47 protein-coding genes and 1 tRNA gene (2 of these 48 cut by a window edge) are annotated in these 57,671 nt (G+C 45.2%); 28 read left to right on the forward strand and 20 right to left on the reverse strand.

What is annotated here, in order from left to right; all coding sequences use genetic code 11:
• The 24 genes from ACKWCA_RS07825 to ACKWCA_RS07940 form a co-directional block, all read left to right on the forward strand.
• Nucleotides 1-1,066: the 3' portion of a Gfo/Idh/MocA family protein gene (locus ACKWCA_RS07825; RefSeq protein WP_413977617.1), read on the forward strand. 92 nt of this gene lie to the left of the window's left edge; 1,066 of the gene's 1,158 nt are visible here — the last part of the coding sequence; the start codon falls outside the window, past its left edge; the stop codon is at nt 1,064-1,066.
• 100 nt (nt 1,067-1,166) lie between these two features.
• The gene (locus ACKWCA_RS07830; protein WP_413977618.1) at nt 1,167-2,276 is read left to right on the forward strand and encodes a zinc-dependent alcohol dehydrogenase; all 1,110 of its coding nucleotides are present in this window, start codon (nt 1,167-1,169) and stop codon (nt 2,274-2,276) included.
• A 144-nt stretch (nt 2,277-2,420) separates the two neighbouring features.
• Nucleotides 2,421-3,440: an NAD-dependent epimerase/dehydratase family protein gene (locus tag ACKWCA_RS07835; RefSeq protein ID WP_413977619.1), complete on the forward strand. Its 1,020-nt coding sequence runs from the start codon at nt 2,421-2,423 to the stop codon at nt 3,438-3,440.
• Nucleotides 3,437-4,414, forward strand: a complete 978-nt coding sequence (locus ACKWCA_RS07840) for a Gfo/Idh/MocA family protein (protein WP_413977620.1) — start codon at nt 3,437-3,439, stop codon at nt 4,412-4,414. The genes ACKWCA_RS07835 and ACKWCA_RS07840 overlap by 4 nt, the downstream gene beginning before the upstream one ends.
• 8 nt (nt 4,415-4,422) lie before the next feature.
• On the forward strand, nt 4,423-7,599 hold the full coding sequence (locus ACKWCA_RS07845) for a PVC-type heme-binding CxxCH protein (protein ID WP_413977621.1): 3,177 nt from the start codon (nt 4,423-4,425) through the stop codon (nt 7,597-7,599).
• 100 nt (nt 7,600-7,699) lie between these two features.
• The gene (locus tag ACKWCA_RS07850) at nt 7,700-8,443 is read left to right on the forward strand and encodes a carbohydrate-binding family 9-like protein (protein WP_413977622.1); all 744 of its coding nucleotides are present in this window, start codon (nt 7,700-7,702) and stop codon (nt 8,441-8,443) included.
• 206 nt (nt 8,444-8,649) lie between these two features.
• Nucleotides 8,650-10,404 (forward strand): PQQ-dependent sugar dehydrogenase, encoded by a 1,755-nt coding sequence (locus tag ACKWCA_RS07855; protein ID WP_413977623.1) that lies wholly within the window; start codon nt 8,650-8,652, stop codon nt 10,402-10,404.
• 17 nt (nt 10,405-10,421) lie between these two features.
• Nucleotides 10,422-11,672, forward strand: coding sequence for an amidohydrolase/deacetylase family metallohydrolase (locus ACKWCA_RS07860; protein ID WP_413977624.1), 1,251 nt, complete (start codon nt 10,422-10,424; stop codon nt 11,670-11,672).
• Between the two features lie 31 nt (nt 11,673-11,703).
• Nucleotides 11,704-12,621: an RraA family protein gene (locus ACKWCA_RS07865; RefSeq protein ID WP_413977625.1), complete on the forward strand. Its 918-nt coding sequence runs from the start codon at nt 11,704-11,706 to the stop codon at nt 12,619-12,621.
• Nucleotides 12,622-12,643: 22 nt separating this feature from the next.
• Nucleotides 12,644-13,117, forward strand: a complete 474-nt coding sequence (locus ACKWCA_RS07870) for a RidA family protein (RefSeq protein ID WP_413977626.1) — start codon at nt 12,644-12,646, stop codon at nt 13,115-13,117.
• Between the two features lie 17 nt (nt 13,118-13,134).
• A complete protein-coding gene (locus ACKWCA_RS07875; RefSeq protein ID WP_413977627.1) occupies nt 13,135-14,349 on the forward strand; it encodes an aminotransferase class V-fold PLP-dependent enzyme in 1,215 nt (404 codons plus the stop codon).
• A 26-nt stretch (nt 14,350-14,375) separates the two neighbouring features.
• Entirely contained in the window at nt 14,376-14,954 is a 579-nt protein-coding gene (locus ACKWCA_RS07880; RefSeq protein ID WP_413977628.1) for a RidA family protein, read from the forward strand.
• Between the two features lie 36 nt (nt 14,955-14,990).
• Nucleotides 14,991-15,512 (forward strand): YybH family protein, encoded by a 522-nt coding sequence (locus tag ACKWCA_RS07885; RefSeq protein WP_413977629.1) that lies wholly within the window; start codon nt 14,991-14,993, stop codon nt 15,510-15,512.
• A gap of 42 nt (nt 15,513-15,554) precedes the next feature.
• Nucleotides 15,555-16,547, forward strand: a complete 993-nt coding sequence (locus tag ACKWCA_RS07890) for a TRAP transporter substrate-binding protein (RefSeq protein ID WP_413977630.1) — start codon at nt 15,555-15,557, stop codon at nt 16,545-16,547.
• Nucleotides 16,528-16,989, forward strand: coding sequence for a TRAP transporter small permease (locus ACKWCA_RS07895; protein WP_413977631.1), 462 nt, complete (start codon nt 16,528-16,530; stop codon nt 16,987-16,989). The genes ACKWCA_RS07890 and ACKWCA_RS07895 overlap by 20 nt, the downstream gene beginning before the upstream one ends.
• Nucleotides 16,986-18,260 carry a TRAP transporter large permease gene (locus ACKWCA_RS07900; protein ID WP_413977632.1) on the forward strand — a complete coding sequence of 425 codons (1,275 nt, stop codon included), beginning with the start codon at nt 16,986-16,988 and terminating at the stop codon, nt 18,258-18,260. Before ACKWCA_RS07895 ends, ACKWCA_RS07900 begins: the two co-directional genes overlap by 4 nt.
• A gap of 12 nt (nt 18,261-18,272) precedes the next feature.
• Nucleotides 18,273-18,635 (forward strand): DUF1801 domain-containing protein, encoded by a 363-nt coding sequence (locus ACKWCA_RS07905; protein ID WP_413977633.1) that lies wholly within the window; start codon nt 18,273-18,275, stop codon nt 18,633-18,635.
• 10 nt (nt 18,636-18,645) lie between these two features.
• A complete protein-coding gene (locus ACKWCA_RS07910; RefSeq protein WP_413977634.1) occupies nt 18,646-19,473 on the forward strand; it encodes an alpha/beta hydrolase in 828 nt (275 codons plus the stop codon).
• 86 nt (nt 19,474-19,559) lie between these two features.
• On the forward strand, nt 19,560-22,319 hold the full coding sequence (locus ACKWCA_RS07915) for a helix-turn-helix and ligand-binding sensor domain-containing protein (RefSeq protein WP_413977635.1): 2,760 nt from the start codon (nt 19,560-19,562) through the stop codon (nt 22,317-22,319).
• Between the two features lie 214 nt (nt 22,320-22,533).
• Complete coding sequence (locus tag ACKWCA_RS07920; protein WP_413977636.1) at nt 22,534-25,557, forward strand: SusC/RagA family TonB-linked outer membrane protein; 3,024 nt, start codon at nt 22,534-22,536, stop codon at nt 25,555-25,557.
• An 11-nt stretch (nt 25,558-25,568) separates the two neighbouring features.
• Nucleotides 25,569-27,107: a RagB/SusD family nutrient uptake outer membrane protein gene (locus ACKWCA_RS07925; protein ID WP_413977637.1), complete on the forward strand. Its 1,539-nt coding sequence runs from the start codon at nt 25,569-25,571 to the stop codon at nt 27,105-27,107.
• 22 nt (nt 27,108-27,129) lie between these two features.
• Nucleotides 27,130-29,511: a LamG-like jellyroll fold domain-containing protein gene (locus ACKWCA_RS07930; protein WP_413977638.1), complete on the forward strand. Its 2,382-nt coding sequence runs from the start codon at nt 27,130-27,132 to the stop codon at nt 29,509-29,511.
• Between the two features lie 25 nt (nt 29,512-29,536).
• The gene (locus ACKWCA_RS07935; protein WP_413977639.1) at nt 29,537-30,895 is read left to right on the forward strand and encodes a glucoamylase family protein; all 1,359 of its coding nucleotides are present in this window, start codon (nt 29,537-29,539) and stop codon (nt 30,893-30,895) included.
• Entirely contained in the window at nt 30,885-32,531 is a 1,647-nt protein-coding gene (locus ACKWCA_RS07940) for a sulfatase family protein (RefSeq protein ID WP_413977640.1), read from the forward strand. Before ACKWCA_RS07935 ends, ACKWCA_RS07940 begins: the two co-directional genes overlap by 11 nt.
• Nucleotides 32,532-32,558: 27 nt before the next feature.
• Here ACKWCA_RS07940 and ACKWCA_RS07945 read toward each other — a convergent pair whose 3' ends face one another.
• The gene (locus tag ACKWCA_RS07945) at nt 32,559-32,996 is read right to left on the reverse strand and encodes a Rieske 2Fe-2S domain-containing protein (RefSeq protein ID WP_413977641.1); all 438 of its coding nucleotides are present in this window, start codon (nt 32,994-32,996) and stop codon (nt 32,559-32,561) included.
• A 5-nt stretch (nt 32,997-33,001) separates the two neighbouring features.
• Complete coding sequence (gene araD1 / locus ACKWCA_RS07950) at nt 33,002-33,985, reverse strand: AraD1 family protein (protein WP_413977642.1); 984 nt, start codon at nt 33,983-33,985, stop codon at nt 33,002-33,004.
• Nucleotides 33,986-34,097: 112 nt separating this feature from the next.
• Between araD1 and ACKWCA_RS07955 the strand changes: the two genes are divergently transcribed.
• Nucleotides 34,098-35,069 carry a sugar phosphate isomerase/epimerase family protein gene (locus ACKWCA_RS07955; RefSeq protein WP_413977643.1) on the forward strand — a complete coding sequence of 324 codons (972 nt, stop codon included), beginning with the start codon at nt 34,098-34,100 and terminating at the stop codon, nt 35,067-35,069.
• 3 nt (nt 35,070-35,072) lie between these two features.
• Here ACKWCA_RS07955 and ACKWCA_RS07960 read toward each other — a convergent pair whose 3' ends face one another.
• From ACKWCA_RS07960 to ACKWCA_RS08010, 11 genes are all read right to left on the reverse strand, one after another.
• A complete protein-coding gene (locus ACKWCA_RS07960) occupies nt 35,073-36,920 on the reverse strand; it encodes an FAD-dependent oxidoreductase (protein ID WP_413977644.1) in 1,848 nt (615 codons plus the stop codon).
• Nucleotides 36,917-38,014 carry a glycoside hydrolase family 10 protein gene (locus ACKWCA_RS07965; protein WP_413977645.1) on the reverse strand — a complete coding sequence of 366 codons (1,098 nt, stop codon included), beginning with the start codon at nt 38,012-38,014 and terminating at the stop codon, nt 36,917-36,919. The genes ACKWCA_RS07960 and ACKWCA_RS07965 overlap by 4 nt, the downstream gene beginning before the upstream one ends.
• The gene (locus ACKWCA_RS07970; protein WP_413977646.1) at nt 38,011-39,171 is read right to left on the reverse strand and encodes a n-acyl-d-glucosamine 2-epimerase; all 1,161 of its coding nucleotides are present in this window, start codon (nt 39,169-39,171) and stop codon (nt 38,011-38,013) included. Before ACKWCA_RS07970 ends, ACKWCA_RS07965 begins: the two co-directional genes overlap by 4 nt.
• A gap of 85 nt (nt 39,172-39,256) precedes the next feature.
• A complete protein-coding gene (locus ACKWCA_RS07975; protein ID WP_413977647.1) occupies nt 39,257-40,186 on the reverse strand; it encodes a DUF4434 domain-containing protein in 930 nt (309 codons plus the stop codon).
• A 48-nt stretch (nt 40,187-40,234) separates the two neighbouring features.
• Nucleotides 40,235-42,061, reverse strand: a complete 1,827-nt coding sequence (locus ACKWCA_RS07980; RefSeq protein WP_413977648.1) for a sodium:solute symporter family protein — start codon at nt 42,059-42,061, stop codon at nt 40,235-40,237.
• Between the two features lie 415 nt (nt 42,062-42,476).
• Nucleotides 42,477-42,548 (reverse strand) — tRNA-Arg (locus ACKWCA_RS07985).
• A 96-nt stretch (nt 42,549-42,644) separates the two neighbouring features.
• Complete coding sequence (locus tag ACKWCA_RS07990; RefSeq protein WP_413977649.1) at nt 42,645-44,048, reverse strand: c-type cytochrome domain-containing protein; 1,404 nt, start codon at nt 44,046-44,048, stop codon at nt 42,645-42,647.
• Between the two features lie 6 nt (nt 44,049-44,054).
• Entirely contained in the window at nt 44,055-44,975 is a 921-nt protein-coding gene (locus ACKWCA_RS07995; RefSeq protein WP_413977650.1) for a beta-propeller domain-containing protein, read from the reverse strand.
• Between the two features lie 89 nt (nt 44,976-45,064).
• Nucleotides 45,065-46,510 carry a DUF1501 domain-containing protein gene (locus ACKWCA_RS08000; protein ID WP_413977651.1) on the reverse strand — a complete coding sequence of 482 codons (1,446 nt, stop codon included), beginning with the start codon at nt 46,508-46,510 and terminating at the stop codon, nt 45,065-45,067.
• Nucleotides 46,510-49,440 (reverse strand): PSD1 and planctomycete cytochrome C domain-containing protein, encoded by a 2,931-nt coding sequence (locus ACKWCA_RS08005; RefSeq protein ID WP_413977652.1) that lies wholly within the window; start codon nt 49,438-49,440, stop codon nt 46,510-46,512. The genes ACKWCA_RS08000 and ACKWCA_RS08005 overlap by 1 nt, the downstream gene beginning before the upstream one ends.
• Before the next feature lie 113 nt (nt 49,441-49,553).
• Entirely contained in the window at nt 49,554-50,264 is a 711-nt protein-coding gene (locus tag ACKWCA_RS08010) for a hypothetical protein (RefSeq protein WP_413977653.1), read from the reverse strand.
• A 137-nt stretch (nt 50,265-50,401) separates the two neighbouring features.
• Here ACKWCA_RS08010 and ACKWCA_RS08015 point away from each other — a divergent pair, with 137 nt between their 5' ends.
• A complete protein-coding gene (locus ACKWCA_RS08015; RefSeq protein WP_413977654.1) occupies nt 50,402-50,695 on the forward strand; it encodes a hypothetical protein in 294 nt (97 codons plus the stop codon).
• Nucleotides 50,696-50,707: 12 nt separating this feature from the next.
• On the opposite strand, the gene ACKWCA_RS08020 is transcribed toward ACKWCA_RS08015, so the two are convergent.
• Nucleotides 50,708-51,649 carry an NAD-dependent epimerase/dehydratase family protein gene (locus ACKWCA_RS08020; protein WP_413977655.1) on the reverse strand — a complete coding sequence of 314 codons (942 nt, stop codon included), beginning with the start codon at nt 51,647-51,649 and terminating at the stop codon, nt 50,708-50,710.
• A gap of 63 nt (nt 51,650-51,712) precedes the next feature.
• On the opposite strand from ACKWCA_RS08020, the gene ACKWCA_RS08025 reads away from it, so the two are divergent.
• Complete coding sequence (locus ACKWCA_RS08025) at nt 51,713-52,204, forward strand: hypothetical protein (RefSeq protein WP_413977656.1); 492 nt, start codon at nt 51,713-51,715, stop codon at nt 52,202-52,204.
• A gap of 77 nt (nt 52,205-52,281) precedes the next feature.
• The gene (locus tag ACKWCA_RS08030; protein ID WP_413977657.1) at nt 52,282-53,361 is read left to right on the forward strand and encodes a DUF2652 domain-containing protein; all 1,080 of its coding nucleotides are present in this window, start codon (nt 52,282-52,284) and stop codon (nt 53,359-53,361) included.
• Here ACKWCA_RS08030 and ACKWCA_RS08035 read toward each other — a convergent pair.
• The 6 genes from ACKWCA_RS08035 to ACKWCA_RS08060 all read right to left on the reverse strand — a co-directional run.
• Nucleotides 53,358-53,681: an ArsR/SmtB family transcription factor gene (locus tag ACKWCA_RS08035; RefSeq protein ID WP_413977658.1), complete on the reverse strand. Its 324-nt coding sequence runs from the start codon at nt 53,679-53,681 to the stop codon at nt 53,358-53,360. The genes ACKWCA_RS08030 and ACKWCA_RS08035 overlap by 4 nt on opposite strands.
• Nucleotides 53,671-54,099 carry an SRPBCC family protein gene (locus tag ACKWCA_RS08040; RefSeq protein WP_413977659.1) on the reverse strand — a complete coding sequence of 143 codons (429 nt, stop codon included), beginning with the start codon at nt 54,097-54,099 and terminating at the stop codon, nt 53,671-53,673. The genes ACKWCA_RS08035 and ACKWCA_RS08040 overlap by 11 nt, the downstream gene beginning before the upstream one ends.
• A 154-nt stretch (nt 54,100-54,253) precedes the next feature.
• Nucleotides 54,254-54,958 (reverse strand): hypothetical protein, encoded by a 705-nt coding sequence (locus ACKWCA_RS08045; protein ID WP_413977660.1) that lies wholly within the window; start codon nt 54,956-54,958, stop codon nt 54,254-54,256.
• Nucleotides 54,959-55,113: 155 nt separating this feature from the next.
• Nucleotides 55,114-55,488 carry a hypothetical protein gene (locus ACKWCA_RS08050; protein WP_413977661.1) on the reverse strand — a complete coding sequence of 125 codons (375 nt, stop codon included), beginning with the start codon at nt 55,486-55,488 and terminating at the stop codon, nt 55,114-55,116.
• A 116-nt stretch (nt 55,489-55,604) separates the two neighbouring features.
• Nucleotides 55,605-56,408 carry an NAD-dependent epimerase/dehydratase family protein gene (locus ACKWCA_RS08055; RefSeq protein WP_413977662.1) on the reverse strand — a complete coding sequence of 268 codons (804 nt, stop codon included), beginning with the start codon at nt 56,406-56,408 and terminating at the stop codon, nt 55,605-55,607.
• Nucleotides 56,401-57,671, reverse strand: partial view of a M28 family peptidase gene (locus ACKWCA_RS08060; RefSeq protein WP_413977663.1) — the 3' portion only. The gene runs 1,015 nt beyond the window's last position; 1,271 of the gene's 2,286 nt are visible here — the last part of the coding sequence; its start codon lies beyond the right edge, outside the window; its stop codon occupies nt 56,401-56,403. The genes ACKWCA_RS08055 and ACKWCA_RS08060 overlap by 8 nt, the downstream gene beginning before the upstream one ends.

A 57,671-nucleotide genomic window follows, 5' to 3' on the forward strand; every position in this document is an offset into this window, starting at 1 on the left:
TTTCCCAGAATTAACACATACGCCTGTGTTGAAAGCCGTTTGTGCGCGAAACGAAGATCGGCTAAAAGCATTTGCCGAACAATGGGGCTATGAATCGTATGAGACAGATTGGCGAAAACTGATCGCACGAGATGATATTGACGCTATTGATATCTGCACTCCGAATAACATGCATGCCGAAATTGCCATTGCCGCCGCCGAAGCCGGTAAGATGGTACTTTGCGAAAAACCGTTGGCCCGTACGGTGGCCGAGGCCCAACCGATGGTCGATGCTATTGAAAAGGCAGGGGTGCCAAATACGGTATATTTCAATTACCGACGCATTCCCGCAGTCACTCTTGCCAAGCAGTTGATCGATTCAGGTAAACTAGGCAAGATCTTCCACTTCCGTTCCAACTTTTTGCAAGACTGGACCATAAGTCCTGAACTTCCACAAGGCGGGGAAGGACTTTGGCGACTCGACAATGCCGCGGCAGGCTCGGGAGTTACCGGTGATTTGCTAGCGCATTGTATCGATACTGCGATGTGGCTGAATGGAGGAATAGCCGATGTGTCCGCCATGACAGAGACCTTTATTAAGGAGCGGGTACATACCGGAACCGGCGAAAAACAAAAAGTCGATATCGATGATGCCTGTATTTTCCATTGCCATTTTGATAACGGGTCTCTCGGACTGTTCGAATCCACGCGCTACGCAAGAGGGCATAAGGCTTTGTTTACCTTCGAAATCAATGGGGAACATGCTTCGATTAAGTGGAACTTGCACGACCTAACCCGTCTAGAGTATTTCGACCATCGCGATGAGTCCATCGAAAGAGGCTGGCGTTCCATTCATGTAACTGATGGCGACCAGCCGTATATGGACAAATGGTGGGTGCCTGGATTATCCATTGGATATGAGCATAGCTTTGTGCATCAAGTAGCCGATTTCTTGAAATGTTTGGAGGATGGGAAACCCTGTTCACCAACCTTCAAGGAAGCCCAAGAAACCCAGAAAGTCTGTGAGGCGGTCTTAGAATCCGCAAAGGCAAAAACTTGGAAAGATACTGGTGTCGAATGGTCGTGAGCAACGTCCTTTCGAAGGAGGGCGTATCGGCAAAAGATACTCTCCGTAAATTTTGAAACCATAAAACCAATAACATCCATAAAAAAACGACAACGAATACATGAGTGAATCAATACAAGGCTTTTGCCTTCAAGGAAAGGAAAAAATTTATCCGAATGCAGACGATGTAACCAAGAATACGGCAGTGGTACCGATGGAGCTGCCACCCTTAAAGGAGGGCGAATTATTAGCAAAGACACTCTATACCGGCATCTGTGGCTCTGACAACAGCGCTTCCATTGGCAAGGCAAATTTTGATTGGGTAGAAAGACCGCGTATTATCGGTCACGAATTTAGCGCCCAGGTGCTCGAATTAGGGCCAGGCGACCATGGCGATGTCAAGGTGGGCGATATCTTTACCCCCTTGGCCATGTTAGGATGTCAAGAAGAAGATTGCCCTGCCTGTAGTGTGGCCAAATGGAATCTTTGTGCCAGAAAGCAGATTATCGGTTTTCATAGAAACGGCGGTTTTGGCCAACGCGTAGTGCTAGAATCGGATCGGGTCGTACCCTTAATGGAAGGATTGACACCGGCGCAAGGCGCTTTGGTCGAACCCCTGTCGATCATTACAAACGCCCTATACCGCAAATGTGATATCAAGCCTGGTCAAGATGTGGTGGTGACCGGTTGTGGAATCATCGGTTTAATGTCTGCCGAGGTTGCTAGAGCGGCAGGTGCTCGGGTAGCAGTGACAGGTATTGCCCATGACCGAGACATTCGTTTGAGAAAAGCAAAGGAACGTGGGTTTATCACTTTGGAAGTATCCCCAGAAGATACACTGACCTCCCAATTGCAAAAAGGAATCGCCGATACTAACGGTATTCCGTTCGGTATTAATGGAAAGGTAGATTTGCTCATCGAATGTTCCGGAGTGCCAGCAGTACTTACCGAAGCCATAGATGTGGTTCGCCCTGAAGGGGATATCTGTGTCATCGCGACCTATGGACAAGAGGTGCCAATCAATGCCACCCACCTGACACGAACCTCCTTGAACTTGAGAGGGTCGATGGGGTCATGCCGCGAAGATTATATGTCCGCAATGAAATTGATGGTCACGGGTGTTTTTCCGGCCGAGCATTACACCGATCTCTATGAATTTGAACATGTTACGCAGGCTTTTGAAGATTCTATAAAAGCCCGTAATATGAAGGCAGTTGTAAAAATGAATTAGATTTTTGCCGGTCGGGGCGCAATTTTTAAATCCTTCCGTCAGGCCTACCTACTAACAAAATAAAGAATACGACAGGTTCGCCACAGATTTAAATCACAATGTAACCCGTACAGCATAAAAGAAATAGCACAGAAGAACTAGTACATGACAAAAATTTTTATCACAGGAGGAACAGGTTGTATCGGTTCCGTTACCATCTATAAATTACTGCAATCGGATCAGGTCGATAAAATCATTATTGCAACACGCTCCAATAATGCGGAGCCCTTAAAATTATGGTTAGGGGAAGCACTTGACCCGCGTCTTGAGTTCGTGACCTTGGATGTATCCAATTACCTCGAAATTGAACGGGTATTGCTTGAAGTGAGCCCGACCCATATCATTCATTTGGGGGCGTATCAAAGTCCTGATTGTTCACGCGACCATATTGGTGGAATGGAAATCAATACGGGGGGAACCATGGCCTTATTCGATGCTGCGGAAAAACTTCCTGCATTGGAGCGATTCGTATTTGCCAGTTCTGCCGCCGTCTACGGAATGCGATCGATGTATCCGCAAGAAACCATTTCGGAAGAGGTTCCCTTGGCCCCGCCCAATCACTACGGAATATGGAAATTAGCCGGGGAACACTTGGCGCGCTTGTTTTATGACAATACCAAGGTACCTACGGTATGCCTACGGATCAATACGACCTATGGAAAAGGCCGTGACAAAGGCAAAACCTCCGCCCCGACCAATGCGTTGAAAGCCATCGTATTGGCCGCGATAAAAAATGAAAAAGCCTCGTTTGAAATGCCTTATCAGGGTCGTGAAAATTACCATTATGTCGAGGATGTCGGCGCACAGTTCGCTGCAGTATGTATCCAACCGTACAAGGGTTTCGGAGCTTTCAATATTCAGGGGGAAACCATTCCTATTGCATCTTTTTTAGCGCTTGCGGCCAATCAGGCTAAAGAATTGGGTATGGGTGATCTTACGTCCTTGTCCATTGTTGAAAATGCCCCGCCCAACTTGTTTATCTGTGACTTGGACCATAGTAAAATCAATAGTACGTTTTCAAATCTACCCCTTACCGATATTTCCTTAGGCATTCGAAAATCACTTTTGGAATTCAAGGAAATGGCTGAAAAAGGAATACTCACCTATTCAACACCGGCTTCATGAAAACAATAGGAATCGGTTTTATTGGAGCAGGCGACATTGCCAATTTGCATGCAGAGGCGATCAATGAATTGCAAGGTGCCGAGTTGATCGGATTATGGAACCGTACCCATGGCAAAGGGGCTTCGAAGGCCCTTGTCTATGGTTGTAAGGTATATAATTCCGTGGAGGAGTTACTGAATGACCCCAAGATAGATGCGGTGTTTGTGTTGACTAACATGGAGACCCATTGCGAGTATACGATCCAGGCCGCCAAGGCTGGGAAACATGTGCTGGTAGAAAAACCTGCTGCATCAAGCATCGATGAATTGGAACGAATGAATGCTGCTATTCAAAAAGCCGGTGTCCAATGTATGCCCGTGCACAATTACATCTATGAACCCGCAATTGAACGTGCGAGGGCGATGATAGAAAACGGCAAATTGGGGGCGATAACCCAGTTCTACATGATGTACAACATACACCATGCCGATGAGATTCGCGCTCGGTATCCCGGAGTGATTCGGCAGATATTGACGCACCATAGCTACACCATGCTGTATCTCGCAGGGGTGCCAAAAACGGTGTCCTGTTTAATGAATACAGTAGATGATACCCTTGCGCCTCAAGAGAACGTGGCTATGGCGAATATTCAAATGGAAAATGGAACCTTAAGTCACCTCTGTGCCAGTTTTGCCAATGATGACCACTCCGGAGACCCATGGACATGCATGATCAAGGTCATCGGCACTAAGGGTAGCACCCGATACAGTTATCGCGATTTTGTCATCAATGATCGTAACGGGGCACATTCGCAGACCTATCAGAACTATCCTGAATCCATAAAAAATACGGCGACCCACTTTATCGATCGTGTAGTACGATTAGGTGAAGAACCCCTATCGAGCATAAAGGATGCGATTACGTGTCAACAGATTATAGAGGCGTGTGAGTTATCCGTAGAAAAGGGCATACATGTCACCCTAACCAAAAACTAAACCCACAGATGATGAATCGACTTTTACACAACAATCCAGTAACGATCGCCATACTTTTTTTGATGTTCGTATCGCTGATGGGATGTACTTCCAAGGAGGAGAGCGGAATTCCAGTTCGGAATCAGCAACATATCGTGCTTATCGGAAATAATCTGGCTTCTCGAATGCTGAATTTTGGACATTTCGAAACCGAGATGCATCTGAGGTATCCCGATAGCTCATTATTCATACGAAACATGGCCGATCCAGGCAACACCGCCGGGTTTCGTCCCCATTCGTCCCGGAAATTGCCTTGGGCATTCCCTGGTGCGGAAGCGTTTTACCCAAATGAGTTGGGCAATACCTCGGGCAGCATCGGATTCTTTCCCTCGGAAGACGAATGGTTGACCAATTTGAAGGCAGATGTCGTTTTGGCTTTTTTCGGGTATAATGAATCTTTTGCCGGAGAAGCGGGATTGGAAAATTTCAAGAGGGAGCTACATGCCTTTGTGGCGCATACCAAAAATCAAAAATACAATGGTACAAGTGCACCGAAATTGGCCCTAGTGTCCCCGATCGCTTTTGAGGATCTTTCGGCCAAAATGGACTTGCCTAAAGGGCAAACCGAAAATAAGAATCTGAAGCGGTATACTGAAGCGATGCGTGAAGTGGCCATTCAGGATAGCGTACTATTTGTGGACGCATTTACGCCAAGTTCGGAATGGTACGCTAGTGAAGAAAAACAGATTACCGCCGACGGATTTCAATTGAACGATTTCGGCTACCGGAAGTTTGCCACCCTATTGGCTGATGAAGTTTTCGGGAAGGGGAGCGTCCAAACAACGGTGAACCGTGATGTGGTCCACAATGCCGTTGTGGAAAAAAATTGGTTTTGGCATAATGAAATCAAGCTGCCCAATGGAGTGCACGCTTGGGGCAGGCGCTATGATCCTTTTGGCCCCGACAATTACCCCTACGAGAAAGAAAAGATCAATCAGATGACCGTCATTCGTGATAGTGCCATTTGGGCCGTTGTTGAAGGGGCTGATTTTGACGTCGCAGCTGCGGATGAAAAGACTAGAACACTTCCTCCTGTAAAATCGAATTACGATCCTGGGATGGGCAAGGTAGAAGACGGCTATAAATACGGTCAGGAAGCCCTTGATCGCATAAAGGCCGCTCCAGGGTATAAAGTAGAGCTATTCGCCTCGGAAAAAGAGTTTCCGGATCTGGCCAACCCCGTTCAGATGTCTTTTGATAATGAAGGTAGGCTTTGGGTAGGGGTGATGCCCTCCTATCCACACTATAAACCGGGCGACAAAAAGCCTAAAGACAAGCTTATCATTCTTGAAGACCTTGACAAAGACGGCAAGGCCGATAAGCAAACTACCTTTGTCGATGATTTGAATTTGACGATTGGTTTTGAATTTGCCCCAGAAGGGGTATATGTTTCCCAAGGAACCAATCTGGTCTTGTTAAAGGACACCGATGGTGATGACAAGGCCGATGAGAAGGAGATTATCTTAAGCGGATTTGACGATCACGATACACACCATACTGCAGGTGCTTTCGCGGCAGATCCCTCTGGTGCCATATATATGGGGGAAGGCGTGTTTCTACATACCAACGTAGAAACGGCTTATGGTCCGGTTCGAGCTACTAATGGTGGGTTTTACAGGTACAGTCCACAACGGCATTATTTGGAGCGAACGGCCCAATTGCCCATACCAAATCCTTGGGGAATTGCCTTTGATGACTGGGGACAACCCTTTTTCGCGCATACTTCCGGTCCTGATATGACCTGGATGACTCCAGGAACCATCAAATCACGATATGGACAGGCCAATCCGCTGCCCAAGAATTTGATTGAGGAAGTACACCGGGTACGGCCGACCTCGGGACTTGAATTCATTTCAAGCCGCCATTTTCCGGATGAGGTGCAAGGCGATTTGATCATCAATAATACCATCGGCTTTTTGGGCACCAAACAACATACTATGGTTGACGACCCGGACAGTGCCGGATACCTCAGTAAACATAGATTGGATTTGATTACGTCAACGGATACCAATTTTCGTCCTGTGGATATGGAATTCGCTCCCGACGGTTCGCTCTATATCGTAGATTGGCACAACGTTCTCGTCGGACACATGCAACACAATGCTCGCGACCCGTTACGAGATCATGTACATGGACGAATTTATAGAATTACCTACCCCGAGAGACCATTGGTCGAGCCGGCCAAGATCGTCGATGCGAGTATTGAAGAACTTTTAGAGAACCTCAAATTGCCCGAATTCCGAACCCGATATCGCACGAAACGCGAGCTAAGGGCGCGGGACTCGAAGGAAGTTTTAGCAACCTTGAAAAATTGGGTAGGCACCTTGGATAAAACCGATGCAGCCTATGAGCACTATCTTTTAGAAGCACTATGGGTCACCTGGGGTCTGAACCAAGTGGACGCCGATCTCTTGAATCAAGTGTTGAGCGCCAGGGATTTTCGGGCCAGGGCCGCCGCGGTCAAGGTATTACGCTACGCCGGACATCAGATTGAAAATCAACCCGAATTATTGATGACAGCTGCCAAAGATGAACACCCGCGCGTACGATTGGAAGCCTTTGTAGCGGCATCGTGGTTGACAAAGGAAGAAGGGCTACCCATTATCGAAGCAGCAGGTAAATTACCTATGGATACTTGGATGGAGAAACCCTATGAGGCAGCATTGGCCCATATTCAAGGGGTCAACGTGGGGCAAGAGGTCGATGGGGGAACCAAGACCAATCTAGAAGGTGCCGACAAGAAGCTCTTTGTAATGGGCGAGGAAATCTACAATCGAGAAGGTTTTTGTGTGACCTGTCACCAACCAGACGGTTTGGGATTGAGTGCATCGCAATTCCCCCCTCTGGCAAAATCCCCCTGGGTGACCGGCAACGAAGAACGCTTGATCAAACTGACCTTGCATGGCCTTATGGGGCCATTGGAATTGATGGGGAAAACCTATCCGGGTCAAGTGCCTATGACCCCGTACGGAGGAATGCTAAACGATGAGGAAATCGCGGCGGTATTGACCTTTGTACGAAACGCTTTTGACAATAAAGCCTCGGTCATATCACCCGATTTAGTGAAGAAGGTTCGGGAACAGACCAAGGACAAGGAAGGGTTTTATTCCCCAGCGGAACTATTAAAAGAACACCCCATGGAGTAGAAGGGCATCCGGGGCCAATAATACAAACGGTTTACGCATAACCCTATGCCTCAAGGACTCATGGTCTTTTTAGGGAAAAGGAACCGAAATGGTATAGTATATGCTTAAAAAAGCCGTCGGCATGAGATATTATGGAGTCATCTTATTTTTTATTCACCTTATTGGGTTTGGACAAACAACGATGGTAGATAACAAAGAATTGCATGTAGTTGAAATAGCGTTTTCTGGAGAAGCAAGCTTATCGAAAGTTTCCGAACTCTTAGAGGCCAATGCCGAACTTCACTCAATCGATTTCATCAATTGGGAAGTTTTTCCGTACCGTCCTGAAGTTAAATTCAGAATAGCCCACCACGCAAATCAAATTTGGTTGAAGCTTTATGTGCAGGAGGAGAATGTCTTAGCCCAAAGAACAGAGACCAATAGTGCAACGCATCGGGATAGTTGTGTAGAGTTTTTTCTTGACCCTATAGGCGATGGCAACTACTACAACTTCGAATTTAATTGCATAGGAGTGACCCATTTGGCCTATGGACCCGATAGAAACGAACGAAAGTTTGTCGATCCTACAATTATTGAGGAAACGGTTCGGGTCGAATCTTCGTTGGGGAGCAAAGCTTTCGAAGAGCGAAAAGGAGGCCACGAATGGGAAATGACGGTGGTCATTCCTGCAGAAGTACTAACCCATAACCAGGGCATCACCTTAAAAGACCTTAGGGCCAAGGCCAATTTTTACAAATGTGCCGATGATACCTCAAAGCCACATTACCTGAGTTGGAATCCGGTCGGGACCGATAGCCCCGATTTTCATCAACCCTCTTTTTTCGGAAGCTTGATTTTTGATTAGTAAAACACTTATATCCATAGTTGGTCAAAAAAATGTGCTCGTACACATTTTTTGAATATCCCTTGCTTCTTATTGAAAAGAACGGTATCTTAAAGCTGTGGTTTTGTGACAGATACCGACCCGATATCACATCACTTTTTTTGTTCTTTCGACGTCCCCCTTCGAAGACGACCGCAACAACCCTTACGAACCAAAAAACTACCATCTTGTCCAACCTAAAGAGATCGATATTCTTCTTCCTGATAACAGGATTTTTCGTTAGGTGTACTAGTGAGCCCCCCGATGGGGGACTGCTGCTTCCTGATGATTTCAAGTCCGTTGTTGTGGTCGATAGTGTTGCCGAAACCGTGCGGCATATGGCGGTTACCCAAGACAATATCCTCTATGCCAAACTGAGAAATGCCAATGAAAATGCGTCGGTGGTTGCACTGCAGGATGACAATGACGATGGCGTGGCCGATGTGGTCAAAAAATTCGGTGGAAACTCGCCGAAAAACAAATGGAGTTATGCTACGGCAATGCGTGTATATAACGACTATATTTATTTTAGCTCTGATTTGGTGGTGTATCGCTATAAGTTGAAACCTGGCACCCTGATTCCCGAAGGTGAGGCCGAGGTGGTTTTGACCGATGATCACGAGCATGGTAAACATGAACATATTGGTAAACCCATAGCCTTTGATAATAAGGGGCATATGTTTGTGCCGTTTGGAGCTCCTTCGAATGCCTGTCAGGATCCGAAACGCACGCCCGGAGCACCCGGGCAAGATCCATGCCCACAACTGGAAGACCATGCAGGTATTTGGCGTTTTGATGCCAACCAATTGGGACAGACCCAAAAGGATGGCTACAAATATGCCACAGGAATACGAAGTTTAGTCGCGATGAACTGGAACCCGGTAGATGAGGAATTATATGCCGTCATGCACGGGCGCGATGACTTGTTGCGCTTATGGCCCAACAAGTATTCTCCTCATGAAAGCGCCTTGCTCCCTTCAGAAGAGTTTATGCGCGTCACGGAGGGCTCCGATTTTGGTTGGCCTTATTGCTATTATGATCAGATAAAAGAAAAAAAGGTATTGGCGCCTGAATATGGTGGCGATGGCGATAGTATAGGAAGATGCGATCAATTTGAAGATCCCATCATGGGCTTCCCTGGTCATTGGGCACCCAACGACCTAGTGTTCTATGAAGGCGACCAATTTCCCGACCGCTACAAGAATGGAGCCTTTATCGCATTTCATGGATCTACGAATCGTGCCCCCTATCCGCAATCGGGCTATATCGTGGCCTTTGTTCCTTTTAAGGATGGAAAACCCAGTGGCGCTTGGGAAGTATTTGCAGATGGCTTTGCCGGAGTTGACCCTATTGTCAGTGTGACCGACGCGAAACACCGCCCAATGGGAATTGCTTTTGCCCCTGATGGGTCAATGTATATTTCCGATTCGGTCGAGGGCAAAATCTGGAAAGTGACCTATGAAGGCGAAAAGACCACTTTTGGCGAGAGGCAGTTGGCGGGTATGGAACAACGGAAAGCCATGTCACATGTTCGTACGCCCCATGTCATTGACGACAATCTGATGAAAGATGAAGTCGTCGGAGGTGAAAACACCTACTATCGCTACTGTAGTGCTTGTCATCAACTCAATGGTAAAGGCGCAGGGGGTCGGTTTCCTCCACTTACCGGAACCGATTGGGTTACGGGCGATAAGGAACGGTTGATCAAGGTACTGCTCAACGGTATGGAAGGGAGTCTTGAAATTGAAGGAAAGGTGTACAACGGTGTAATGCCACAGCATGCCTTCTTGAACGATAAGGAAATCGCGGAGGTCTTAACGTATATCCGATCCAATTTTGGAAACGAAGCAAGTGACATTCAACCGGAAGAAGTACAAACGGTTCGCAAGGAACAAGATCAAAATGATGAACCGATGACGCCGGTAGACGCCGCCGCAAAATAAGATTCAAATCGAAAAAGATGAAAAAGACGGTATGTTTTAATTTTCTGTTCGCAGCCTTTTATCTGTTTACCACGGTTGCGTTTGCCCAAGACTATGATATTCTTATTAAAAAGGGACACCTTATCGATGTCAAAAACGGTTTGGATAAGGTGATGGATATGGCCATCAAGGATGGTAAAATAGCAGCGGTCGGTGACAACATTTCGGCGCGCAAAGCGAAAACCGTAATCAATGCGGAAGGCTTATTTGTATCTCCCGGACTCATTGACATACATGGCCATCATTTTTTCGGTACGGAGCCCAATGCCTATCTGAGCAACAGTTTTACGGCGCTACCGCCGGATGGTTTTACCTTGAGAAGCGGAGTGACGACTGTAGTTGATGCTGGGGGATCCGGGTGGCGTAATTTTCAGACCTTTAAAGAGCAAGCCATCGAGCGGTCTAAAACAAGGGTACTCTGTTTTTTGAATATCGTAGGGTCCGGAATGAAAGGCGGTGCCATGGAGCAGAACCTCGGTGATATGAACGCCAAGCTCACGGCTATGGTGGCACGACAGCATCCAGGAATCATCGTTGGAGTCAAATTGGCCCATTACAGCGGATTTGATTGGACCCCCACGGAGCGTGCGGTAGAAGCGGGTAATCTAGCCGATATTCCGGTCATGATCGATTTCGGGGGGAGCGAGCCGGAACTCTCATTGGAAACCCTTTTTATGGAAAAATTACGTCCTGGGGATATTTTCACACATGCGTATGCCCATGTGCAGCGAAGGACCCCCGTGGTCAATGCGAATGGAAAGGTGGAGGAGTTTGCACTTGCCGCGCAAAAAAGGGGAATTGTTTTCGACGTAGGTCATGGGGGCGGAAGTTTTTTGTTCGAGCAAGCCATACCTTCCATGCAGCAAGGGTTCAAACCAAATACCATTAGTACCGATCTTCATACGGGAAGTATGAACGGAGGGATGAAGGATATCGTCAATGTCATGTCTAAATTTTTGAACATGGAGATGCCCATGAACGAGCTTATTGCCACGGTAACTTGGAATGCCGCCCAGGCAATAAAACGTACTGATTTAGGGCATTTATCGGAAGGAGCTGTGGCCGATGTAACCCTTTTGAACCTGAAGGAGGGCGATTTCGGATTTATCGATACCCGAGGCAAACGAATGAAGGGAACTAAAAAACTCGAATGCGAATTGACCATCCGCGACGGAAAGGTGGTCTACGATCTGAACGGGATATCAAAACCCGAATGGAACGAGAACTAATGGATACAAAGTAACTAATACCGATACGCTCATGAAATTATTGCATGCCATACTCTTTATCATAGCGGCGGGGCATTTGACCCTGGCACAGACCGCCTCAAAAGAACAGCTTATTTTTCTTACCCCCGAATGGACGGGAGAACGATTTGAGGACGGAAGGCCTAAAGTCGCCGATGATATCCTGAGGCGGATGAAATCTGTGGCCATTGAAGAGGCTTGGGGCGTATTGCGAAATGAGGGGTACCACAATCAGTTCGAAGGAGGTTGGCAACCCTTGCATGATGATGTTCCTGTGGTAGGAAGGGCGTTGACGGTACAATATATGCCTAACCGACCCGACGTTTCCGAACAAATCAAAAAGAAAGGAACCGAAGAGGGACAAATAGGCAATACCAATTCTTGGCCGATCGACATGCTGCAACTGGGTGATGTATATGTTGCGGACGGATTTGGGAAAATAGTAGATGGTACCTTAATCGGGGATAATTTGGGCAATGCCATCTATGCCAAGTCGAAAACAGGAGTTGTTTTCAATGCCTCCAGTCGCGATCAAGAAGGACTTTCCAAAATCGAGGGTTTTAATGCTTTTGTTCGCGAATGGCACCCGTCGTTCCTAACGGAAGTGATGCTCTTGAGTATCAACTCACCCATTCGCATAGGGGCGGCTACTGTACTACCAGGTGATATTGTCCTGGGCAAGAAGGAAGGGGTGATGTTCATTCCCGCCCATCTGGCCGAGAAAGTGGTGGTCACCTCTGAAGTGGTGCGCCTCCGTGATTTATTCGGAATCACTCGATTAAAGGAGGGAAAGTACACCCCGGGACAAATTGATAATAAATGGACCGCGGAAATAGAACAGGATTTTTCAAAATGGTTGAATGATCATATCGATGAACTTCCCGTCCCAAAAGCACAAATACAGGAATTACTTAAAAAGCGAATGTGGTAGAATAGGATTAAAAATAAAACATATGGAAAATAGAACGACACGAAGGGGCTCCTTCAAAAAATTGGGAATGGGTATTGCCGCCTTATTCGGGGTAGGTACGGTGAGTGCAATGGAAACCAAATCAAAAATCAAAAAAGAGGTAGTAGGGGAAATCGTTACAGATCAAGACATACCGCTGTTTTCAGGAGCGGTAAAACACGGCAATACCCTTTATATCGCGGGTAAAGGCGCCCATACGGAACCTTTTGAGATCAAGGCCCATACCGAAATAGTACTTCAAGAACTGCAAAAAGAATTGGAAAGAAACGGCTCGTCTATGGAGCAGGTATTGAAAGTGAATGTGTACTTGGCCGATCTCAATGATTATAAGGGTATGAACGAAGTTTTTCGCGGACGCTTCGGAAAAAATCCTCCAGTTCGAACCACCGTCGCTACCTATGGCGGAGTACCTGGAAAATCCCTTGTTGAGATGGATTGTATTGCAGCTGTCGACTAACATCAAAAAACAGAATTATGAATACAAGAAGAAAAGCATTGAAAACCATCTCGGCCATTCCGTTTATCGGAGCCTTGATCGGTCCGAGTATAGTGACTGCCAAGGTCGCTGAGGAAGCTGTGATGAAACCCCTGGCACGGGATTTCTTTAAGGAGTTGGGCCTCCGAACGTTCATCAATGCGGCAGGCACCTACACCTCAATGACCGGATCTTTGATGCACAAAGAAGTTACGGAGGCCATAAGCTACGGCGCTACGGAATATGTGAATTTAGATGAATTACACGATAAGGTGGGCGAGCGCATTGCACAACTGCTAGAATGTGAATATGCAACAGTATCCTCGGGGGCATTCGGCGCAATGACTATTGGTTTGGCCGGTGTCATGTGTGGCATGGACGAAAAAAAAGTGGCGCAACTGCCGAATACAGAAGGTCTCAAAGATGAGGTCATCGTGCAAAAAGGACATTCCATAGGGTATACCCACGCCCTGATCAATACGGGGGCAAAAATAGTGGAGGTAACCACCGCAAAAGAACTGGAAAAGGCCATCAACAAAAAGACCGCTATGTTATGGTTCTTAAATGCCAATACCGAAAAGGGAGAAATCAAGTGGGAAGAGTTCGTGGCACTCGGCAAGAAACACGACGTTCCTACTTTTGTTGATTGCGCAGCCGACGTACCCCCAGTAGAAAACTTGTTCAAGTTCACGAAAATGGGATTTGATCTGGTCTGTTTTTCCGGAGGGAAAGGCATTCGCGGCCCTCAAAGTGCGGGCTTGTTATTGGGGAGAAGGAAATATATCGAAGCGGCCCGATTGCATACACCGCCTCGCGGTACTACGATAGCAAGAGGGATGAAGGTCAATAAAGAAGAGGTACTGGGTATGTTGGTCGCCTTGGAGCTCTATCTCGCGCGAGACCACAAAAAGGAATGGGCACTTTGGGAAAGTCAAATTCAACTCATAAGCGATAGTGCCTCGTCGGTCAATGGCGTGGAAACGGAAATTCATGTACCTCCCCATGCCAATCACGTACCCAGTCTCAAGATTAGATGGGATGAAAGCATTGTCAAGATCAGTAAGTCCGATTTTCGAAAACAATTGGTAAATGGCCATCCATCCATAGAGACCGTAGGGAACGAGAAGGAGGTCGGCATAACTACCTGGATGATGGAACCGGGGCAAGAACGAATTGTTGCACAAAGGGTTCGTGAGCTATTGGCAAATGCCTAACTTTAAGGAATAAAATCCAACCGAATATGAAAAGTATTTTTTTAGCAGTAGCGTTCTTGACATTATGTGCGTGCCAGACAACGGTCGAAAATAAGGCGGAATCGAATCAAACCATGCCGGAAGTGGAGGCACCCCCTGCAGATTATGACCCAGAGGCCAAATTAAAGGAACTCGAAATCACCTTGAATACCCCTTCCGCTCCCGTGGCGAATTATGTCAATGCCGTACGCACAGGAAATCTGATTTTCTTGGCAGGTAAAGGACCCCGTAAGGCCGACGGGGAGAATATCACCGGAAAACTTGGAGATGATTTGACTATTGAACAAGGGTATGAGGCCGCACGCATTACCGGAATCAATCAACTTTCTGTGTTAAAGGCCGAACTTGGTAACTTGAACAAAGTCAAACGAATTGTCAAGGTCAAGGGAATGGTCAACTGCACGCCTGACTTTAAAGACCAGCCTAAGGTGGTCAATGGCTATTCCGACCTTATGGTCGGGGTTTTTGGTGATAGGGGCAAACATGCCCGTGCCGCCGTCGGAATGGGTTCCCTTCCAAGCAATATTGCCATTGAAGTAGAGATGATCGTTGAGGTCTACGAATAAGATCGATAAGGAAATTTCCAACTAAAAACGTATCAAGTGAAACTAGTTTGGTTAAGACATGCCTTGCGGCTCTGCTTATTTTTATGGGTTGTACAAGGGTATTCCCAAACTCCGGATCATGACCCGAACCGAGTATATGAAGCTTTCGCCTTGGCGTATCTTGATATGAATGCAAGTAATATTGATCAACTTTATGTCGAAGATGCCGTACTTTTAAATCTGTATGATTCGTCCAATCCAAGTTCCATCAGTGGGAATAAGGAGATTGCGAACTACTTTTCCGAGATGTTCGCGCGATTTGGAAAAACCGGACAAAAACTGGAACTTACTTTTAAAATCATCGACAGAAAGAAAATAGAGGATACCATTCTTGATAACGGTTTTTATGCCTTGACCATTCATGGTGATGACCAGGAAAAAAGAGTGTCCTACGGCAAACTGTCGACCATTTTAAAATTGGAGCAGGAGGGTTGGAAATTCATGATCGATGCCAACAGCAATACGGATGAAAGCGAGTATCAAAATGCCGAGGGCAATGAAATACCCCGACCGCATTGAACACGAAGAGATGCCTAAAAACCCCTAGAGCGTAGTTTTTCTATGAAATATGTGATACTTCTTATGGCCTTCTTGTTGCTTGTGAACTGCAAGTCAACCGAACGCGAACCGGAATTCCTGTTTCGGACGGCGATTATCGTGAAGGAGGACCATACCTGGTACAAGGCGTTCGATTACTTCAAGCAACTCTTGGAGGAACGCTCCGAAGGCCGAATCAAAGTACTCTTGTACCCCTCGGAACAACTGGCCAAAGAAATCGAGGCCATTCGTTTGATACAGGCCGAAGTAATCGATATCACCACAACGGGATCGACCTTGACCAACTGGTTTGAGGTCGCGACTTTTTGTGAGTTGCCTTATTTGATGAAAGACTCTACCGATATGAATCTTTATATCAACGGGAGGGTCGGAAAATTGATGGAGACCGAGATGATCGAAAAGGCCGGAGTACGGGCCCTTTGCCATTTTGAACGCGGCCCCAGACATTTGACTTCAAATCGTCCGATTCGGCATCCTGATGATTTAAACGGTCTCATACTGCGGGTGCCCAATGTTCCTTCGTTCGTAACCACATGGAGCGCCCTAGGGGCAAAACCGACACCAATGGCATTTTCCGAAGTTTTTACATCGCTGCAGCAGGGCACGATACAGGGACAGGAAAATCCGTTTGCCATGATCAACAATGGGGGGTTTGCCGAGGTTCAGAAGTATGTGAATCTCACCGGACACGTCATAAGTTGGGTCTACGCCGTAATTGGCGAAAAACAGTTCCAGAAGTTACCACCAGATCTTCAGGAAATGGTGGTGCAGGCCGGGAAAGAAATGCAAAAATATGAGCATGACCTTTTTTTGGAAAACGAAAAAAATATCCAGAAGGTACTGAAAGATAAGGGGATGGAATTAATCGAAGTAGATACTGAAGCATTTGCAAAAAAGTGTGAAAAGGCCATATATGATAGTCTATCCCCTGAAATGCAGGAAATCTATCACGAATTGAAACGCGAACAAGAAGCTCATGCGAAAAGGAATAGGTAAACTACTTAAGATCGGCACTTTGATAAGTACATGGGGCTTGATTGCCATGGTCTTACTCCAGATCATTTGTCGTTTTTCATGGTTCGATACTCCCTCTTGGACCGAAGAGGCATCGCGAATTCTATTTATCTATGCGATTGCATTCGCCTCGGGTCTTGCTTTGAAATCCAACTACTATGTGCATTTAGATGCTTTTTACAATAGGTTCGACCCGAAACTGAAAGTATTTTTAGATAAGTCCATACCCATTGTCATATTTATATTGTTCGCTGTTTTTGCCTTTTACTCCATTCAATTCATACGATTGGGAATGATTGAAAAATCGCCGAGTATGGGATTTAATATGGGTATTTCGTTCTGCAGCATGTTCATTATCGGGGCTGCCCTATGTTACTATGCTTGGCATAAAATAGTGCGCGTATTTAAAAGAAAAGACCCATGATTTGGATACTGGTCATTGTATTTGTAGTTGCACTTGTGCTTCGCTACCCCATCGCTTTTGCCTTGGGTCTGGCCTGTTTGGTCTATTTGATCGGTGCGGATATCCCCTTGATTTTAATGCCCATGAAAATGTACTCGGGCATTGATGTTTTCGTGTTGCTTAGTATTCCCGGCTTTATCATCGCTGGAAATTTGATGAACCAAGGTGGACTTACCGAAAAGATCATTAGCTTTTGCAATCATCTGTTAGGTCATATTCGAGGCGGACTCGCATTAGTGAACGTAGGGGCCTCAATGCTTTTTGCGGGAATTTCAGGTACGGCGATTTCCGATACGGCCAGTATGGGTTCGGTCATGATACCGGCTATGAAAAAGGAAGGATATGATGCTGATTTCTCATGTGCCATAACGGCCGCTTCCTCTACCGTAGGACCTATTATTCCCCCTAGTGTGCCCATGATTATTGCAGCGACCCTAAGTGGCCTGTCGGTCGGCAAACTGTTTTTGGCAGGCGCCATTCCGGGCTTGCTTCTGGGTGTTGGTTTGATGTTGGTCGCATATGTTATCGCGAGAAAGAAAAACTATCCGAAACATCCGAAAAGCACTTTTGGTCAAGTTGCGAGAGGTTTTGTGGACACCTTTTGGTCGCTGTTGATGACCTTTATCATTCTTTTCGGAATTATTGGTGGAATTTTCACTCCGACCGAAGCTTCTATCGTTGCCGTATTGTATGCACTGGTCGTAGGCCGCTTCGTTTACGGGAAATTGAATTTTAAAAACGTACAGGTGGTCATTCTCGATTCCATGAAGACCTCCGCCTCATTGATGATTTTGGTAGGATTTGCAAATTTGTTCGGCTATATCTTAATTACGGAACACATCCCGCAGACGATTTCCAGTGAAATATTGGGTTTTAGTTCGAACAAATATGTGGTTTTGCTTCTAATCAATCTTTTGCTCATCGCCGTCGGAACTTTTATGGAAACCATAGCCGCGCTGCTAATTTTGTTCCCTATTCTCTTGAAAGTGGCCTTGGCGGTCGATGTAGACCCTATTCATTTCGCCGTAATCGCGGTGTTGAATTTAATCATCGGTTTGACCACGCCACCCGTAGGCGTTTGTCTGTTCGTGGCTTCCAGCATTGGAAAGGTCTCCATCGGAAAGGTCAGCAAAGCGGGCTTTCCTTTTTTATTGGTCAGTTTGATCGTATTGATTTTGGTAACCCTGATTCCTGAAATTTCTTTATGGCTACCTGGCCTATTCAATGATTAAGTGTAAAAGAGCATGCCTGCTGACAGTACCTTCTATTTCGACAAGCCGGAACCTCAAAAAGGGTGCTTGCTGGCGATGCGCGATATAGTTCTCGGAATGGATGTGAATATTTCTGAAACCACAAAATATGGGATGCCCTGTTTTTGTTACAAGGAAAAAATGTTTTGCTATCTATGGATGGATAAAAAGACTTTGGAGCCCTATTTTTTGATGGTAGAAGGAAAACACTTGAGCCACCCGAACCTTGAAGCCGGAAATCGCGCACGGATGAAAATATTTAAGGTGGACCCGAATGCGGATTTACCGATAACGGATATCGATACACTCATGAACAAAGCTTTGGATCTGTACAGAAACGGAACGATCAACTTATAAGGAAGAACAGATGGTAAGAAAGAACACTTTTGTTTTAATATTCCTTTGGGCGGCTCATATGGTGGTTTCACAAGAAATCGCATATGAACTCAAAGAAGCTATTTCATATTACGACAGTACTTCCCAAAGTATGGATGCGTACCTCAAGGAACGCTGCAAACTGGACGTCTATTTTCCGAAAGACACGATAAATGTGGCTACCATCGTATGGTTTCATGGCGGGGGATTGGAATTTGGCGAAAAACACATTCCTGAGGGCCTGTTGGAAAAGGGAGTGGCTGTAGTAACCGTAAATTACCGTTTGCATCCAAAAGTGAAACATCCTGTTTATATCGAAGACGCTGCCGCTGCCGTAGCATGGACCTTCAAGAACATTGAAAAGTACAACGGAGACCCAAAAAAGATTTTCGTCACAGGCCATTCTGCCGGAGGGTATCTGGCCAGTATGGTGGGGCTTGATAAAAGTTACCTGCAAAAACACGACCTCAGTGCGGATTCTCTAGCGGGCCTGATTCCCTTTAGCGGCCATACCATAACCCATTTTACGATTCGCAAGGAAATGGGCATTGCCGGCACACAGCCTATCATTGACAACTATGCACCACTATTTCATGTGCGTAATGATGCACCGCCTATGCTTCTGATTACCGGCAATCGTGAAAAGGAGCTTTTGGGGAGGTATGAAGAGGTGGCCTATTTTTATCGAATGATGAAGGTGATTGGACACCCAGATGTCGAATTAATGGAATTGGATGGGTATGGGCATAATATGGTGTATCCGGCGATACCTCTTTTATTGAATTTCGTTCATCAAAAAACAGGTGTACGTCCCAAATAATTCTACATCTTAGCTACGTCAATGAGGTACGAGATAGACACTATTTCCTAATAAAATCATATATTCATTTTAGATATAGTCTGTGAATGGGCATACAAAACGCTCCGAGATATATATGGGTTTTCTTCCTCTTACCGATTTTGGTTATGGGTCAGAATCTGATGCCGCCAATCCAAAATTATCGCCTGTTCGAATACAAAGCGGATAGTAAGAATTGGGGACTGTCGGTAAGTGAAGACGGAGAGCTATTTGTAGCGAATAATCAAGGTTTATTACACTTTAACGGTGAAGAATGGACGCTGCACAAACTGCCCCATGAAACTACCATACGTTCCGTATCATATACGGGCGGAAAAATATTCACAGGCTCCTATGAGGAGTTCGGGTATTGGCAAAAAAGCAACTATGGAGAGCTGGAGTATACGTCTTTGACACACCTGATCAAAAACCACGAGTTCACCAATGAGGAATTTTGGCAGATACTGCCATACAAAAATGGACTACTCTTTCGATCTTTTTCTACGATTTATCACTACCAAGATGGAAAAATCGATGTCATCGATGTGGAAATCGTCGTCTCTAAGATCGCCCTATTTCAGAAGGAAATCGTAGTGGCCGGAGGGGAAGGTGAACTCTATCGTTTAGATAATGGAAAGTTGACGCCTTTTGTAGATGACACGATACTCGAGGGGAAAACCATCATCGATATGGTGGAGACCGATAAAGGCTTATTGGTCGGCACTAAGCTTGATGGCTGTTATATGCTTCAAGATGGATCACTTTCGTCTTGGAATGATGCTATAAATGCTGAGCTAAAGATGCAACAGCTCAATAGGATTTTACTGATTGACTCCGGTACTTTGGCCTTTGGTACCATCAAGAACGGTATTTATCTATACGATGTGTCTCGAGGGCTTTGGGATATATTGAATAGGGAAAATGGACTGCAGAACAATACGGTGCTCTCGATGCTACAATTCAATGATCAACTTTGGGCTGGACTTGACAATGGCATCGATAGAATTCAATTGAATAATCCTATTACCTACTATACCGAAAAATCGGGAACATTGGGCACGGTATATGACATTGCCCGTCATGATGATTTACTTTACTTGGGTAGTAATACCGGCATTTATTATTTTCAGAAGAATCAACTCCAATTCGTAAACGGAACCCAAGGGCATGTATGGGATCTTGAAGTCATTGAGGGTGACCTTTTCGGAGGACATAATACGGGTACTTTTAGACTTGTCGATGGTAAAATAGCAGACTTTTTTGATTTTTCAGGAGGCTATCAAATAACCAAAGTGCCGAACCAACAGCAGACCTATTTGCAAGGAACGTATAACGGTTTTGTGAAATTTGTCAAGCAAGAATCCGGTGTATGGACTACCCAAAAAATGGCCGGGATGGATCACCCTGTCGAACAGTTTTGTTTTGAGAATGAAACTACCGTTTGGGCCGCCCATCCGTATAAGGGTTTTTATCGAATTAAGATCGATCAGAAGTATGAGCAAATAGTGGAATTTCGAGAGTATACTACCGATTCTATTCCCGACAATTATAATATCGAGCTTTTTAATATCAAAAATCAAATCGTATTTAGAAATGAGGGGCACTGGTACAAGTATGATCCTATTTTAGACAGAATCATTGGTTTTGAAGAGTTCGAGGCGTATACCAACAAAAAACTCCTCTATCATGATGAAAGACATTTCTGGTTTTTGGACAGGGAATCTAAGGAGATGGCGTTTACCGATTTCAAGGGAAAAGATTTGATTATTGAAGAACCCCAATTGACCCGAAGACAGGTTCCAGAGGCCGAGAACATTATTAAACACAGTGATTCGGCCTACTATTATACATTGGGTGATGGACTCGCCAAAATTGATCTTGCAGCATTGCAATTTCATGTGGAACGTTTGAATTTGTCAACACCGAAGCTTGGTTCCTTCATTGCCGGTGGTGAAAAGAAAAATATTGACAATACCCCAATAAATCTGACATTCCAAGAGGCTAAAAAAATCGAGATAAAGGTTGCCACGCCAGAGGAGGTCGACCCGAAATACCATTATGAACTAAAATCCAACGAAACGCAATCGGGTTTCAGCGATCATGGAACCTTGAACTTTCAGAATCTGGCCTATGGGGAGTACTTGCTCGCCATTGCTACGGTCGGTATCGATAACCAAAAATCCGAACCTCTCGAGGTTGCTTTTACAATTGCGCCTCCTTGGTACCTTTCGAAAATGAGCATACTTGCGTATCTCTTGGCAATTGTTGCACTGGGTTACCTCATACGGGTGTATCATAGACAAAAGTTAGATAGAAAGCAGAGAGAGTTAAAAGATGAACTGGTACGTGAGCAAGAAGATAAATTGGCCATACTCGAAAAGGAAAAATTGGCGAAGGAAATCAAACTCAAACAAAATGAATTGACCATCAGTACCATGAACGTTGCCGAGAAAAATGAGTTGCTTTTAGAATTGAAGAATATGCTCGTAATGGGCAAAGATCAGTTTAGCGATAAGCGACGTTACCGTGCGTTCATGAAAAAATTGGATAATTCAATTCACGGAGAGGGTGATTGGAAGCGATTTGAATACAACTTCAACGAACTTCACGAGGATTTCTTCGAAAAACTCCTGAAACGATACCCAAAACTAACACCCAAGGACCTCAAGCTATGCGCCTATCTTAAAATGAATCTATCCACAAAGGAAATTGCGCCGTTAATGGCTATCTCGGTAAGAGGGGTAGAGATCCATAGATATCGATTGAGAAAAAAGCTGCAAATCGAGAGTTCTGAGAATATCTCCAACTTCTTGATAACCTACAAATAGGGGTTTTCAACATTTCAAGACTACGTCATTACTACATCAGAATGTTAAAAGTCAGCGGCTCTTCAGCTTTTGTACTACTGCAAATCCTGTGAATTCAGGCAATTGCAATGCCTTTCCCCTTGATGTATCCGTAATGTATTGCTTCATCAATAGGTCAGCAGGGCTTAATGCTAATTTAGCAACAGAACAATCAAACTATTGAAGAATTATGAAAATGAAAAACATCTTTTTATTAATATCGTTTTTCTCGGTTCAGATTTTTGCCATTGCGCAAAGTACGATTACCGTCGCGGGTACCGTATCCGATGCTGGTGGGCAACCCCTTCCCGGGGCGTCCGTCGTAATCAAAGGGACTACTACAGGAATCCAGACCGACTTTGATGGAAACTATTCCTTGAGCGATGCACCTTCTGATGGCATACTCGTCGTCAGCTATCTTGGTTTTACCGCTGTCGAGATTCCGATAAACGGTCAAACGACCCTAGATGTGACTTTACAGGAAGATGCGGAAGCGCTTGATGAGGTTGTCGTCATCGGTTATGGTGAAATGAAGTCGAAAGATCTGACCTCCGCCATTACGACCTTAAAGTCGGAAGAACTGTCCGCCACTCCAACGGGTCAAGCCGTCGCCGCGTTGCAGGGGAAGGTCGCCGGACTTCAGATCGTGAACGCTGGTGCGCCCGGTCAATCTCCAACGATAAGGGTGAGGGGTATTGGCTCGTATGACGACGAGGATGGAGATTCTGCTCCCCTCTTTGTTGTTGACGGTATGTTTTTTGACAATATCGATTTCTTGAATACGGCCGACATTGCTTCGGTGTCCGTATTGAAAGATGCCTCGGCAGCAGCCATCTATGGAGTTCGCGCAGCAAATGGGGTAGTGCTGATCGAGACCAAATCCGGAGCGTTGAACCAGAAAGCGCAGATAACATATGACGGATATTCTGGTTATCAGGTTGCCCAAAATGTACTCAAATTGGCGAACGCCGAACAGTTTGTGACCCTTGCTCTTGAATCAGGATCCGAACCCGATGCGCAGTTCATTGAGAACGCCATGCAGCGCTACGGTCGCAGTAGGATCAACCCAAATGTGCCGAATGTCAATACGGACTGGTACGACGAAATACTGCGTGTGGCGCCGATTCAAAACCATAGCTTGAATGTGACAGGAGGTAGCGAAAGCGCCACCTATGCCATCGGTGCCAACTATTTTGAGCAGCAAGGACTACTCAAAATGAAAAATGAGTACCAACGCTTTAATTTGAGGGTGAGGGTCGACTTCAGAGTCAATGACTGGCTCAAAATCGGGGGTAATGCCGTATTGAGCAACGCCCAGCGTTTCGACGCTGAAAATTCCGCTTGGCGAAGAGCTTATTTCGCGGTGCCGATCCTTCCTGTTCGCGATGAAAGTTTGACCGATGACCCGGCAGTTTTTCCAACCAACTATGCAAATGCTCAAGATTTGGGATATCGCGGAGGGCAGAACCCCTTTCCGATTATGGACAATAGCGAGTTGCGGTCGAAAATCCGGAATATTTTGGCCAATTTTTATGCGGAGATCGACCTCATTCCCCAGAAGTTGAAATTTAAGACCGCGTATAACCACAATTTTGAGACGACCAATCGCCGTGAGGTGCGCCTTCCCTATTTTATTGGGAATAATTTTCAACGTGAAAATGCGGAGCTCTTAAAACGAACCGATGTTGTTTCCAATCAGATATGGGACAACACCCTGACTTATACCGAAACCTTCGGGAACCATAATCTGACCCTATTAGGAGGTACTTCCTTTCGTGACGAGGCCTTTGATAGATTGGAAGCCAAAGGGCTCAATTTTCCCTTATCAGGAGAAGAGGCCTATTTTCTAGATCAGGCCCAAACCATTGTAGAGGAAGATGTTCTCGACGATGGGCGGCGTGAATTTGGCTTCTCTTATTTTGGAAGACTCTCTTACAACTATGCCAACCGCTATTTACTCTACGGCACCTTTCGGGCTGACGGCACCAATAAGTATCAAGAGAAATGGGGTTATTTCCCGACCGTTGGTCTTGGTTGGGTGGTGTCGGAAGAAAACTTTATGCAGAACAATGGCATTTTCGATTTCCTGAAACTTCGAGCCAGTTGGGGAGAATTAGGGAACGATAAAATCGATTCCAGCTCAGGTTCCATTACATCTGAAGTAGTAACCACGGCTTTGGGCGATACCATGTTCAGCGGTGTAAATACTGATAGTGACTTTACTGCCTTGCGCTGGGAAGTTACCGAAGAAGTAAATGGAGGGCTTTCGGCACGATTGCTCAACAATAACCTGTCACTGGAGGCTGACTATTATATTAGGGAAACCAATAATGCCGTGATTCCGGTATTGCGGGCCTTGATTCCCGGATCCACACGCCAGAACATCGGGAAGATTCGAAATTCCGGATTTGAACTGGCGCTCAGTTGGAATAAAAGGGTGTCCGGTGATTTTAGCTATTCGCTGGGGGCCAACTTTTCAACCTTGGAAAACGAGGTACTCGATTTAGGAGGCCAGCCCCATTTAGATGCCGGTAGCGCCGAATTTCGCCAACGTTCGATTGTAGGGGAGCCCATTTTCGCCTTCTACGGAAGGGAAATTACCGGGGTATATCAAAATGATGCCGAGATCCAGGCCGACCCCGTGGCCGTGGCTAATGATTTGGCGCCGGGCGACCTTAAGTTTAGGGATATCAATGGCGATGGCGATATTACCGATGATGATAGAACCGTACTAGGGTCTTTTTTACCCTCCTATAATTATGGTTTTAATCTTGGTTTCAATTACAAGGGATGGGATTTTAACGCTACAGGACTAGGCCAAGGGGGCAATAAGATCTTGAATAGAAAAAGGGGAGAGGTCATCTTTACCAATGATACGAACTGGGACCGTGATTTTGCCATGAATCGATGGCATGGTGAAGGCACCTCCAATGCATACCCCTCCTCTGCCGGTATCCGTAAAGGATGGAACCAACGTCTCAGTGATTTCTTTGTCGAAGATGGTGACTTTTTTAGAATACAGAACATCACCTTGGGCTATACGATCAATAAGAAAGGAGATATGAAGGGCATTCCACAGACGCGCATCTATATCACTGCCGAAAAGCCCTTGACACTGTTCAAGTACAACGGATTCAACCCTGAAGTAGCCAATGGTGTTGATAACGAAACCTATCCGATACCTGCGGTATATATGATGGGTGTGAATATTAAAATTTAAAAAAAAGAAAAATGCAACTGCTAAAGAACACGATTATTCCAAAGGTGATGGCCTTGTCCGTAGTGATGACAATAGCATGCACCGACAAACTTGATGAACCACAATTGAACAACAACTTTGCAGGGGGTACTGATTTTACCGATACATCTGGCATGCAATTATCCGTTGTAGGGGTTTATGAGGCCTTTCATTCCCGTGGATGGGAACAACCGCTACTGATTTCGGTGCGTGGGGATGATGTAAATTCAGGAGGTCTTGGGGATCAGCCAGACTTCATGGAAACGGATCTTTTCAACTACAACAAAGACTATTGGATGTACAATTCCCTTTGGGAAAACATCTATGTCGATATCATCTCGGCCCATACCGCTATGGAACAGATCGCAAGGTTTCAAGAATTTGCCGATGATGCGGGTATAGGGCAGGGAGCGCAATATATCGCAGAGATAAAGGTACTTCGCGCGGCCATGCTGTTCCAAATTGCACAGGTTTGGGGCGATGTGTTCATACCTGAAAGTTCGGACACCAATGAACTGTTGGAGGTAGACGTGCTACCGACCAGGAGCGAAGTGATGCAACACATTTCCGACCAGATGGATACGGTCATAGGGCTATTGCCCGATATGCGGCCTAACGAACGAACAGACCTGCCCGGGGGTGTTACAAAATATACGGCACTGGCCATCAAGGCCCTGGCCAATCAAGAGTTGAAGAATTATCAGGTGGTAGCCGACGCGGCGGGCCAAATCGTAAATTCGGGTAAGTTCAGTCTGTTTCCCGACTTTTATGAATTGTTCAAAACACCGGGAAAATTGAGCGATGAGAATATTCTCGATTTGCAATATTCCGATTTCGGACAGGGGGAAGGCGATCGTTCCGCACATCTCTATGCACCCTATGGTCCACAAGGTTGGACACCCGCAGTCGAAGGGGCCGCTAGTGGTTGGGGGTTTTATGAGCCCAGTTTGAAATTCATAAAATTCATGTTGGATCGTGGCGAGACGGTACGTTTAGAAACCAGTGTACTCTTTACCGACCGAGGGATTGCGGAACTTCAGACCGACCCGGCTTACGCGACCTTACCGGCTTTCGTTTCAAACACCACCCGCGACGGTGATGTCATCAACGACTATGCACGAGCCCTATTTGCCAGTGGAAAGCATTACCTACCGTCGAATCAACTGATTCCGGGCAGAACCGCCTATGGTAGTAACAAGAACTACAACCTTCTACGATACGGGGAAATTCTATTAATGTACGCAGAAGCCTTGTTGCAGGGTGCCTCAGCTTCAGGAATGACCGCTGACGAGGCCGTCAATTTGGTGCGGGCAAGAGCGGGAATGCCAGCCTTGTCAGGAGTTACCTTGAATCAAGTAATCGATGAGAAGTTTGCCGAACTGGGTATGGAATGGGGCAAACGGTACTATGACATGGTACGTTTAGGTCGGTTAGATGAACTCAGTTATGATGGAAGAACCTTTTCCGAAGCTGATAGCTTCTTGCCCTATCCCCAAAGTCAAGTAGACCAGTTTCCGATTTTGGAGAATTAAGAAAACCACTAAATAGCAACAGATGAAAAACATAAAATACATACTCACCAGTTTGGTCGCGGTTACCCTTTTCTATGGATGTGAGCAAGGAATCGACCCTATAACCGAGGTAGCGCCCCCAGCGGATGCGACCGCTCCGCAGATTATCGTAAATAAACCCACCGAAGGCCTGGTAGTCAAGGTTTTCGAGGATATTACCTCCTTGGATATCGATTTGGAAGTTACCGATGACGTTGAAATCGCTAGTATTATGGTACTTCTTGATGGGGCTCAAATTGCTACGTTTAATGATTTTAAGGATTACCGTAGGGCCTTGCAGGAATTCAGTTATGATCGACTGGCCAATGGAGAGCATACCCTGACGGTGACTGCCACTGATATCGAAGGTAAGACGACCACGGTTGAAGTCAACCTCTCCAAAGAACCACCATATGTCTCGATGTTCGAAGGAGAATCTTTTTTTATGCCTTTCGATGGGGATTATCGTGATCAAATCGGATTTGAACAGGCCACTGAGATTGGTACACCGGGATTCAACAGTCCTGGCTTCGCTGGCCTGAGTTCATATAAAGGCGCCACCGACGCTCACCTCACTTTTCCGGCAGAAGGATTGTTGAGTGACGAATTCAGTGCTGCGTTTTGGTACAAGGTCAATGCCGACCCGGGCCGGGCCGGTATTCTGGTCGTTGGCGATAATGCCGATGATCGCTTTCAAGGGTTTCGTTTGTTCCGGGAAGGAAACGAAGAGGAACAACGCATCAAACTCAACGTGGGCGTGGGAACGGGCGAAAGTTGGAACGACGGGGGCGTTATCGATGTGGCAGCAGGAGAATGGGTACACGTCGCCTTCACCATTTCACAGGATAAAAGCGTAATTTACTTTAACGGAAACCAGGTCAACATGGCGGATATGTCGGGCCCCGTTGATTGGTCAGGTTGTACCGAGTTTACCATAGGCTCTGGGGGTGAGACCTTCAGTTATTGGAATCATCTATCCGATAGTAGCGATATGGACGAACTGCGTTTTTTCGATCGGGCACTCACCCAGACTGAAATTCAGATTATGTTGAGTTCGTTTAATCCGTATACCCCACAATTTGATGGCGAATCGTTCTATATGCCATTTGAAGGAGGCTATGTGAACCTTGTGGGAAGCACGGCCGCAACCACTGTGGGATCACCTGAAATTACCGATCAGGCCTTTGACGGGTCAGGGGCTTATTTGGGCGCTACGGACGCTTATATAACTCATCCTGCCGCTGGTTTTTTAAGCAATCAATTCAGTGCTACGATGTGGTATAAAGTGAATCCCGATCCTGATAGAGCCGGTATTCTGGTCGTTGGCGATGATGCCGATGATCGTTTTCAGGGGTTTCGTCTCTTTCGGGAAGGGAATGCCGACGAACAGCGTATCAAACTTAATGTCGGAACAGGTAGCGGCGAGAGTTGGAACGATGGTGATGTCATTACCGTCGCTGACGGCGAATGGGTTCATATTGCTATGACCATCTCCGACACCAAAAACAAAATCTATTTGAACGGGGTGGAGGTACGCGCATCCGATATGGCTGCACCTGTTGATTGGACGGGTTGCGAACTGTTCACCATCGGGTCAGGTGGCCCCACCTTTGATTATTGGAACCACTTATCCGATTTAAGCAGTTTGGATGAACTCCGGTTTTTTAACAAAGAACTGTCGGCCGAAGAAGTGGCGGCCGTAGCAGGCGGCGAATTCACACCAAAGAATTTTGGCTCCACCTTATACATGCCTTTCGATGGCTCGAACACCGAAGTAAATAAAAATATCGAACCGACCGTTGTTGGAATCCCTGGATTTGCGGGGGACAGCCAGGTGGGCTCGGACGCCTATACAGGCGCTGCCGATTCGTACCTCACCTTCCCCATCGATGGTCTGTTCAGTAATCAGTTTAGTGGGGCATTTTGGTACAAGGTCAATGCTGACCCCGACCGTGCAGGGATTCTTGTAGTGTCTCCGCCTATGAACGGCACTGATAATGACCTTTCTGCCGGTTTTCGACTAATACGGGAAGGAAATGCCGATGAGCAGCGAATCAAATTGCACTTGGGTACCGATGGGGGTAATGTATGGAACGATGGTGAGGTCATTGATGTTTCCGCCGGTGAATGGATCCATATTGCCTTTACCGTTTCCGATACCGCTACACAGATTTACTTTAATGGGGAACCTGTCGCCAATAGGGGTGATATGAGTGGGAAACTCATCAGTTGGGCCAATTGTGAGATAGTATCTATAGGTTCTGGAGCACCCAATTTTATTGGGTGGAACCACTTATCGGATTTGAGTTATATTGATGACCTCTATCTTTTCGACCGGACATTGACGCAAGAAGAAATTCAAGAGTTGCGTGATTCGGGATTATAAATACGTTTTTTCAAGTTGTTTTTTTATGAAGTTAGTTTTGATTCAGGTTTTAGTCGTCATTGCATTCCATTTGATTGGATGCAATGGCTCTAAAGCCACCGAGATTGAAAAAGAGAATGGGAATGGTGATGTTCCTCAACTGACCGACACAGAACTGTTGGATCATGTACAGCGTCAGACGTTCGAATATTTTTGGGATGGGGCCGAACCAATTTCGGGCTTGGCCCGAGAGCGTATTCATTTAGACAATATATATCCCGCCCATGACAAGGACATCATCACCATCGGAGGATCAGGGTTCGGACTCATGGCTATTTTGGTAGGTGTTGAACGGAATTTTATCACACGTGAACAGGCTTTGGAGCGACTGGAACGGGCCGTTGAGTTTTTGGAGAATGCCGACCGTTTTCACGGGGCATGGCCGCACTGGCTAATGCCTTCGGGTAGTGTGACTCCTTTCAGTGCCAAAGATAACGGAGGTGATCTGGTAGAAACTGCCTTTTTGGTTCAAGGTCTTTTGACCGTAAAGGAATATTTTAAAGAGGGTAGCGAGAGGGAAAAACAACTGGCTGATAAAATTCAACGGCTCTGGGAAGCCGTAGAATGGGATTGGTATACCAAAAATGGCGAAAACGTCTTGTATTGGCACTGGTCGCCCAATTATGCTTGGGATATGAACTTTCCCGTCGGAGGATATAATGAGGCATTGATTATGTATGTTTTGGCAGCTGCCTCGCCTACACATCCCGTAACGAAGGCGGTGTACGAAAAAGGATGGGCTCGAAACGGAGGGATTACCAATGACACCGAATTTTACGGTTTACGAACGGAACTCGATCATTACGAACACGACAATTCCCCCGTAGGCCCGCTTTTCTGGGCGCACTATTCCTATTTGGGACTTAATCCCAAGGGATTATCCGATCAATATGCGGATTATTGGAAATTGAATACTGCCCATGCGCTAATACACTACCGCTATTGTGTCGACAATCCGAATAATTTTGAGGGATATGGGGAAGATTGTTGGGGACTTACCTCGAGCTATTCCGTCAAAGGGTATTCGGCACATCGGCCCGATGAGGATTTAGGAGTCATCTCGCCAACTGCAGCACTATCATCCATGCCATATACGCCAGATCAGAGCATGCGTTTTTTAAGATATATGTATAAGGAACAAGATTCCCTTATTGGGAAATATGGCCCATATGATGCTTTTAGCCTAGAAGAAAATTGGTATTTACCCCGATACCTCGCCATTGACCAAGGCCCGATTCCCGTGATGATCGAAAACCATAGAAGCGGTCTTTTCTGGAACCTATTTATGAAAAACGAAGAAGTGCGGGCGGGATTGGACAAACTTGGCTTCCAATATGCAGATTGATAAGATAGCCTACTTTTTAGTACTGATTTTTTTATGTTCGAACTGTAAAGAATCGATAAGACCTCTTCCTAAAGATGAAATAGCAGGAGTAAGGCCGAACATCATCTTTATCATGGCAGATGATCATGCCGTACAGGCCATAAGTGCCTATGGACATCCGTTGAGCCAGTTAGCACCTACTCCGAATATCGATCGTATCGCAAAAAATGGTGCGCTATTTACCAAAAGTTTTTGCACCAATTCGATCTGCGGTCCGAGTCGGGCCGTGATACTAACGGGAAAACACAGCCATATCAACGGGTTCAGACAAAATGGGGACCATTTTGATGGTAACCAACCCACCTTACCCAAATTATTGGGTAAGGAAGGATACCGCACCGCAGTTATCGGAAAATGGCATTTGCATGGAGAACCCCAGGGTTTTGATCATTGGAATATATTGAATGATCAAGGAAATTACTACAATCCTGAGTTCATCCATGGAAAGGACACAACCGTGGTAGAAGGATATGCTACCGATTTGATTACCGATTTTTCGCTCGACTGGATCAAGAAGAATTCGAAAAACGAAAGTCCATTTTTCTTGATGGTACATCATAAGGCTCCACACCGCAATTGGATGCCTGCCTTACGCCATATGAACAAGTATGACTCAATCAGGTTTCCCCTACCGGAGAGCTATTTTGATGAACATTTAGGGAAGCGTGCTGCACAGCAACAACAGCAAACAATTTATAGGGATATGTATGAAGGGCATGACCTCAAGATGACCGAATCTTACCGAAAGCCCAAATTAGCGCATAATCCTTGGACCAACGATTTTGACCGAATGACCCCTGAACAGAGGCGAAAATGGGATGCGGCTTACGCCGTAAAAAATGATAGCTTTCATGCGGCCAAATTGTCGGGGAAGGCATTGGCCGAATGGAAAGGCCAACGCTATTTACAAGAATATTTGAGTACTGTTGCTGCGGTGGACGAAGGGGTAGGGCGTCTCTTGGATTATCTAGAAGAGTCGGGTTTAGAGGAGAATACTTTGGTGGTCTACACCTCGGATCAAGGTTTTTATCTGGGAGAAAATGGTTTTTTTGACAAACGGTTTATGTATGAGGAATCGTTTCGAATGCCTTTATTGATGCAGCTCCCCGGTAGGGTTCAAAAAGGATCCAAAATTGATGCATTGGTACAAAATTTAGATTTCGCCCCTACTTTTTTAGACGTAGCGAACGCTTCCGAAGCTTCGGCTATGATGCAGGGCGATTCATTCCTTGACCTGCTGGATAAGGGGAGTGGCACTATGAACAATAGAAATGTAATTTATTATCACTACTACGACTATCCCGCATTTCACATGGTAAAAAAACATTATGGTATTCGAACAGATCGCTACAAATTAATGCACTTCTATGACGATATCGATACTTGGGAATTCTATGACCTCAAGACCGATCCAAATGAGGAACACAATGCTATCGAAGACAAGCAATATGCCACGGTCATTCGGAAAATGCACCGGACCTTAGATTCCGTACAACAGCATTATAAAGTCACCGAAGTCGAATTTAAAAAGGCTTCGCCAAAGCAAATCGAAAAAGCGCATCGTGATTTTAAGCGTTTAAGGGGGCAATCCGATTAAGAAAAGGCATGAAGCGCTAGTGACGGTTCAGGTCAAGATGGTCAAAAGATTATCGGCAACTTGGGTGTTGTAGATTTTCAGCCCTCCTGTTCCAAAGTTATTCAGACCAATGCCCGATTGGTCGAAACGGGCTCCATGGGCCCCACAAAAAAATTCGTTTTCCTGAAATGTAATTTCCTTTCTTGATTCATGCGAACATATCACGGTGGCCGCGAGATACGCACCGCTCAAACTTTTTGCGATGACCACATCGTCCTTGATCATAAAACCGCCGTCTTTGGATAATTCACTGGCTTCTGTTGAGTTTAGGTCGATGGTGAAAAGGGGAGTGTTTGATGGCAGATTACTTCCGTTGGGAGCAATAAAAGGGGGTTTCTCATCTTTAGAACAAGCCCCTAAGCATCCGTAGGTCAAAGCAAAAGCTGCACCTATTCCAATCGATTTGAGAAATTTTTGTCGTTCCATTCTCTTTATAATCGTCGCACCTCCCAAGGTTCGCTTTTTCTTTTTTTAAGGGTGTTCCGTAAAGGCATTCCAAAGGTATCCGATTCGATTTGAAATTGGTCTCCCTCTTCAATTTTGAGGCCATCTCCAAAACTTAAGGTGGCCGTGCCAAAAAAATGACCATGAAGATCTCCGGGGGTGCGAAAGAGGTCGTATTTGAAATGATGGTATTCTAAATTCGCCAGACTGTGGATCATATGGTCGGCTCCACTCGAAAACGCCTTGCTCCAGATGGGTTGTTCCTTTCTAATGACCGACACGTTTCCTGTGACGGAAGCGGGCAATTCCCCCAAAAGCAGTTCGGGGCCGAAGGCACATTGGCGTAGTTTGGAGTGGGCCAAATAGAGGTAATTGATCCGTTCCATGATATGGTCGCTGTATTCGTTGCCAAGGGCATATCCTATGCGGTAGGGATGACCATCTGCTCCGATCAGATAAAAACCGATTATTTCAGGCTCCTCGCCACCATCCATGGCATAATCGGGCAAATCGATGTCACCATTCGGTCGAATTACCGAGGTGCCATTTCCTTTGTAAAACCATTCTGGTTGTACCCCTTTTTCGCCATGTCGGGGTTTGCCTCCCTCTAGGCCCATCTTGAATATTTTCATGGAGTCGGAAAGATCCTCCTCTTGCAATGCCTTATGCATTGCATCACGGGTGGCAGCAGACCCGGAATGGGTCAGGCCTGTACCGGTAATCCAAAAATGGGCGGGTTCAGGGTGATGAATTGGTGATAACAGTCGACCAGACTCAATGACCTCGAGGTAATCTGTACGCTTAACGGTCAAATGACTTTCGATGAGCTTTTCTAACGGAATGCCTTTGGAAATTGCAGACCGGGCCAATTCATACGTAGAGGTAAATTTGGAAATGAAACGTAATTTCTCCCCTTCGACCACGGCTACGGTGGTTGTGCCTTCTAGGGCTGTGAACTGAACCAATCTCATACCAATTGCTTATGATGCAATATAACCATTAAGTGAACATCAGGAAAACTGAGTTTGTGGTTCAAGTCTGTGTTTTCAAATTTTAGTTATTTTTAGTCTAGAAAAACGAATCATGAAAAGAAAAGAATTTATGAAGCAACTGGGATTGCTTCTTGGGGCCGGCACCGTAGGCTCGGACTTGCTTTTTGCGAATCCCTTTACGAATTTTTCCACGGGTGTCATTGACCAAATGGGTATTCAGCTATTTTCGTTACCCGCGTTACTGGAAAAGGATTTTGAAGGGAGTATGAAACTCTTGGCTGAAATGGGCTATACCGAACTCGAACTCTTTGGTCCGTTTGAATTCAGCACGGATAGCGCAAAGGCAAGCTGGAATGCGATCACACCGATGCTCGGTTTTTCGGGAAGTGGTTATTTTGGACGTTCCGCCGATGAGGTGAAGGCTGTTTTTAAGGAACACCGGATGTCCATTCCCTCCATTCATACCGATCTTGACACGATGGAAACGAATATGGAAGGTTTTGCCCGGGCAAGCGAGGTGTTGAATTTTGAATATATCACCTTGCCGGCGATACCCGATGATCGAAGAAAGACCATAGATGACTATAAAAAAATGGCCGACACCTTTAATGCCATTGGAGAAAATGCCAAAAAACACGGTTTAAAGTTGGCCTATCACAATCATGGGTATGGCTTACAGGAAGTTGAGGGGCAGGTGCCTTTTCAGGTCATGATGGATGCAACTGATCCCGAATTGGTCTTCTTAGAAATGGATGTGTTCTGGACCACTGCCGGACGCGCCGATCCGATTGCATATCTCAAGAAATATTCAGGCCGATACCACCTTATGCACTTGAAGGACATGAATCCCATTTCGTATTTCAAGGGCGATGGTTCAAATGCCCCACAATGGATGGAATTGTTTCCGAAAATGACAACGGCAGGTGACGGTGAAATCGACTTGGAAGGGATCGTGAAGGTAGCCAAGGAGCATGGAGCTAAACATTTTTTCGTAGAGCAAGACTTGGTACAACAACCCGAAATAGCATTGAAAAGAAGTTACGACTATTTGAAGCGAATTTAGGTTTTAATTCCGCATGATATCCCCGTTCCAATCGATTTCAATCGCAAAAGGATGGAGAATTCTATCGGTCAGGATGCTTATCGTTCTACGGTTCAATGGGGTGGTTTCACTGAACTCCTGTTGCACTCCCCAAGGCCCCCAGTTTGTTTTAAAATCTATAGTTGCGTGATTCGAATCGATTTTCTCTAGAACCGATTTCACAAAGGATAAGGTGAGCGCGGCACCCGAAGCAGGAGTGTTTTTTAGTTCGGGATAGAAAGGAAGCAATCCCATTTTCCATTCGTATTCCGAAACCACCCGTTCTGGATAAAACCAAGTCTGATTGGCCCATTTGTAAGGGATACCCGTCGCTTTCAAAATACCGGTAGCCCCGATGCGCTGCATAGAGGCAAAGCCCGAATCTTCTTTCTTCACATCATAGAAGGGCATTACGTAGGCCTGGCTTTCGAGTAAAGCGTTTTGCACCTGACGGATAGATACCTCGGATGGCTTTTTATTCCTTTGAATAGCAGTGGCGGCCAAGGCCCCCGCAGCTTGTCCGATTCCTAAAACTACAGGCTGCAGACGTGTAGCCCCGTTGACGATGTTGGATACGCTGATATTTTTTTCCGCAACAATGAAATTTTCGACTGTTTCGGGAACCAAACTCCCCAAAGGCACATTGTAACTCGGCACCTTGATATTGATGAATTCGATTTCCGGCGCATTGGGATTTTTATCATGGTGATGATCAATAGGATAGTCTCCCACAGCTATTCCCGTACGATAATAATTGAACTCATAGGGCCGTTCTAGAGGATCTACGGTCAAAAAGGTTTTTCCACGAATTCTTCTCGCCTCACGATCATAGGGTATCATCGGAAAATCATCTTCGGTCGGAAATTCTTGGGCTACCCTGAGGTTGCGAAAACCAAGTTCATTCTGGATATAGTACACAAAACCCTGAGTGAATGCCTTTGCCTGTTGAAGCTTTTGCCCTCTTTCCGTCGCGGTCAGCTCCGGCCAATTCAGGTAGAAGTCGTTACCACAATTGGGCCAGTTCATCATGTATTTATTATTCGGTAATTTTCCATAATTCAACATCTGTTCACAACCGGATACTCCGCCGAACATTTCGCCATCTTCCCGTTTGCAGGCACAGGCGTAGGCTTCAGGGTTATAGTTGCTCGGTTTCCTTACCAGTCCCTTTCTCCCCTTTTTCGTGCCCACGTCCTCCAATAGCAACACATAGGTCAGGTCTTGTACGATGCCGTTGGCGGTTTCAGGAGCCTCCTTTTCGCCCGTATCGGATTTCGCATCCATACCCAAACGGAAATCGGCACCGACCAAGGGCAGTAATTCCCCGATTTCAGTAGCGTCAATAAGTATGTTGGTTTTTGTGGTGAATGACTTTCCGTTTTGATTGTAAGTAATCGACCAACCCTCACCAGCTTTGACCACCTCGGTGTAGGTGGCCTTAAAGGCGATATCAAGGTTGGGAATGTCGGCCATTTCCTGGAGTATGTTATTGCCTACCGAAGGCTCGAACAGGGTGTGGCTGACCCACCCCGTGGCCAATGCTTTGGCACCTCCATAATGATCTCTAAGACGCTTCTGAAATTCTCCCCAGATGCCCGAGGGCATTTCATGGTTGCCATCAATGGCGGAAACCCCGGCCGAGGTCAACATACCACCCAGCCAGGGCGTACCTTCGATAATTTGTACCCTAGCCCCCATTCGAGCAGCTTGTATGCCTGCGGCAGTACCTCCGGCACCTCCCCCGATAATCAGAATATCGACTTCGTTTTGGCCTATTGCCATGGAAAACCACAGCAAGAAGAGCACTTTAATGATTCCTTTTTTTGACATCATTTTATTTTGGAATATAATTTACCAAAAAAGCGATCATGTTCCTGAAGTCCTTCATAAAAGAAGAATACCTCACTGGTCAATCCGCGTTTTCGGTTGGCTTTGACCATTTGTTTTAGAAAACGTTTTGAAGGGCTGTAATCGTTGACTTTTAAAAGGACACCCGGTATCAGGGCCGTTCGCTTTTCTTGTGGCATAAAGTCGAGATTTGAATCCAATGTTTGGGTGTAAGCCTTGATATCGTAGCGATATACTTGCGGGATGATCACGTCGACCCATCTATTTTTGACCCAAGTAGGCCAGTCTTGAAGGTATTCTTCCTTACTCCATGGGAAAATACTAGGGGCCATGCTCACGACGATATCGGGATTGATGCTTTTTACGGTTTTGTAGACTTTTTGGGCAAATAGATTCAGTCGCTTGGCCCGCCAATCGACCCATTCAGGATCTTTGTAATCCATAGGAGGCATAGCATCATCATGTTCCGCTTTGTACTGCGCTAGGGTAAATTTATCATAGCCGGCCGTGGAAGGATTGGCGGGCAATCGGTCATCTCCTTGTATGCCATCTACTGCATAGTTTTCGACGACTTCAGTGATCAATGCTAACAGAAAACCCTGTACTTCAGGATGAAAGGCGTTCATCCACTGGAAGCCGTTTTTTGAGACGAGCTTGCCTTCATTGTCTATAGCCCTCCACGCTGGTTTTGATTGGAGAATGTGCCCGCCATCAGACTCCTGATAACTGCTTGAAAATCCGAATTCGAACCAGGCGTGTACCTGCAGCCCGTTGGCATGTGCGATTTCGATCAATTCTTGTAATATATCCCGATCCGCAAAACGCGGGGCCACTTTTCTACCAAAGGTTTTTTCCATATGGGCACTGGGGTAGAGAGTATATCCGCGGTTCCAAACTACCACATAGATTTGGTCGATGCCATAACTTTTACAGCGCTGCACAACCTCTTCGATACCCGCTTTGGAGTCCAATGCCTTACTGGCAACATCAGTGAGCCAAATTCCTTTTTGTGATTGTCCTAGGACTAATTGACCAAGGGCGAAGAGCAGTATACCTACGGTGCGTGGAATGCGTTTCATAAGCTGTGTTCAAGGGTTTTCCAAACTTCGAGTAGCGCTCTGGGAACGTGAAAACAGCCTTTCCATTTTCCACCTTTTAAGGAAAGATGTACTTCACCTTGGCGATTGAGATAGCCAAACCATTCCCCTCCGTTTTCACGGTCCCTAAAATGGTTCCAGGTATACTCGTGCACCTTCTTGAACCATTGCGCCGCTTTAGGATTTTGATTGTAGGCATAGGTCTTGGCCAAGGCCACCAGGGTCTCTAAATGGACCCACCAGAGTTTTTGATCGTGTTCCAATTGTTGTGTAGGATGGCCTTTGATATCCATGAAATAAAAAATACCTCCATAGGTATCGTCCCACCCATGCTCCAACTGTTGGAACATGATTTTCTCCGCCTTCTCCACGAGTTGCAGGTCGTTTTTGCGAATCCCCAAATTCATGATAAACCACATGGCTTCAATAGCATGCCCTGGATTCAACAACCGTCCTTCGAAACTGTCTACGAAGGCTCCGGTATCCGATACGTTTTCAAGCACAAGCCCGGAAGCTTCATCATAAAAAGTGTTCATGACCAAATCGATAACCGAATCCGTCACTTCTGAAACCCTTTCGGAACCCAAAAGTGGTTCCAGTTCCAAAGTGAGATTGCAGAGGATCATCGGAAGTGCAAAGTTTTGCAAATTGCGTGTTCCTGGGTAGATCTTAGAGTAGCTTCCCTTGGGATGATCTTGCCGTTTCAAAATAGTCTCGAAAGTGTCTTTTGCTATGGTGGCATAGGTCTGTCGCGCGTCTATTTCCGATAGTTTTCCAAAGGCCATAGCCGCGAAACAATCGGAAAAAATATTATAGGGTTGAACCAATGGCTCGCCTTTCCTGTTTAAAGAAAAGTACCAATTTCCGTGTGGGTCACGACCGTTTTTTTCAAGAAAATCAGCGCCCGATTTGGCAATAGCCTTCCATTTTTCAGATTTTTGTACCGTTTGGTATAGCGTAGAAAATAGCCAAATTTGGCGTGCTTGCAACCAAATAAACTTATCGGTATCATAAACTTCGCCCTTGGCGTCCAAACAAGTGAAGTAGCCTCCAAACTCATGGTCTATCGCATGATCTTCCCAAAAAGGAATGACCTTATTTAGTAGTTCGTTCTTATAGATTTCAGCGTAGTGCTTCACAATGTTTTTTTAGCACCCGATAAATCGGGCAAGTTCCTTTGACGTTCCAGATCTAGTTCTCGACTCGGTTCGAACTGACGGTCGATTAACTTTTGAAATGTTCGCGATATCGGTTATACAGATGCCCCGCCTGTGCATAGGCCGATTGCGGACTCATAAAATGAGAGAATTCAAAAGTAATGGCTTTTTCGCACCCTGCCCGTTTGGCAGCTTCGAGTTTAAACAATAGCTTTTCCCATTTGATGGGTAAAAATTTAATAGGCATGTCACGATCGAACGATTCGGAATTCGTCCATGATCGCAAGCCATGCGTATCGGCCAGAGCCTTGTTTAGGTGCAAATAATCTTCTAGGTCATTATACCCCACATGACCATCTTGAAAGGCGACGATATCAACGCTGTCTTTTATACCGTCAAAGATTTCGTTCCATTCTTTTTCATGCTCTTGTAACGATATTCCCGAATCTTTGGTGATTTCACCGGTTGTTGCCATTACAGCTTTTTTCCCGTCTATCCAGGGCGAGAGCATCACAGGTAATCCGCCGCTTATGGTCTTGCATTGAGTGCCCAGTTTGGCAATGGCATCGACCGCCCCTTTTGTTTTTCTGCTGAGTTCCAAGCTCAGATACCAACCACCAAAACTTTGGTAATGTCCGTACATGCGATATACTTCTTCGATGACGTGAAGATTGATATCGATCTCATGATGCATATCGCCGGTCTCCCAATACTTGCCACTATCATAGGTGCCGAAATAAAAGGTCATGCCATATTTATCCGCCAATTGCAAATACAGTTCGACCAGATCCACTGGAGGTCTGAAGCGATTATGTTTTTCGATCAGATAGGGAGAAGGGTAGGTCAAAAATTGATGGTAACCACAACGAATAAGAATAACGGTGTCTATACCTATCTTTTTCATGTGGGCGAAATCGGCATCCCATTCTTTGGCACCCCAGTTTTGATGGGGAATATCATGACTGATTTCGTCTATGAAGGTGCCTGTTATTTTCATATGTTCTTATTTCGTTTCCGCCCTTTTCGCTTTCCGTAAAAAGAACCGTTATTCTCTTTCCAAAGTATCCCACCAGTATTTCTTCAATAGTACGCTGGTCAGTATCAAGACGCCACTCCAAATGACCATTTCCGTATTTTGACGGAGCATAAAATACATCGGGATGACCACCTGTGCCATTTGCCAGATGATTCCAACGATGATATTGAACGCATCCCGTTTGAAATCCAGATTGGGTACAAATTTTGGGTCTTCGGCCATTACTTCCCGTTGTATCGGGCCCCAAAAACCCCACGGTTTGGTTTGTTTATAAAACTGTTTGATCTGTTCTCTGTTGGGTAGCGGTTCTATATAAGTTCCGATGATACATCCCATAAAGGCAAAGGCAAAAATCAACGGGAAGACAAAGATGTCCACGTATTCCGCGAAGAACATGAACTTTATGGTTGAAGCGATCAATCCGAATAACATCCCCCAGAAATAACCATTGCCGGAAAAGCGCCACCAGATCCATTTCAAGACATTGGCGGCTACATACCCTCCATAAAGAGACGAGCTCAACCATAGAATCAAGGAATTCAGGGAGCCGGCATTAAAACCGAAAACGATCCCCACCATCACCAGGACCAGGGACGAAATAATACTTAGGCGAACCAATTTTTTGTCCGGAGCCCCGGGGTTGATGTATTTTTTATAAATATCATTGACAATATAGGCCGGTGCGGAATTTACAAAGGCCGCAAAGGTACCCATAAAGGCCGCTAAAAAACCGGCAAGCATTAAGCCCTTCAGACCCACCGGAAGAAATTTGTTGATGGCCATAGGCAGTACTTGTTCAAAATCTAGGGTTGTGCCCATAGCGGTTAATTCGGGGCCTAGATAGACCAGAGCCAATACCGCAAAGCCAATGATCATGAAATATCTGGGAATATATAGGACACAAATGGTCAGAAAGCTCATTTTCGCCGCTTCTGCGGGTGTTTTGGTGGCCAATATCCGTTGCATATCATAGCTGGGAACAGGCCCTGCAATCGAGGCGAAAATACCTTTAAGCACCATGAGGATAAACAAGATTCCGAAGAGGTCGAATCCGTCGGAGGCAATTTTATGGTTTACCTGCGGAAAGGCCGAGTTGCTCCAATCCAGATCAAGGTTCCATCCGAACCATAGTTTGTCCCAAGTGTCCGGTACTACTGTAGCGATTTGTTCCGCCGTGACCATATTGTAGGCCACAATACCGACACCGATACAGGCAATGGTCATGATAATGAACTGCATCACTTCGGTGGCTACCACACTATGCATTCCGCCCTTGACGGTGTACAACGAGGTCAATCCGCATATGATGAGCGCATAGCTTCTGGCTGACGAAACTTGATAGCCCAAGAACTCAAAACCCATATCCCACGGAAGGATCGAGGTGCAGTATTTACCGATGCCCTCAAAGAAATAGGCAATGAACCCCAGTACGCTGATGACCGCGAAAATGACGATGATGATATGGGAAAGTTTGGCTCCCTTTCCATCCCCGAAACGAAAGGTGATCCATTCCGCTCCGGTCATCACATTCGAACGGCGCATCCAAATGGCGAGATAGACGAAAACGAAGACTTGGTTCCAGACGGGCCAAAGCCAGGGGAGCCATGCGCTCTTCAATCCGTAAACAAAGAGGATGCCCACGCTCCACATGGTACCTGAAATATCGAACATACCAGAAGCATTGCTTAAACCTAGGTAGTACCAAGGCAGTTCATTTCCCCCTAAAAAATAGGACTCCAGATTTTTGGATGATTTTTTGGAGAGGTAAAAACCGAGGGCCAGAACGCCTACGACATAGGCGATTACAATTCCGATATCCCAAGGGGAGAGGGTCATTTCGTACGGTGGTTAAACTTACAATCTCCTAAGATAGTCAATGTTGGCAATTATTTGGTAAAGAGGCCTAGAATCGATTGCTCCTGCTTTTTTGCCCTAAAAAGAGTAGGCTACGACCCGATGAAATGCAATGGAAAGCCAATTATTCCTACGATACTTAATACCAAGATAGTCGAAGATGTGCTTCAGTCGAACGATGCAGCTTTTAGCCAATTATGATTTAAAAGAGTATTTGAAGAATTAAATATCAGGCGGAAAGCTCCCTGGGGAAATGCTAAATCCGATGCGGACGCAATACCAAATTGTGAACCTGATTAATCGGTTTCAACCAAGATGATTCGAAACGTAAAACCATTGATTTTGGCCTGCCTAAAAACCCTATTATTGGTGAGTGCTCATCCCTGCGCACTATTTGTGGCCTCACCAGGACTCGAACCTGGATCTAAAGTTTAGGAAACTTCTATTCTATCCCTTGAACTATGAGGCCATTAAATATGGATGGCAAAAATAAAACTTTTAATGATACCAAACTTCAATTAGTACTGTAGGATTCATAGCGCAAGTCAGGACATCACTGCGATGGTTATTGCCTATTGTTGATTAGCTTGATATTTTTGTTTTCCGATAGTATTCGATGGGCCAAAGAGTCAGTAACTTTCGTTTTCCATAGATAAATTCTTTGAAGACGGGTCAGTTTTGGCAGCAATTCCAACACCCCTACAGATACCTCCGTATGGTAGAGATTGAGGGATTCTAAATGCGTTAACTGGGCCAAATGCTGCAGGCCTTTGTCGGTAATGGGATTCCCACTGAGATTTAACTTCATCAAGTTATCCAGTCGTGCTATTTTTTTGAGGGATGCATCGGTTAGTTGGGCATTGCTCAAGTCGAGCCAAATCAATTGTTCTTTGAGGTCGGTCAAGAGGTCAAGACTGCTCAGTGCGATCGGTTTTTCGCTCAAACTAAAATTGGCTTCTAACAAATAGTTGTCTTTCATCAGTCGATTTATGATGAAACCATCATCGATAAGGGAATCAATGGTCGTCTGGTTGGCGGGTGGGACCTCCCTACTCAAAACCGTGTTCTTATCAAGTCCCAAATAGTTCGTGATGGTCTGGATAGTCTTTTTTTCGGAATCCAAATCGGTGACAAATCCGTTCGGCGGCGCTCCAGAACTGATCCACCATTCGATAATAGCAACCTCTTGCTGTGTCAAAGGCCTTTTTCCCTCTGAAGGCATAAAGTCATCATGTACTTCGGGCAACGTAATTCTCCTGAAAAGTTCACTGGCTTGAACGTCTCCGGGTATAAGTACTTCGCCGTGGTCCCCGCCTTTCATCATGCTAGCATAGGATGTCAGTAGTAAATCCCCTTTCTTTTTTCCAGTGTTGTGACAGCTAGTGCATTTCTGTTCCATCATCGGTGCAATCAAATCTAGATAGACATCCGCTGAATCCAAGACCGTTACTTTGGGCCGTGGTTCTTTTTTCGGGGGAAGTCCGGCAACCGTGCGAACCGTATTCGGTGCATATTCCCATAAGTAAGTAGATCCGTGTGTGAGATTCCCTCCCAAATGTCCTGTATAGACCATTGTGGCCAGTGCTAAAGCAACGAAAACCCACTGCATTGGCCTATGGTTGTCTTTTTGCTTTTTAAAAACAAGATAGCAGAGGAGGCAGGAGACCAAAACGGCCACACCGCTCCATTTATGCCAAAATAAGGTATCCGTATCATAGTCTCCCGAAAGTGATAATAGATACCCCAATAGAATGGCCAAAGCGGCACTTGCAGCCCCTAGTCCCCATAAATAAATGAGGAATGGCCTTAGAGAATAGAATTTGGGTTGACCGGTAGCCCATTGCGCTATAGCGGCCAAAGCCAAAAACCCAATGGGGAGATGTACTACCAAAGGATGAAAACGGCCCAAGAAGATGATGAAATCAGAAGGGTCTTCAAGTAGATTACTGAGTAAAAAGGTCAACTCCATTCCAATTTATTTCAGGGGGGTGTCTTTTAAGGGTATTCCGTTAGTGGTTAGCATTTGAAAATGATGCACGTTGTGCCCAGAGTAGCTCCAGACTATCTTTTTAGCACGATCGACCTCAAATAATTTGATGCCTTCTTTCGCTCCATAACTGGCGATAACCGTGTTTCCATTTGGCAATCGTTGGGCCCCACAAGGATCTGCCAAAGGATTGCCGTTAAAATCGGAATTCACTACCGACCAAACGATTGCGCCATCTGAATCAAATTCAACAACTCGATTTCCATTGGTAAGGGTAACCAGGGTATTTCCATTTTGCAAACGAATGGCCGTAAAAGGCCAGGTCTTCGCTTTTCTTCCGCCAAAATCTTCAAAATCAGTACTTAAAACACTTAAAATGGCACCATTGGAATTATATTCCTTGACGGCGAACGCCAATAAATGGGGAACCAAATAATTTCCATTTTCCAATTTTCTGGCCATTCGAGTTTGCATGTGTACATTATCGGTTTCTGGTTCTAAGGGAACACTTTTAACAACTTCTCCATTGGAATCGACTTCTATTATCCTTGGGCTTTTCCCAGATTCGGTAATCATGGTATTTCCATTTTGAAGGCGAACGGCAGTTCCCAATTCCATGGATTCTTCTGCTCGTGAGTACCGAAAAATGACTTCTTTATTGGTATTGTATTCGGCTACGACATCAGCCCAACAGATTAAGATATTTCCATTTTTCAGAACATACCCGTCACGTGCTCCGGGTTTTCCTGAATCCCAGATTTCTTCACCTGATTCTCCTATAATTCCTGTAAACTGAGGGCCTGCAACAAAAAAGGAATGCCTGATTTCTACTACCTCCTGTCCGAAAAAGGCAATCGGAAGAAGTATTATAAGATAAATGGTCCTAGTCAACTTCGTAGTTATGGTCATTTAGTTTATTTGCTCTTTTCATAATACGCAGCCTTTAAGCGGAGAGAAACAACGAATACATTACTTCGTGTTTCCAACGTTATGCTTTTTCAAGCTAAAATATCCTTTACCACATGTCCGTGCACATCGGTTAATCGAATATCACGCCCTCCAAACCGAAAGGTCAATAATTCATGGTTAATTCCTAGTAAATGCAGTATGGTAGCATGTAGATCGTGTATGGTGACTTCATTTTCGATAACGCGATACCCATACTCATCGGTACGTCCGAAGATCGTTCCTCCTTTAATTCCTGCTCCGGCCATCCACATACTGCAGGCCGAAGGATTGTGGTCTCGTCCGTCGGTGCCCTGGGCAAAGGGCGTTCTGCCGAATTCACCGGTCCATACGACCAAGGTCTCTTCCAACATGCCCCGCGATTTTAAGTCTTTCAACAAGCCGGCAATAGGTTGATCTACGGCATGTGCATTGGCTTCATGGCCTTTTTTGAGATTGCTGTGTTGGTCCCAACGATCAGCGCCTACATTTGGGCAGGTCAATTCAATAAAGCGCACGCCCCGCTCAACGAGTCGTCGGGCTAAAAGGCATTGCGCGGCATAACCGCGGGTATGCGGGTCATCGGAATCAAATCCGTATAACTTTTTAGTGGCTTTGGTTTCATCCGAAAACTCGGTTAATTCCGGAATGGAAGACTGCATCTTATAGGCCAATTCGTAGTTTGAAATGGCCGATTCTACGGCATCGACTTCGCCCATTTTACCCATTAAACTATGGTCCATTTGTTCGATGAACCGTAATTTTTCTTCTTGTAGGTTTGGTACGCCTTCTTTTGGGGCAATATTAGCTACCGGTTCGGCTCCGGCTTTTAAAATCGAGGCCTGATAGGATGCGGGCAAGAAGCCGTTTTTGAAATTATCGAGTCCGCCGGGGGGAATCAAACCACCATCCAAAACCACATAACCCGGAATATTTTTATTTTCACTTCCCAGGCCATAGGTCATCCATGAACCCATACTAGGTCGACCTTGAATGCCGCTTCCGGTATGTAGAAAATAATTAGCGTTGGTATGTTCCGGAAATTTTGAAGTCAAGGAGCGTATTAGGGCAATATCATCCACACAACTTGCAATATGGGGAAACAGATCGCTCACGGGTATCCCAGATTCCCCGTATTTTTTAAAATCCCAAGGACTCTTCAAAATCTTGCCCACATTGTCGAATTGTGTGGCGTCTACCTTGAATTTTTTTCGCGGATCCTCGCCATTTTCTCGAGCTAGTCTTGGTTTTGGGTCAAAAGAATCTACCTGTGAAACCCCACCATCCATGTAGAGGAAAATCACATTTTTGGCTTTGGGCAAATAATGCGGACCTAGATACAAATCGGGTTTTGAAGCGATTGGTTTTTTGCGGTCACAGCCTATGGGTAAGGCTCCAAAAAGACTCGTAAAAGCCAATGCGCCAAATCCCCCTTTGCATATGCCCAGCATTTCACGTCTTGAAAGCGGCCTTTTCATAAAGTTGTGGTACTTGCTCATCAGACGAGGTATATAAATTCCTTTAAGTTAAAGATACTGTGACAATAATGCTTCCAAAGTTCAAGTTCTTTGTGTTCCGAATACTCCTTATGTGCTTCTAATTTCTTGAGCATAGCTATGAATTCCTTGGCTTTTTGCACTTCATTAGGCGACGGTTTTCGTGCCAAGGAATGCAAGTATATCCAGGTCACTCGTTCCTCGAAGGTGAGGTTTTCTTGAGTCAATAGTCGTTGTGCCATGCGTTCGGCTTGTTGTGCGACAAAGGGGTCGTTCATAATGATCAGCGATTGGGAGGGAACGTTGGTCACATCGCGTTTGCCGAACGTACTAAAAGGAATGGGACGGTCAAAAGTGGTCATCATGGGTTCTAGGAAATTACGTCTCACTTCTAGGTAAATACTTCTTCTGCCATCGCCATCAAGGGGCCCGGAATTTTGAGGTCGCCCTCGCCCTTGCATAAAATCTGTCAAGTAGGTAGCCACCGGCCGGCCATAAAGACTGTCGTTCAAACTTTGGGAAGCTACTAGAATTCCATCGCGAATGGCTTCGGATTCCAATCTCCGTACCGGAAACGAAGCTAGGTATACATTGGTCGGATCTGCCTCAGGAAGAGCGTCGGTGTGCAAGGTGCTTCTTTTGAAGGCATTGCTCAAGACTATCGATCGGATTATTTTCTTGACCGACCAACCCTCATTCTGAAATGTTAGGGCGAGATAATCCAGAAGTTCAGGGTGGGAAGGAAGCTTTCCTTGCAGTCCAAAATTATCTACGGTTTCTACAATTCCCCTACCGAATAAATGGTGCCAAATACGATTCACCATTACCCGTGCTGTCAACGGATTGTCTTTGTGCAATATCGCATTGGCCAATTCCATTCTACCACTACCTTCCGATGTAAAGGGGACTTTTCCTTGAGGTAGCGCGGACAAAAAACCTCTCGGAATATGTTCTTCGGAAGGCTCTTGGTGATTGCCGCGATTAAAGATAGGGCTGTCAATGCCGAACCCGTCCGTGATTCCGTAAATAAAGAATGTGCTGGTCAAGTTTTTACCGAGCTGTCTTTCTTTTTTGATTGGAACCTTTAATTCAGGGAATCGGGAGGCAAGCTTTCCTTTTTTCAACCGTGCATTGAGCCGATCGATAGTACTGTGGAATTCAGATGAACCTTGCAGGGCTTGAGGTATTTTGGAATCATATGAAATCGCATACTGCGCTTCTACATAGGCGTCATCGGGAAGTTGGTATTTGTGGCCTTGATAGCCCCCGGGAAGTATTTCTAGGTACGCTTTATGACCCTTCCACGGTGTTACGTCGACTGTATAGGTTTGCCACTTTTCGTGATCTACACGCATCTCCAATTCGCCGTAAATAGGGTCTTGGATCAACTGGAAATTATCAATGACCAGACGTATGGTGCTTTTAGCTCCTCGAGCCCGTACACTGATAAAATCCTTTTCCAGAATAAAATCCCGGGATTGTAAGGTGCCAAAGATTCCAGTTCCAAAAAGCCTGCTCGAAGCATGGCCGTCTTTCAGTTTTAGGAGTGTTCCCGTAACCGGATCGACAATGGGATTTCCGAAGGTCGTGCGGTTGCCAAATGCCACGCCGTTACTTTTCCATCCACTTAGATCGACGCCCCTGAAATCCCCGATGACCTGATACGTGGTGTCTGGTAGCACTTCCTTAGCCTTGGAATTGAATTTATCTTCGGCAACGGTCGGCTCATTCCATGCGTCGGAAATCGTTTTGCGCATATAGGCCTGTACCTCCTCGATTTCCTTGGCAGTCTGTTCTTTCGTCTCCGACCAGTGCGCATCAAGCGGCGTAAATCGTGTACTTTCCATCACCCCGTATAGCGAATAATAGTCGGCAGTGGGAATGGGATCGAATTTATGGTCATGACATTTGGCACACGATACGGTTAGCCCTTGAAAGGTTTTAGAGGTCACATCTATGATGTTATCGATGCGATCGGCCTCATCTTTCTTGATGTCGACCGGACTATGAGTGCCTTCTGCCATGGCGAAGAAAGCGGTGGCCAGGGGTGATTGCCCAATTCCGGATTCGGGATGGTAACGCTTAGTTTCCAACAAATCACCAGCGAGGTGTTCCCGCACCATTTGGTCATAGGGAATATCATCATTGAAGGCCCGGATAAGGTAGTCGCGATATTGCCAAGCACCTACGATGGAGTAATCAAATTCGTGGCCCTTGGTTTCCGCATAGCGAACCAGATCCATCCAATGTCTCGCCCAGCGTTCACCATAGGCCTTGGAGTTCAAATACTGATCGACCATTTTTTCATAAGCGTTCGACGCGTTGTCTTCCTCATAGTTTTGTATCGCTTCGGGAGAAGGGGGTAGGCCGGTTAGCAAATAGGATACCCTTCGAATAAGTGAGTTTTTATTGGCTTCTGGGGATTTCACCAATTGTTTTTGGTTCAATTTCACGTCGATTAGCGAATCAATGACGGTAGTGCTCTTGTCGGATAGCTGGGCACTAGGTGTAATAAAGGCCCAATGTTCTTTCCATTCAGCTCCTTGATCGATCCATTTTTCCAGTAGCGCCTTTTCCCGTTCGGTCAGTTTGTAATTGGATTCTGGAGGGGGCATTAGTAGGTCTTCCTCCTTGTGGTTTATGCGATAGATCAATTGGCTTTTTGAAGGTTTTCCCGGCACAATGGCATGTCCTCCTTCTTTCAGCGCAGAAGTAGCTCCGTTATAGGTGTCCAATCGCAAATCGGCCTTGCGACCACTGGGATCGGGTCCATGGCATAAATAGCAATTTTGTACCAATATGGGGCGTATGTGAAAATTAAAATCGACCGTTTCGGGTAAGGGTTCCGCAAAATCGTGACGGTCACCACAAGAGGACAGGAATACAATAAGACATCCTAGTGCAATACAACTATTTTTTCTGCGACCGAACACGATGTGAGAGGGTTAGGGATGTCTCTCAAATATAAGGATTTATCTCCTCCCTTTCCATGTGATTTGTAAACTTCAGCCGTGTTCATGAACCGGTCAAGCCATTTTTGGGATACTTATTTTCGCTTTCCCCAAATCTCGTACATGGGTTCACCCTTACTGTTCTTTCCAGTATGGTGCCAATCGCCCCCTTTGAGTTCGTAATCGAACTTTAATTCTGCGCCGACCCGAGAGTTGTCACGTGAGAAGAATTCGATTTTTTCAACGTATACCCCGTTCTCTGACGAATAACTGCCTCCACCGGTACCCTTAAATTGCATTCCTTCAGTGTCATAGGCAATCCATTGAAATCGCCCGCCTTGAAGGTATTTGAGTGTTTTTCGCGTATTGGCCTCTCCTCTTCGATCTTGACCTTGATCCGGGCCCCGTGTAGCGAAGAGCCATTGCCCGTCCAAGTCTTGTGCTTTGGATTGCATGGGGCTAAAAACCAATCTTGGGGTCGTGCCGAGAACCAACCGACCTTTCTCTAGGGCAAAAGGGATTTCCAGGGAAGAAACCGAATCGGCTTCATAGTTGGAGTTGAATTCTAGCTGCACCTTCAATTCTGAACCATCAATGGTGTAAAAACCGCCTTCCGTTTTTACAAATCGTGCGGGATCAGTATCGTAGATGGTATGGATCATATAGTCTTCGGTCATTTTCAGCTCATGTCGAACGTCATCGAGTTCGGCAATATAAACGCCCGGTTCGATCTGCGCCGATACCTTGAAACCAATGGTCAAAAATAAGACTGAAACTACATATCGGAAGGAGTGTAACGTTTTCATAATCAGGTGTGTTCGGAGTTCATTCCAGTAAATATAAAGAATTGATGAATGCCGTTCATATGATTTTAGCCTCCGTATTGAAAAATACCATAAATTTAATTGACAAATGAGTGCCTTTACTTGATTGATGAAGTGTTATGAAAAGTCTGAGAAGAGTTATCGTAGATTTCAAAAAACTGACTCCCGAAGTTCTAAAGCTTTTGGTGGATACCTATCCTGACGGTTATGACGACCGGAATATCATTTCGTTTAAAAATGCAAAGGGTGAGCGGGTAGAAGCGGTTGAGGTGTTGGGCGGAGATACAAAGTACTTGGTCAAGATCTCGGCAAAACTCGAATATACCATGGAGCATTATGATGCCGAGGATTATGATGATTTCGATGATGATGATCCCGAAGCCGTACCTGAACCCGATCTAACCGAGGATTAGGAAGACATGTGATCAGCGCTTGAGCTGCGTCAACATTTCAACGGTCGTTTTTTCGAGATCAAAGTCCGCTTTCCATCCCCAATCCGCTTGCGCTTTTTCATCGTTGATACTTGAAGGCCATGAATCGGCTATTGCCTGACGAAAATCGGGTTCGTAGTCGATCGTAAAATCAGGGATGTGTTTTTGAATACGCTCTGCTATCTCTTCGGGCGTAAAACTCATCGCCGAAAGATTGTAGGCCGAACGCACTTTGATGTCTTCCGGATCGCTTTCCATCAATTCCAAAGTCGCACGTATGGCATCGTCCATGAACATCATGGGCAAGCTGGTATCTTTATTTAGGAAACAGGTGTAGGTTCCTTCTACTAGAGCTTTGTGGTAAATCTCAACGGCATAATCGGTAGTGCCTCCACCGGGCATGGTTTTCCAGCTGATCAACCCCGGATATCGAATGCTACGCACATCGACATCGAACTTGTTATGGTAATATTCACACCAGCGTTCACCGGATTGTTTACTGATACCATAGACCGTACTCGGTTCCATAATGGTATTTTGTGGGGTGTCGTTTTTTGGGGTATTCGGGCCGAAAACAGCAATACTTGAGGGCCAGAAAATTTTCGATACCTTCTTTTCCCGAGCTAGGTTCAGCACATTAAAAAGAGAATTCATGTTGAGGTTCCATGCACGCATCGGAAATCTCTCTGCTGTGGCGCTCAACATGGCGGCCATCAGATATACTTCTTCGATTTCATAATAGGCAACTACCTCTTCCAGAGCATCATAGTCGGTCGCGTCAAGTAGTTCGAAGGGCCCTGAATCCATTAAAGGCTGGTCACCTTCTCGAATATCACTGGCGACCACTATTTCACTTCCGTGTTTTTCTCTTAAGGAGTAAGTTAGTTCTGTTCCTATTTGACCACAAGCACCGATGATCAGAATGTTTTTCTGCATTAAATTGGAGTTAAATGAATTCGGGTTAAAGATAGCTTTTATTAAAATTTGTACATTCGCCCTATGCGTAAAATATTGTTTTTCGGGTTAATCTTTTTGTCACTTACCGCCTGCAAACAGGGTGCGCAAGAAGTAACCGAAGAAACGACCGCATTTGACATTTCTACCGAAAACTGGCCTGTAAAATCAAAAGTGAGCGCGAAGACAGCAACGGCACTAAAAGAATGGCCTGAATACGTTGAACTCGATCAGACCTTTGAGGGACTTTATACCGTCGAGAATACAGAGGATTTAAGTCTCATCATCGAAGATCTTATCGAGAAGCAAAAGCTTTTGGCCGAATCAGGGTATCCCGAAGCTTTTGACAAACCTCAAATAAAAAGTAGGCAGAAAGTATTTCATACCTTTATTTTGAAGACCAAAGGTGATTTGGAGTACAGAACAGATCCCCAATTATCGGTAGGGGAAATGATCGATGCCTACAATGCCTTACGGAATCAGTTCGATATCATTTCTACGAACACCTTGGATATCAAAAAGCTATTGGAACAATAAGCGATACCAGTTGATCGCCCAGTGGATAGGTGATCATGGCCTTAAGGTTTTTGCTTATTCTTCGACTTATAAACGGTATGGAAAAGTCTTTTCTGTTTTTACCTGACATTTCAGGCTTCACGAAGTTTGTTCAATCTACCGAGGTCGAGCATAGCCAGCATGTGATTGCCGAATTGCTGGAAGTTTTGATCGCTGCGAATACCCAAGATTTGAAGCTTGCCGAAATCGAAGGGGATGCCCTTTTCTTTTACAAGGAAAATGAAATACCATCCCAAGAACGGCTTTTGGCGCAAATAGAGACGATGTTCACCGCTTTTTACAGTCATTTAAAGCTACTGGAAACCAATCGGATATGCCCTTGTAATGCCTGTGCCTCGGCACCTAACTTGCAATTAAAGATTGTGGCACATTGTGGAGACCTACAGTTTATAGAGGTACAAGGCAATCGCAAACCATTTGGCCAAGAGGTCATTCAGGCTCATAGGTTACTTAAAAACTCAATAGCCAGTGAAAACTACGCCTTAATCAGTAAACAATTGGCGAGCGCTATTGAATTGCCCATTTACTATTGGAGCAAGCTCTACCGGTTCAAAGAAGGAACGGATACGTATGACGAACGGGAAGTAGCATATATTTATTCATTGATCGACCGTGATAAACTGATGCTCCATGATTTTTCAAAGGGCAAGAAAGTACATTTCGAAAGACCTCCGAATTTGGAGGATGAACAGGAGTTTCCCATTTCGGCTAACGAACTTATGGAATACATTACGAACTACACATATCGCCACTTATGGGTAAAAGGGGTCGACAAGTTTGAATACAATGAAAATGAGGTAACGAGACTAGGCTCGGAACATGTGTGTGTCATTAATGGCAAACATTTGAATTTTGTCACGGTCACCAAGCACGTGGCACCTGGCAAACTTATTTATGGAGAGATGACCACGAGTCCTCCTCCAGTTGATGCCCTGTATCAATTTTATATCATCGAGCCCCTATCAAAATCTTCGTCAAGATTACGGTTAGAGACCTATTGGGAAGCTAAATCGCTGGTTAAAAAGCTGCTTATGGCCCTTTTTGTAAAGCGTATTTTCAAGAAAAATACTGCGGCTAGTCTACGGCAATTGGGTGAATTCGCTTCTTCCAGATCTTAGGCCTTGTTGTCGAGATAAGATTGAAGATCGCCCAATGTATCTGCCCAAAATTTCTCATAGAACTTCAGCCATTTATTCACTTCTTGTAGCGGTTGTGGGTCGGCGATGCAAAAGCGCTCTCGCCCTTTGCTGGTAATTTGAACAAGGCCCGCTTCTTCAAGGGTCTTTATGTGTTTGGTGATCCCTTGTCGACTGATTTCGTACTGATTTGAAATCTGGGTTATTGGCAATGCGGTGGAAGCCACTACCAGAGCGTGGAAAATTTCACGTCTGGTAGGATCTGCAATGGCTTTGAGTATTTTGGTGATTTTATCCTGCATGTACTTCTTTGATTAGGTATTCGACCAGTAAATTAAAACAGTTATCCCAACCAGCACTAAAGTGACCCATCATGGTTACTGCCGTCTCCGCGGTGTAATTTGAAATTCCTGAATGCTCCAAAATCAGTTTGGTTTTTCCTTCAAGCGCCTGTAAAGACCATTTGACAGTTGTTTCGACGTCAGTGTTTTCAACCATCCACGTATAGATCAACGTATACGGATCGGCCTCCTTAACCACTCCCGTAATCTGTGTGCAGTCTTTTTCAGGACCGGCTGTAAAGGTGTATTTATAGCCGGGTTCCGGCTTGAAATCAGCCTGGATAAACCAAGTTGAGATTTCTTCCCCTTTTGAGATGGCGTTCCAGACCTTATCGATGGAATGATCTAAAATTTGTTCTTTGATAATAACATCACTCATGACAGTTTATTTTAAAATTAATACGCAACTATATGGTTGCAAATATAAACATTAAAATTTAATACGCAACTTTTTGGTTGCTTTTAAATCAAATGGGGATATAAAAAAAGCGGGCTCAATGCCCGCTTCAATAGTTATCTGTCGTTTCGAAATACTATTTATTCTCACTATTCGCGGCAGGTTCTTCTTTTCGAGAACTCAACGCCTGTTTGCTTAAGCTAGCCAAATTAAAATTCGGGTCGATCTTTAGTGCTTCATCGATTAATGCTACGGCGCCATCAATATCATTTTTGTCCATATTGTACTTCATAAGACCTTTCAGGTGTAAAAATGCAGCTTTAAGGGGCACCTCGTAAGGTTGTTGTCTTTCATAGAAGGCATACTTCATGTCGTCTTTGGAATTGGTAATTCCGTATTCGATATGTTCGGTGGCTCCGGTATTGTCACCGGTCTGAATTTTTAGATCAGATAGCTCATAGGCGAGATAGGCATTTGGAGATCTTTTGAAAAGTATCTCAAATTGCTCTAGTGCACGCTTAGGCTGATTTAAGGCCTTTAAGGAAATTGCCTTTACCTGTACCGAAAGATCTGAATCGCCATCGTTTTTTTCAATACCTATGGTATTTAGCGCCTGCATGTGTTGATTATTGTTCGCGTAGATATAGGCAAGAGTGTCTTTTCGTTCTTGTGTAGGTGCGAGTACATTGAGGTGTGTCAATGCACTTATAACACCGTTCACATCCCCTTGAAGTCTCATTTCTTTGTAGAATGCTTCATAGTGATTTTGAAGTTCCGTACTGGTTTGTGCTAAAGCGACGCTTCCCATCCCTAAGAGCATCACAAAGACTAATTTTTTCATTGTTTATTGTTTTTTTGGTGCGCTAAGCTAAAAAAATTATTTGAAGTAAGCTGTTAATGAAAACTTTAAAGGGTATACGGGGTATTCAAAAATAAAAAAAGATGCCACTTGGGCATCTTTTCTATAAACTTGGTTCGGTTGTTTCCTAGTGGCATCTATGCCGTCATCAATTGTCGACCCTTACCCTTGAATTTACGAATAAGGCAGGCATAGAATACGATACTCTTGGTGTCTTGATCTACACATGATTTTAGAAAATCACGGAGATCCCGGTATCGCAGGTTCACATGTAATGTTGGCAAATAGAGATTAACCGTTTTAGGATCATAATCCGTATCGTTAACCACTAAGTCCATCTCCACCCTTTTTCGGTGGTAGTCGATTGAAACCTCGGTTGCGTTGTAGTACTTTTTGATCAGATCTACATGCAAGGATTCAAAATGTTGATCAACCTTTTGCTGCGGACAACTTTGGGCTATCAAATCTTCCATTTCCATAAGAATTCGCCCTGTTAGATTAGAATTTTCCATGGCAAAATGATTTAATTATATAACAAAGTTAGGCGTTAATCGACGAAATACACCTTTTGTTAACACTTTTTGCCCTACTTTGTTGTGTAAGGGCAAAAATGCGTGGTGAACGATAACTATAACGATGTAGTGAATTTGTAGTTTTTAACAGTTAGAAGCGTTTTCGGGACTATTATTTTGCTTTTTTCTTCTGTATCTTCTTGATAATCTGGCTCTTGTAGATTTCTTTTTCGTGCCTCTTCCCCATAATACTGACGTTTGGTAGGGTGGTATGGATATACACCGTTTATGATCTCGTCATACCATGAATTTAAGAAGATGGCTTTAATAATATGGATGCAATCATTTAAGTGAATAAGGTTAATCGGGGCATTGCCATTTGAGAGTCCTTTTTTGCCTGTAAGCATGGTTATCGGATGTCGATCAGGGCCTATGAGACCTCCAAAACGGACAACGGTCGTTTGTAGGTCCGCGTCTGTATAAAAAAGGGTTTCCGCGCGGAAGAGTTGCTTGCCAGATTCAGTGATCGGCACAGGGGTCGTTTCTTCGGTAACTTTACCGTCAACGGTACCATAGACTGAGGTACTGCTAATAAAGATTATCTTACGGACGGCGCTCTTTTTGATTTCGCTATGTAGCAGTTCCATCTTTTTGACGTAGTTCTCACCCGCACCACTTCTTAATTTAGGCGGAACATTCAGCACCAAGACTTCCATCTGCTGCAGAAAGTCATAAATATCCCCGTCAATGGCCTGCTCATGAAGCGAAATGACAAAGGGACGGATACCCTTTTCCTCAAGAGACTTTACTTTTTCATTCGAAGTAGTACTGCCGTGTACGCGGTACCCGTCTTCCACTAAGGAGCTAGCTAAGGGAAGGCCCAACCATCCGCAGCCCATGATGCCGATGGACTTATTCAAAATGAACCGCTTTAGTGACAAGAATCGCGTCGTTTAGAACAAATGGCATGGGAATGTCATGTTCTGGCCGGGCTGGAATACTGAATTGGGAATTTTGCAACAAGTCGTTCGATGCCTCGTAAATGGTGAGACGTAAGGGTTCCTCTTTCGGTAGAATCAGCTCTAGGTCCGTATAGGGCCTATCGCTGATATAATGGGTAACCAGTTTCCCATAGCGACGATTTTTTAAATAGTATTCAGAAAGCTCAACACCATTAACGGAAGCTTTTTTCAAGTGTACATCATTCGTAAAAACCTCAAGTCGATTGATGTTCCGCTGCGGTGTAATGCATACTTCAAGATAGCGGTTTTCCCCAATAATGGTATCCCTGGTCTTTTCAATGGTCATCATCGGAATCGCCTTTTTCGGGGCCTTGCTGACATAAGTGAAGCTCGAACTGTATTTACTACTGATCGTGCTATTGTCCAATTTTTCGGGAACCTCTTTGTCGGCACCCAAATATTGAGCTGTCCATGTCGAAAGAGAATTTTCATAGGTGGCCCATTTTGCCGATTTCGTATCGGCATCATAAACGTACAATAGGCTGGTCGGTTTGGCATTTTCCACAGAAAACCCCGAATTGAAATGCGCGACGATCATAGCGCCCAAGAATATCAAAAGACAAAGCGAGGCCAGTGTTTTTTTTCTTTTGATAAAACCAAAAACAGGTAAGAGCAGTAGAAAGACCAGTGTAGCGAATGCTGTTGAAGCCACCATCATTTTAAGACCGAGGCCTACCGGAAACATCTTGAGAAAGGGAGCGAAAATGAAAATCGCCGGTAGTCCTAGAAAGACCATTAAGTAGGCGGAAGGAACTTCTTGATTCAGCACCACCCAAAAGGAGGCCAACAAAGCAAATAGGGGGATGATAAAAAAACTAGCTCCAGGTAAATAGAGGGCTATCAGCGCACAAATGAGGAGCCAGAGTATGATAGGGCCAACCAGTAAATTCGACATTTTTAATTTTCTGAACTGCCGATAGCCATAAAAACAGATCCCCAAAGACAAGAAAACAAAAGCGGCAATATAGGTATGCCCATTATAGGTGAAGCCATGAAGGATATCTTTGTAGTGGGGATAAATCGATTTCAAGATGGACCAACTAAAATATCCAATGGCACCATTGATAACGAGTACTAAAACCATCGGAAGGAAACCCTTGAGTATAGCATTTATTTCAAGTTCTTTGTTATGGAAACCATGAACCAACAAGACGATAAATA

Origin of the sequence: Maribacter corallii, from assembly GCF_047345415.1 — a bacterium.
Lineage (GTDB): Bacteria > Bacteroidota > Bacteroidia > Flavobacteriales > Flavobacteriaceae > Maribacter_C.

What these genes read in the sequence shown, in the direction of transcription:
- ACKWCA_RS08030 (WP_413977657.1), top strand. Translation starts at nt 52,282, where the DNA reads ATGGAAAAGTCTTTTCTGTTTTTACCTGACATTTCAGGCTTCACGAAG.
- ACKWCA_RS08045 (WP_413977660.1), bottom strand. Translation starts at nt 54,958, where the DNA reads ATGAAAAAATTAGTCTTTGTGATGCTCTTAGGGATGGGAAGCGTCGCT.
- ACKWCA_RS07830 (WP_413977618.1), top strand. Translation starts at nt 1,167, where the DNA reads ATGAGTGAATCAATACAAGGCTTTTGCCTTCAAGGAAAGGAAAAAATT.
- ACKWCA_RS07895 (WP_413977631.1), top strand. Translation starts at nt 16,528, where the DNA reads ATGCGAAAAGGAATAGGTAAACTACTTAAGATCGGCACTTTGATAAGT.
- ACKWCA_RS07960 (WP_413977644.1), bottom strand. Translation starts at nt 36,920, where the DNA reads ATGATGTCAAAAAAAGGAATCATTAAAGTGCTCTTCTTGCTGTGGTTT.
- ACKWCA_RS07995 (WP_413977650.1), bottom strand. Translation starts at nt 44,975, where the DNA reads ATGACCATAACTACGAAGTTGACTAGGACCATTTATCTTATAATACTT.
- ACKWCA_RS07905 (WP_413977633.1), top strand. Translation starts at nt 18,273, where the DNA reads ATGCCTGCTGACAGTACCTTCTATTTCGACAAGCCGGAACCTCAAAAA.
- ACKWCA_RS07880 (WP_413977628.1), top strand. Translation starts at nt 14,376, where the DNA reads ATGAAAAGTATTTTTTTAGCAGTAGCGTTCTTGACATTATGTGCGTGC.
- ACKWCA_RS08035 (WP_413977658.1), bottom strand. Translation starts at nt 53,681, where the DNA reads ATGCAGGATAAAATCACCAAAATACTCAAAGCCATTGCAGATCCTACC.
- ACKWCA_RS08020 (WP_413977655.1), bottom strand. Translation starts at nt 51,649, where the DNA reads ATGCAGAAAAACATTCTGATCATCGGTGCTTGTGGTCAAATAGGAACA.
- ACKWCA_RS07835 (WP_413977619.1), top strand. Translation starts at nt 2,421, where the DNA reads ATGACAAAAATTTTTATCACAGGAGGAACAGGTTGTATCGGTTCCGTT.
- ACKWCA_RS08015 (WP_413977654.1), top strand. Translation starts at nt 50,402, where the DNA reads ATGAAAAGTCTGAGAAGAGTTATCGTAGATTTCAAAAAACTGACTCCC.
- ACKWCA_RS07990 (WP_413977649.1), bottom strand. Translation starts at nt 44,048, where the DNA reads ATGGAGTTGACCTTTTTACTCAGTAATCTACTTGAAGACCCTTCTGAT.
- ACKWCA_RS08050 (WP_413977661.1), bottom strand. Translation starts at nt 55,488, where the DNA reads ATGGAAAATTCTAATCTAACAGGGCGAATTCTTATGGAAATGGAAGAT.
- ACKWCA_RS07910 (WP_413977634.1), top strand. Translation starts at nt 18,646, where the DNA reads ATGGTAAGAAAGAACACTTTTGTTTTAATATTCCTTTGGGCGGCTCAT.
- ACKWCA_RS08010 (WP_413977653.1), bottom strand. Translation starts at nt 50,264, where the DNA reads ATGAAAACGTTACACTCCTTCCGATATGTAGTTTCAGTCTTATTTTTG.
- ACKWCA_RS07845 (WP_413977621.1), top strand. Translation starts at nt 4,423, where the DNA reads ATGATGAATCGACTTTTACACAACAATCCAGTAACGATCGCCATACTT.
- ACKWCA_RS07860 (WP_413977624.1), top strand. Translation starts at nt 10,422, where the DNA reads ATGAAAAAGACGGTATGTTTTAATTTTCTGTTCGCAGCCTTTTATCTG.
- ACKWCA_RS07940 (WP_413977640.1), top strand. Translation starts at nt 30,885, where the DNA reads ATGCAGATTGATAAGATAGCCTACTTTTTAGTACTGATTTTTTTATGT.
- araD1 (WP_413977642.1), bottom strand. Translation starts at nt 33,985, where the DNA reads ATGAGATTGGTTCAGTTCACAGCCCTAGAAGGCACAACCACCGTAGCC.
- ACKWCA_RS07870 (WP_413977626.1), top strand. Translation starts at nt 12,644, where the DNA reads ATGGAAAATAGAACGACACGAAGGGGCTCCTTCAAAAAATTGGGAATG.
- ACKWCA_RS07850 (WP_413977622.1), top strand. Translation starts at nt 7,700, where the DNA reads ATGCTTAAAAAAGCCGTCGGCATGAGATATTATGGAGTCATCTTATTT.
- ACKWCA_RS07980 (WP_413977648.1), bottom strand. Translation starts at nt 42,061, where the DNA reads ATGACCCTCTCCCCTTGGGATATCGGAATTGTAATCGCCTATGTCGTA.
- ACKWCA_RS07890 (WP_413977630.1), top strand. Translation starts at nt 15,555, where the DNA reads ATGAAATATGTGATACTTCTTATGGCCTTCTTGTTGCTTGTGAACTGC.
- ACKWCA_RS07865 (WP_413977625.1), top strand. Translation starts at nt 11,704, where the DNA reads ATGAAATTATTGCATGCCATACTCTTTATCATAGCGGCGGGGCATTTG.
- ACKWCA_RS07900 (WP_413977632.1), top strand. Translation starts at nt 16,986, where the DNA reads ATGATTTGGATACTGGTCATTGTATTTGTAGTTGCACTTGTGCTTCGC.
- ACKWCA_RS08040 (WP_413977659.1), bottom strand. Translation starts at nt 54,099, where the DNA reads ATGAGTGATGTTATTATCAAAGAACAAATTTTAGATCATTCCATCGAT.
- ACKWCA_RS07945 (WP_413977641.1), bottom strand. Translation starts at nt 32,996, where the DNA reads ATGGAACGACAAAAATTTCTCAAATCGATTGGAATAGGTGCAGCTTTT.
- ACKWCA_RS07925 (WP_413977637.1), top strand. Translation starts at nt 25,569, where the DNA reads ATGCAACTGCTAAAGAACACGATTATTCCAAAGGTGATGGCCTTGTCC.
- ACKWCA_RS07930 (WP_413977638.1), top strand. Translation starts at nt 27,130, where the DNA reads ATGAAAAACATAAAATACATACTCACCAGTTTGGTCGCGGTTACCCTT.
- ACKWCA_RS07965 (WP_413977645.1), bottom strand. Translation starts at nt 38,014, where the DNA reads ATGAAACGCATTCCACGCACCGTAGGTATACTGCTCTTCGCCCTTGGT.
- ACKWCA_RS08000 (WP_413977651.1), bottom strand. Translation starts at nt 46,510, where the DNA reads ATGAGCAAGTACCACAACTTTATGAAAAGGCCGCTTTCAAGACGTGAA.
- ACKWCA_RS07875 (WP_413977627.1), top strand. Translation starts at nt 13,135, where the DNA reads ATGAATACAAGAAGAAAAGCATTGAAAACCATCTCGGCCATTCCGTTT.
- ACKWCA_RS07920 (WP_413977636.1), top strand. Translation starts at nt 22,534, where the DNA reads ATGAAAAACATCTTTTTATTAATATCGTTTTTCTCGGTTCAGATTTTT.
- ACKWCA_RS07915 (WP_413977635.1), top strand. Translation starts at nt 19,560, where the DNA reads ATGGGCATACAAAACGCTCCGAGATATATATGGGTTTTCTTCCTCTTA.
- ACKWCA_RS07840 (WP_413977620.1), top strand. Translation starts at nt 3,437, where the DNA reads ATGAAAACAATAGGAATCGGTTTTATTGGAGCAGGCGACATTGCCAAT.
- ACKWCA_RS08025 (WP_413977656.1), top strand. Translation starts at nt 51,713, where the DNA reads ATGCGTAAAATATTGTTTTTCGGGTTAATCTTTTTGTCACTTACCGCC.
- ACKWCA_RS07975 (WP_413977647.1), bottom strand. Translation starts at nt 40,186, where the DNA reads ATGAAAATAACAGGCACCTTCATAGACGAAATCAGTCATGATATTCCC.
- ACKWCA_RS07955 (WP_413977643.1), top strand. Translation starts at nt 34,098, where the DNA reads ATGAAAAGAAAAGAATTTATGAAGCAACTGGGATTGCTTCTTGGGGCC.
- ACKWCA_RS07935 (WP_413977639.1), top strand. Translation starts at nt 29,537, where the DNA reads ATGAAGTTAGTTTTGATTCAGGTTTTAGTCGTCATTGCATTCCATTTG.